The 57,671-nt window shown below is 62.3% G+C and carries 49 protein-coding genes, 2 tRNA genes, 2 rRNA genes and 1 pseudogene (2 of these 54 running past the window's edge); 33 read left to right on the plus strand and 21 right to left on the minus strand.

Annotated features, from left to right (window positions below):
* The 9 genes from HNQ40_RS12045 to secD form a co-directional block, all read left to right on the plus strand.
* Positions 1–981 carry the 3' portion of an aldo/keto reductase gene (locus HNQ40_RS12045; protein WP_184678078.1) on the plus strand. 87 nt of this gene lie to the left of the window's left edge, so only the last 981 of its 1,068 coding nucleotides appear in the window; its start codon lies beyond the left edge, outside the window; it ends in the stop codon at positions 979–981.
* A gap of 479 nt (positions 982–1,460) precedes the next feature.
* Entirely contained in the window at positions 1,461–2,879 is a 1,419-nt protein-coding gene (locus HNQ40_RS12050) for a vanadium-dependent haloperoxidase (RefSeq protein ID WP_246403214.1), read from the plus strand.
* 252 nt (positions 2,880–3,131) lie between these two features.
* Positions 3,132–4,199 carry a hypothetical protein gene (locus tag HNQ40_RS12055; protein WP_184678080.1) on the plus strand — a complete coding sequence of 356 codons (1,068 nt, stop codon included), beginning with the start codon at positions 3,132–3,134 and terminating at the stop codon, positions 4,197–4,199.
* A gap of 42 nt (positions 4,200–4,241) precedes the next feature.
* Complete coding sequence (locus HNQ40_RS18635) at positions 4,242–6,263, plus strand: tetratricopeptide repeat protein (RefSeq protein WP_184678081.1); 2,022 nt, start codon at positions 4,242–4,244, stop codon at positions 6,261–6,263.
* 45 nt (positions 6,264–6,308) lie between these two features.
* The gene (locus HNQ40_RS12065) at positions 6,309–6,890 is read left to right on the plus strand and encodes an NUDIX hydrolase (RefSeq protein ID WP_184678082.1); all 582 of its coding nucleotides are present in this window, start codon (positions 6,309–6,311) and stop codon (positions 6,888–6,890) included.
* A 13-nt stretch (positions 6,891–6,903) separates the two neighbouring features.
* A complete protein-coding gene (locus tag HNQ40_RS12070) occupies positions 6,904–7,821 on the plus strand; it encodes a rhomboid family protein (RefSeq protein ID WP_184678083.1) in 918 nt (305 codons plus the stop codon).
* Between the two features lie 185 nt (positions 7,822–8,006).
* Positions 8,007–9,233, plus strand: coding sequence for a tRNA guanosine(34) transglycosylase Tgt (locus HNQ40_RS12075; RefSeq protein ID WP_184678084.1), 1,227 nt, complete (start codon positions 8,007–8,009; stop codon positions 9,231–9,233).
* Positions 9,234–9,318: 85 nt separating this feature from the next.
* Positions 9,319–9,753, plus strand: a complete 435-nt coding sequence (gene yajC / locus HNQ40_RS12080) for a preprotein translocase subunit YajC (protein ID WP_184678085.1) — start codon at positions 9,319–9,321, stop codon at positions 9,751–9,753.
* A gap of 154 nt (positions 9,754–9,907) precedes the next feature.
* The gene (gene secD / locus HNQ40_RS12085) at positions 9,908–13,570 is read left to right on the plus strand and encodes a protein translocase subunit SecD (protein WP_184678086.1); all 3,663 of its coding nucleotides are present in this window, start codon (positions 9,908–9,910) and stop codon (positions 13,568–13,570) included.
* 86 nt (positions 13,571–13,656) lie between these two features.
* Here secD and HNQ40_RS12090 read toward each other — a convergent pair whose 3' ends face one another.
* The 3 genes from HNQ40_RS12090 to HNQ40_RS12100 all read right to left on the minus strand — a co-directional run bounded on the left by HNQ40_RS12090 (position 13,657) and on the right by HNQ40_RS12100 (position 15,916).
* Positions 13,657–14,055, minus strand: coding sequence for a 4-fold beta flower protein (locus HNQ40_RS12090; protein ID WP_184678087.1), 399 nt, complete (start codon positions 14,053–14,055; stop codon positions 13,657–13,659).
* Between the two features lie 147 nt (positions 14,056–14,202).
* A complete protein-coding gene (locus HNQ40_RS12095) occupies positions 14,203–15,012 on the minus strand; it encodes a class I SAM-dependent methyltransferase (RefSeq protein WP_184678088.1) in 810 nt (269 codons plus the stop codon).
* 40 nt (positions 15,013–15,052) lie between these two features.
* Entirely contained in the window at positions 15,053–15,916 is an 864-nt protein-coding gene (locus tag HNQ40_RS12100) for an MBL fold metallo-hydrolase (RefSeq protein ID WP_184678089.1), read from the minus strand.
* Positions 15,917–16,381: 465 nt separating this feature from the next.
* Between HNQ40_RS12100 and HNQ40_RS12105 the strand changes: the two genes are divergently transcribed.
* The 4 genes from HNQ40_RS12105 to HNQ40_RS12120 all read left to right on the plus strand — a co-directional run bounded on the left by HNQ40_RS12105 (position 16,382) and on the right by HNQ40_RS12120 (position 19,032).
* Positions 16,382–16,795, plus strand: coding sequence for a DUF5658 family protein (locus HNQ40_RS12105; protein WP_184678090.1), 414 nt, complete (start codon positions 16,382–16,384; stop codon positions 16,793–16,795).
* A 10-nt stretch (positions 16,796–16,805) separates the two neighbouring features.
* Complete coding sequence (locus HNQ40_RS12110) at positions 16,806–17,633, plus strand: BtpA/SgcQ family protein (protein ID WP_184678091.1); 828 nt, start codon at positions 16,806–16,808, stop codon at positions 17,631–17,633.
* A gap of 318 nt (positions 17,634–17,951) precedes the next feature.
* Positions 17,952–18,572, plus strand: a complete 621-nt coding sequence (locus HNQ40_RS12115; RefSeq protein WP_184678092.1) for a response regulator transcription factor — start codon at positions 17,952–17,954, stop codon at positions 18,570–18,572.
* 148 nt (positions 18,573–18,720) lie between these two features.
* A complete protein-coding gene (locus HNQ40_RS12120; RefSeq protein ID WP_184678093.1) occupies positions 18,721–19,032 on the plus strand; it encodes a hypothetical protein in 312 nt (103 codons plus the stop codon).
* Positions 19,033–19,129: 97 nt separating this feature from the next.
* Here HNQ40_RS12120 and HNQ40_RS12125 read toward each other — a convergent pair whose 3' ends face one another.
* The 3 genes from HNQ40_RS12125 to HNQ40_RS12135 all read right to left on the minus strand — a co-directional run bounded on the left by HNQ40_RS12125 (position 19,130) and on the right by HNQ40_RS12135 (position 22,607).
* Positions 19,130–20,158, minus strand: coding sequence for a glutamine synthetase beta-grasp domain-containing protein (locus tag HNQ40_RS12125; protein ID WP_184678094.1), 1,029 nt, complete (start codon positions 20,156–20,158; stop codon positions 19,130–19,132).
* 333 nt (positions 20,159–20,491) lie between these two features.
* Positions 20,492–20,574 (minus strand) — tRNA-Cys (locus HNQ40_RS12130).
* Positions 20,575–20,663: 89 nt separating this feature from the next.
* On the minus strand, positions 20,664–22,607 hold the full coding sequence (locus tag HNQ40_RS12135; protein ID WP_184678095.1) for an ABC transporter ATP-binding protein: 1,944 nt from the start codon (positions 22,605–22,607) through the stop codon (positions 20,664–20,666).
* Here HNQ40_RS12135 and HNQ40_RS12140 point away from each other — a divergent pair.
* The 6 genes from HNQ40_RS12140 (at position 22,606) to HNQ40_RS12165 (ending at position 29,901) form a co-directional block, all read left to right on the plus strand.
* Positions 22,606–22,977, plus strand: coding sequence for an arsenate reductase family protein (locus HNQ40_RS12140; protein WP_184678096.1), 372 nt, complete (start codon positions 22,606–22,608; stop codon positions 22,975–22,977). The genes HNQ40_RS12135 and HNQ40_RS12140 overlap by 2 nt on opposite strands.
* Positions 22,978–23,118: 141 nt before the next feature.
* Positions 23,119–23,973 (plus strand): ABC transporter permease, encoded by an 855-nt coding sequence (locus HNQ40_RS12145; RefSeq protein WP_184678097.1) that lies wholly within the window; start codon positions 23,119–23,121, stop codon positions 23,971–23,973.
* A gap of 53 nt (positions 23,974–24,026) precedes the next feature.
* A complete protein-coding gene (locus HNQ40_RS12150; protein ID WP_184678098.1) occupies positions 24,027–25,871 on the plus strand; it encodes a peptide-binding protein in 1,845 nt (614 codons plus the stop codon).
* Between the two features lie 105 nt (positions 25,872–25,976).
* Positions 25,977–27,398 carry an ABC transporter permease gene (locus HNQ40_RS12155; protein ID WP_221435511.1) on the plus strand — a complete coding sequence of 474 codons (1,422 nt, stop codon included), beginning with the start codon at positions 25,977–25,979 and terminating at the stop codon, positions 27,396–27,398.
* On the plus strand, positions 27,391–28,791 hold the full coding sequence (locus HNQ40_RS12160) for an ABC transporter permease (RefSeq protein WP_221435512.1): 1,401 nt from the start codon (positions 27,391–27,393) through the stop codon (positions 28,789–28,791). The genes HNQ40_RS12155 and HNQ40_RS12160 overlap by 8 nt, the downstream gene beginning before the upstream one ends.
* 18 nt (positions 28,792–28,809) lie before the next feature.
* Entirely contained in the window at positions 28,810–29,901 is a 1,092-nt protein-coding gene (locus tag HNQ40_RS12165) for an ABC transporter ATP-binding protein (protein WP_184678099.1), read from the plus strand.
* On the opposite strand, the gene HNQ40_RS12170 is transcribed toward HNQ40_RS12165, so the two are convergent.
* Both HNQ40_RS12170 and HNQ40_RS12175 read right to left on the minus strand, forming a co-directional pair.
* Entirely contained in the window at positions 29,862–30,365 is a 504-nt protein-coding gene (locus tag HNQ40_RS12170; RefSeq protein ID WP_184678100.1) for a gluconokinase, read from the minus strand. The genes HNQ40_RS12165 and HNQ40_RS12170 overlap by 40 nt on opposite strands.
* Before the next feature lie 82 nt (positions 30,366–30,447).
* Positions 30,448–30,534: transfer RNA gene (locus HNQ40_RS12175), tRNA-Ser, on the minus strand.
* Positions 30,535–31,219: 685 nt separating this feature from the next.
* Between HNQ40_RS12175 and HNQ40_RS12180 the strand changes: the two genes are divergently transcribed.
* From HNQ40_RS12180 to HNQ40_RS12205, 5 genes and pseudogenes are all read left to right on the plus strand, one after another.
* Positions 31,220–33,976 (plus strand): 23S ribosomal RNA (locus HNQ40_RS12180).
* Between the two features lie 468 nt (positions 33,977–34,444).
* A 5S ribosomal RNA gene (gene rrf / locus HNQ40_RS12185) occupies positions 34,445–34,552 on the plus strand.
* A 185-nt stretch (positions 34,553–34,737) separates the two neighbouring features.
* The gene (locus HNQ40_RS12190) at positions 34,738–35,310 is read left to right on the plus strand and encodes a type I restriction enzyme HsdR N-terminal domain-containing protein (RefSeq protein WP_184678101.1); all 573 of its coding nucleotides are present in this window, start codon (positions 34,738–34,740) and stop codon (positions 35,308–35,310) included.
* A gap of 294 nt (positions 35,311–35,604) precedes the next feature.
* Positions 35,605–36,654, plus strand: a pseudogene (locus HNQ40_RS12200) (HsdM family class I SAM-dependent methyltransferase).
* Positions 36,651–38,126: a hypothetical protein gene (locus tag HNQ40_RS12205; RefSeq protein ID WP_221435513.1), complete on the plus strand. Its 1,476-nt coding sequence runs from the start codon at positions 36,651–36,653 to the stop codon at positions 38,124–38,126. Before HNQ40_RS12200 ends, HNQ40_RS12205 begins: the two are co-directional and overlap by 4 nt.
* Before the next feature lie 66 nt (positions 38,127–38,192).
* On the opposite strand, the gene HNQ40_RS12210 is transcribed toward HNQ40_RS12205, so the two are convergent.
* From HNQ40_RS12210 to HNQ40_RS12225, 4 genes are all read right to left on the minus strand, one after another.
* Positions 38,193–39,326, minus strand: coding sequence for a hypothetical protein (locus HNQ40_RS12210; protein WP_184678104.1), 1,134 nt, complete (start codon positions 39,324–39,326; stop codon positions 38,193–38,195).
* Positions 39,327–39,489: 163 nt separating this feature from the next.
* Positions 39,490–40,644, minus strand: coding sequence for a cytochrome P450 (locus tag HNQ40_RS12215; RefSeq protein ID WP_184678105.1), 1,155 nt, complete (start codon positions 40,642–40,644; stop codon positions 39,490–39,492).
* A gap of 3 nt (positions 40,645–40,647) precedes the next feature.
* Complete coding sequence (locus HNQ40_RS12220; RefSeq protein WP_184678106.1) at positions 40,648–41,901, minus strand: NAD(P)/FAD-dependent oxidoreductase; 1,254 nt, start codon at positions 41,899–41,901, stop codon at positions 40,648–40,650.
* Positions 41,898–42,209, minus strand: coding sequence for a 2Fe-2S iron-sulfur cluster-binding protein (locus HNQ40_RS12225; protein WP_184678107.1), 312 nt, complete (start codon positions 42,207–42,209; stop codon positions 41,898–41,900). Before HNQ40_RS12225 ends, HNQ40_RS12220 begins: the two co-directional genes overlap by 4 nt.
* Before the next feature lie 187 nt (positions 42,210–42,396).
* Here HNQ40_RS12225 and HNQ40_RS12230 point away from each other — a divergent pair, with 187 nt between their 5' ends.
* On the plus strand, positions 42,397–43,257 hold the full coding sequence (locus HNQ40_RS12230; protein WP_184678108.1) for an AraC family transcriptional regulator: 861 nt from the start codon (positions 42,397–42,399) through the stop codon (positions 43,255–43,257).
* A 12-nt stretch (positions 43,258–43,269) separates the two neighbouring features.
* Here HNQ40_RS12230 and HNQ40_RS12235 read toward each other — a convergent pair whose 3' ends face one another.
* On the minus strand, positions 43,270–43,458 hold the full coding sequence (locus HNQ40_RS12235; RefSeq protein WP_184678109.1) for a hypothetical protein: 189 nt from the start codon (positions 43,456–43,458) through the stop codon (positions 43,270–43,272).
* Between the two features lie 51 nt (positions 43,459–43,509).
* Between HNQ40_RS12235 and HNQ40_RS12240 the strand changes: the two genes are divergently transcribed.
* From HNQ40_RS12240 to HNQ40_RS12265, 7 genes are all read left to right on the plus strand, one after another.
* Positions 43,510–43,728 (plus strand): hypothetical protein, encoded by a 219-nt coding sequence (locus tag HNQ40_RS12240; RefSeq protein ID WP_184678110.1) that lies wholly within the window; start codon positions 43,510–43,512, stop codon positions 43,726–43,728.
* 48 nt (positions 43,729–43,776) lie between these two features.
* The gene (locus tag HNQ40_RS12245) at positions 43,777–45,423 is read left to right on the plus strand and encodes an NAD(P)/FAD-dependent oxidoreductase (protein ID WP_184678111.1); all 1,647 of its coding nucleotides are present in this window, start codon (positions 43,777–43,779) and stop codon (positions 45,421–45,423) included.
* Positions 45,424–45,738: 315 nt separating this feature from the next.
* Positions 45,739–46,209: an RNA recognition motif domain-containing protein gene (locus HNQ40_RS12250; protein ID WP_184678112.1), complete on the plus strand. Its 471-nt coding sequence runs from the start codon at positions 45,739–45,741 to the stop codon at positions 46,207–46,209.
* A gap of 189 nt (positions 46,210–46,398) precedes the next feature.
* A complete protein-coding gene (locus tag HNQ40_RS12255; RefSeq protein ID WP_184678113.1) occupies positions 46,399–46,743 on the plus strand; it encodes an RNA recognition motif domain-containing protein in 345 nt (114 codons plus the stop codon).
* A 222-nt stretch (positions 46,744–46,965) separates the two neighbouring features.
* Positions 46,966–47,310 (plus strand): RNA recognition motif domain-containing protein, encoded by a 345-nt coding sequence (locus tag HNQ40_RS12260; RefSeq protein ID WP_184678114.1) that lies wholly within the window; start codon positions 46,966–46,968, stop codon positions 47,308–47,310.
* 261 nt (positions 47,311–47,571) lie between these two features.
* Positions 47,572–47,706 carry a hypothetical protein gene (locus tag HNQ40_RS18525; protein ID WP_261356883.1) on the plus strand — a complete coding sequence of 45 codons (135 nt, stop codon included), beginning with the start codon at positions 47,572–47,574 and terminating at the stop codon, positions 47,704–47,706.
* A 23-nt stretch (positions 47,707–47,729) separates the two neighbouring features.
* Entirely contained in the window at positions 47,730–49,034 is a 1,305-nt protein-coding gene (locus HNQ40_RS12265; RefSeq protein ID WP_184678115.1) for an APC family permease, read from the plus strand.
* Positions 49,035–49,087: 53 nt separating this feature from the next.
* On the opposite strand, the gene HNQ40_RS12270 is transcribed toward HNQ40_RS12265, so the two are convergent.
* The 3 genes from HNQ40_RS12270 to HNQ40_RS12280 form a co-directional block, all read right to left on the minus strand.
* Positions 49,088–49,510: a DUF4870 domain-containing protein gene (locus HNQ40_RS12270; RefSeq protein ID WP_221435514.1), complete on the minus strand. Its 423-nt coding sequence runs from the start codon at positions 49,508–49,510 to the stop codon at positions 49,088–49,090.
* A gap of 96 nt (positions 49,511–49,606) precedes the next feature.
* Entirely contained in the window at positions 49,607–50,668 is a 1,062-nt protein-coding gene (locus HNQ40_RS12275) for an NAD(P)-binding domain-containing protein (RefSeq protein ID WP_221435515.1), read from the minus strand.
* A 37-nt stretch (positions 50,669–50,705) separates the two neighbouring features.
* Positions 50,706–51,131: a four helix bundle protein gene (locus tag HNQ40_RS12280; protein WP_184678117.1), complete on the minus strand. Its 426-nt coding sequence runs from the start codon at positions 51,129–51,131 to the stop codon at positions 50,706–50,708.
* Positions 51,132–51,271: 140 nt separating this feature from the next.
* Here HNQ40_RS12280 and HNQ40_RS12285 point away from each other — a divergent pair, with 140 nt between their 5' ends.
* The gene (locus HNQ40_RS12285) at positions 51,272–51,742 is read left to right on the plus strand and encodes a GNAT family N-acetyltransferase (protein WP_221435516.1); all 471 of its coding nucleotides are present in this window, start codon (positions 51,272–51,274) and stop codon (positions 51,740–51,742) included.
* Positions 51,743–51,751: 9 nt separating this feature from the next.
* Here the strand turns inward: HNQ40_RS12285 and HNQ40_RS12290 are convergent, their stop codons facing one another.
* From HNQ40_RS12290 to HNQ40_RS12310, 5 genes are all read right to left on the minus strand, one after another.
* Positions 51,752–52,804 carry a retropepsin-like aspartic protease gene (locus HNQ40_RS12290; RefSeq protein WP_184678119.1) on the minus strand — a complete coding sequence of 351 codons (1,053 nt, stop codon included), beginning with the start codon at positions 52,802–52,804 and terminating at the stop codon, positions 51,752–51,754.
* Positions 52,805–52,996: 192 nt separating this feature from the next.
* Positions 52,997–53,974, minus strand: a complete 978-nt coding sequence (locus HNQ40_RS12295) for an HAD family hydrolase (protein ID WP_184678120.1) — start codon at positions 53,972–53,974, stop codon at positions 52,997–52,999.
* A gap of 64 nt (positions 53,975–54,038) precedes the next feature.
* On the minus strand, positions 54,039–55,643 hold the full coding sequence (locus tag HNQ40_RS12300) for an arylsulfatase (RefSeq protein WP_184678121.1): 1,605 nt from the start codon (positions 55,641–55,643) through the stop codon (positions 54,039–54,041).
* Positions 55,644–55,737: 94 nt separating this feature from the next.
* Positions 55,738–56,895, minus strand: coding sequence for a formylglycine-generating enzyme family protein (locus HNQ40_RS12305; RefSeq protein ID WP_184678122.1), 1,158 nt, complete (start codon positions 56,893–56,895; stop codon positions 55,738–55,740).
* Positions 56,896–56,942: 47 nt separating this feature from the next.
* A protein-coding gene (locus HNQ40_RS12310; RefSeq protein WP_184678123.1) for a sulfatase family protein crosses the window boundary here: on the minus strand, positions 56,943–57,671 show its end. The gene runs 852 nt beyond the window's last position; the window shows 729 of its 1,581 coding nt (coding positions 853–1,581); the start codon falls outside the window, past its right edge — the gene reads right to left on this strand; it ends in the stop codon at positions 56,943–56,945.

Genomic DNA, 57,671 nt, shown 5'->3' on the forward strand with positions numbered 1-57,671 from the left:
GACTTCACCGACGACGAAGCGGTCGCCATCCAGAACCACGCCTTCGACCAGGGCGTGACCTTCTACGACACCGCCCCGGCCTACGGCAACTGGCGAGCCGAGTCGCTGATGAAGCCGACGCTTGAATACGCCGGCCGGGACAACATCGTCCTCTCCACCAAGTTCGGCTACGACCTGGTGACCGACCCCGGCGAAGAAGGCTCGCACCGCGAACGCAAGCAGAACTTCACCCCCGACAACCTCCGTCGGGAACTTGAGAACTCGCTCAAGATCATGGGCGTGGACTGCATCGATCTGTATCAGGCCCACAACATCAAGCTCGAGCACTACAAGCCCGAGCTGTTCGAAGAGCTGAAGAAGTTCAAGGCCGAGGGCAAGATCAAGGAATGGGGCATCGCGCTAGGCCCGGCCATCGGTTGGCGTGAAGAAGGACACCTCGCATTCCTCGAACACAACGCCGCGGTGGTGCAGACCGTGGCGAACCTGTACGAGCAGGACCTCGGCCGTGAGTTCGGCGAGATCGCGGCGGCCAAGGGACGCGGCGGTGTGATCGCCCGTGTCCCGACCAACTCGGGCATGCTCGACGAGGAGTTCAAGGACGAGCACCACAAGTTCCCCGACCGCGACCACCGCAAATTCCGCGACCGCGCCTGGATGGTCTACGGCCTCAAGAAAAACGCCATCATCCGCGAAATCGCCGGCGACCTGGGCATGACCGTCACGCAGTTTGCCCTGCGTTGGCTCGCCCAGCAGCCCGCGATGGTCAGCATCGAGCCCAACATCCTCAGCACCGATGACGTGGACAAGTACGCCGTTTGCTGCGACGGCACCGAGCTGCCCGAGGATGTCTTGGCCAAGGTCGCCGAGCTCTACGCCGATGATTTCGGCCTGGGTGAGGAAGCCCACCCCTGCGACCACAAGAGCAGCACCGCCGAGGGCGGGGCGGTCCGCAGCCAATACGTCGCCCCGGCGCTGGCCTGAGGCCCGATCTCGGCTGACGAAGACGGGTAACGAAATTTTTTTGCATTGCCCCGCAATACCCATCCAATCCGTACGTTCGGCCTAAATGCCGAGCCACGGACGTGACCCCGCTTATTCACGTCGGCTTCGGTTGGGTTGAGTTTTGATGAGCCCTGAGGGGGCCCCGCTGACGCAACCGACATCCCGCCTCGCCGATTCGGGCCCAACATTATTCGATTTGTTCCGCCTGGCCCGTCTCCCCGAATCTCTCTGAGCTGTCGCATGGCTGAGTCGCCGCCTCACCGCTCGGAGCGCAGTCACTCTCCGTCTGACATCACGTGGCCATATCCGTTTGGTGTGGCATGTTTGGTGGTAGCCTTGAAAGGAGGCCTTGCATGAAGTGTGTTGATGTTGCGTGGTTTAGAGCTCGTCGGGCAGATGGACGGCTGGACGAAGCGAAAGATAGGCAACGGTTCCGGAACACATGGCTTGTGCCGGGGATGACGGCGGCGTTGTTGGCCGCTCCCGCCACGGTCACGGTCGGCCAGGATGTGGTTCTGGATTGGAACTCGCTGGCCAGCGGCGTGCTGGTCGATAACGAATCGCTGCAGAACCCCGGGATGGCCTCACGTTCGATGGCCATGATGAACCTGGCGATCTACGACAGCATGGCGATGACCGGCGGTTGGATGGACGCTACCGCGTTCTACAACTACAGCGGGATCGACGCCGGCTTGATTTCGGGTGCGTCCAGCGAAGCCGCCGCGGCCCAGGCCGCTTACACCGTGCTGAGCGGGATCTACGGCGATCAACAAACCACCCTCGACACGGGGCTGGCCACGACCCTCGCCGGCATCTCCGACGGCGCCGCCAAGACCTCGGGCGTCGCTCTCGGGACGCAGATCGGCCAGGCCATCCTCGCCAAGCGCTCCAACGACGGCTACGACACCAGCGTCCAATACACCCCGACCTACGAGATCGGCCACTGGCAGCCCGATCCGGTGAACCCCGACCAGGAAGCCTGGGGCCCGGCCTGGGGCGAGGTGGATACGTTCGCCCTGAACTCGGTCAACCCGTTCCTCCCCGACGCGATGCCCGCGCTGTCGAGCCAGGAATATGCCGACGCCTACAACGAAGTGAAAGCCCTCGGCTCGGTCGACAGCGCAACCCGCACCGACGAGCAAACCGAGATCGGTGTGTTCTGGGCCTACGACCGCGTGGGCATGGGCACGCCGATGACGCTATTCAACGATGTGCTGCAGACCATCGCGGTGCAGGAAGGCAACACCACCGCAGAAAACGCTCAGCTGTTTGCCAAGGCGACCGTGGCGATGGCCGACGCCGGCATCGTCGCGTGGAACTCAAAATTTGAGTACGACTTCTGGCGGCCGGTCACCGGCATCCGTGACGGCGACATCGACGGCAACGCGATGACCGAAGGCGTGTCCGACTGGACGCCGCTGGGCGCGCCCGACGGCGAAAGCCTGACCGGCTTCACCCCGCCGTTCCCCACCTACCTCTCCGGCCACGCCACCTTCGGCGGCGCACTCTTCGGGGCGCTCCAAGAGTTCTACGGCACCGACGACATCACCTTCAGTCTCACCTCGGCTGAGTTGGAGGCGTTGCTGGCGGACCAAGAGCTCGCGGAGCTGTACGGCCTCGGCGATTTGGACGACGCGGAACGCACGTTCACCTCGCTCAGCGAAGCCATGGCCGAGAACGGCCGCAGCCGGGTCTACCTGGGCATCCACTGGAACTTCGACGACATCGAGGGCCAACTCACCGGCCAACAGATCGCCCAGGCGATGTTCGCCAACCCCTTCACCGCAGGCGCGGTCCCGGAACCCACCGCGGCGCTGGCCCTTTCGGCGTTGGGTCTGGTGCTTCACCTGCCCGCCCGGCGTCGCCGAACCCACTAACCGCCAGTTCATTGCTACAAATCAGGGCGAACCCGCCATCGGTGGGTTCGTCCTTTTTCGTTGTCGCGTTTCCGGGAATCGGGCTGACGGTTTTCTTTCTAACTCATGGGGGGTTGTGTTATCTTCTGAAAATCAGTTGGGTCATCTCACTGGCTTACGGTGTCTAGGCCTTGGCGTAGCGTGGCTGTGTGATCGGGTTTTTCTTTTCCAGGCGTGTTGCATTCGTGACTGTTGCTTTCCGGAGTTTGAATCATGATGGATTGGCGTGGTGTCGCTCTTTGTGGCTTTGGGTTGAGCGGTTTGCTGCTGGGTGGCGTTCCGGCCGTTGATGCCCAGGAACTCATCGGTGCCGAGGCGGCGTTGAAGCAGTGGCTGGAGCCGCAGGAAGAAGAGGCCACGCCCGAGCAAGAGCCGGCGGAGGACCCGCTGCGGGCGGACCTAAAGAAGTTCACCGAGGCGTGGCCGGCGATGTCGCCGGAAGACGCGGCGACGGGATGGATTGCGTTGTACGACCGCTGGGCCGAGGCGCCGAAAAATGAAGCGGGCGGTTTCGGCGACCCCTACGGTTTCGGCGGGGGCTTCGGCGGTTACCGGGGGCAGTTCGGCGATGACGACGAGTCGGGGCCGTTGACGCTGCCCGATGTGGTGCGGGCGATCCCCGGCCCCGATGCCTGGCCGGCGTTGATGGATCAGGTCGATGCCCGCGAAGCCGAGGAAGGAAAACTCACCGAGAGCGCTCTCCGCCTGCTGGTGTCTTATCTCGACGACGACATGGACAAGTTCCTCGCCGAGGCGGAGCAGACCATCAAGACCGCCCAGAAAGCCGGTTCGCACTACAGCGAGTACCTGGTCGAAGCCATCGCGCCCCTGACCGATATCCGGGGCGAACAAAAAGAAGGCGTGGACGAGATCCGTGCGCGGATCCAGCGGGCAAAGGCCAACCCGGATGCGTTCTACGAATTCGAGGTGCCGGACTTGGTCACGCTGTACGGCGAAGATGAAGCCCGGGCGCTGCTCGAAGAAATCGTCGTGCTCTCGGTCGAAGGGATCGGGATCGAAGTGGGCGACGCGACCCGCCAGCTGGCGACCCGCATCGCCACCGAGAAGATCGATGATCTCGCGGTGCCGCGTTGGGGGCTGGTCTGGGCGGTCGACGAGGACAACATGGCGTTGTACGAGGCCCTCGATAAGAAGTACGGCCAGAAGAAAAAGCCCCAGGCCGAGGGCGGCGACGAGGGCTTGGTCGACATGATCAAGCAGCTCGGCGGATTTGGGCAGTCGCGGGGCTTCGACCCCTATTACGACAACTACGAGCCCTGAGAGCAACGCCAGGCACGCACGATTTATCTGCTGGGCCTGATCGTGCATGAACGCATCGACGACGCCACCGCGTTGGTGCAGGAGCACTACACGTCGGGCGAAAACGAGGTGAGCCTGCCCTGGGGCTTGATGGAGACCCTGCAGAAGGCCGGCGCGGTGCAGCCGTTGTTTGAATTCACCGAAAAGATGATCGACACCGAAGTCGGCGACGCGTTCTGGTCTGTGTACATCGAACTCGGCGCACAGCTCGAGCAGAGCGACCGGGTTTTGGCGAAGGTCGAGCAGGCCCTGGAGAACGCCGAGGGCCAGCAGCGCGTGGACCTACTGGATCAACTCATCGACGCCCGCTTCGCCGCCGGCGAAGTGGAACAAGGCGTCGAATCCCTGCGTGAGAAGATCAAGATCGCCCAGGAAAACCCATCGTCCGACAGCAACAACACGCTAAACGCCTACGTGCAGCTAGCGAAGATCGGCTGGCTCATGCAGCGAGAAGACTGGCTGGACGAAGGCCTGGAACAAGCCCTCGCCGAGCTGGCGAAGGCCCCCGATCCCGAAGGAAACGACCGCTGGTATCGCGCTTCGGCGCGGCAGCAGGCGGTGGGTGTCTTGATGAAAGCGGAACGTTTCGCGGAGGTCGAGAAGCTGCTGATCGACGGGGTTTCCGACGCCGTGCGGAACCACGAACAGGAGAGCCGCGGCGGCTACGGCGGCGACGTCGACTCGATCCGGGATGCCATGGTCGAGGTGGCGGTATTCTACGGCGAGGTCGAGCGCTGGGCGGATGTGCGGCTGATGCTTGAGAAGTCGCCCTACTGGGGGACGAGCGATCTCAAAGAGATTCTCACCCAGAAGGGGGCGAGCGGTTCCTCGCCGCTCGCGGTGTACGTGGCCAGCGCGTTGGCGGACAACGGCCAATCCCAGGACGCCTTGGCGATGGTGAACCACGCCCTGGATCAAGAGCCCGGCGAAGATTCGCTCTACGCCCTGTTGGCCGAACTCGATCCGAACGGCGCGCCCGCCCGGCTCGACGAATTGTTTGCCCGCGATCAGTTCGAGGAACGACCGCTGATTTGGAAAGCGAAGTTGGCCTTGGACGCCGGTGACGTCGATGCGGCGGATCAGATCATCCGCCAGGCCATCAGCATCGACCCGTCCGACGGGGAGCAGGGTGCTGGCGACCGGATGCGGGCTTATGCGATCCTCGCGGAGGTGCTCCGCGCTCAGGGTGACGACGACACCGCCGAGATCATGGAGGGTGCCGTCCGGGCGATCCGCATCTCTGAAGACGCGGACGAGTTCGACCGTGCGGGCCTGCTGTCGCACGGCGTAACGGGATACAAGGAAGCGCTGACGCACTTCGCCGACGCTTACTGCATCCAGTCCCGGCTGGCGATCCAGCTGGCCAACCTGGGACGTTACGACGAGGCGGCCGAGCACTACCAGCGGGCCTTCGAGTTGATGCCTTCCAGCTTCGGCCGGGTCGAGAGCCACTGCTTCGGGTGTGAAGACGCGTTTTCGGGTGAACGGGCGCAGACGATCGCCGCGCGTGTGTTCGACGAGTTGGTGATCGCTCAGCCGCTGACGCCCCAGGTGCACTACCTGCGGGGGTACCTCTACACCTCGATGAACAAGCACCAGGACGCACTGGCCAACTACCAACAGGCCACCACGCTCGACCCCGACTACCTCAACGCGTGGAAGCGTATCCAGGGTCTGGCCCGCCACATGCAGCTCGAGCAGGAGAAGCAGGACGAAGCGGCCCTGGCGATTTTCCGCCTCGACCCGTTGGGCCGACACGCATCCTCGGATCTGTCGACCGTGTCGGACCTCGCCGCCGCGTGGCGAGCGATGGAAGCCGCCCAGCCGCTGCGCATCGAGCCGCCCGAGTCCGTACTGGTGTTGCCCGCCAGCGCCGCCTGGATCGAAGAGAACACGACTTCCGACGATTTCCGCTGGCGTTACCGGTACAACTCCCGAGAGCAACTGGAAACCCCCGGCGGCTTCCTGGCTAGCCACGGCATCACGAATCTGGCGAGCACCGTCGCTACGCTCGGCATGCATTGAGGCGTTGCCGCCAGCCGGCCGCGTCGAACGGGCTAAGATGCGGGCATGCATGACCTGCACCCCGAGACCGAGATTGTGCACCAGGGCGTCCGCGTGACCGTTCGGGGCATCGATCTGCCCAAGCGGGGCGGGGGCACGCACCGGCGGGAGATCGTCGAGGCCGCCGATGCGGTGGTGGTGCTGCCGTGGATCGCGGATGGGCAGGCCGAGGGTTTTGAGTTTGTCGGGCCGGGCGTGGTGCTGATCCGTAACGAGCGTTTTGCGGTGCAGGACACGCTCTGGGAGCTGCCGGCCGGGACGGTGGAGCGGGGCGAGTCGCCCGACGACTGCGCGCCGCGGGAGCTGATCGAAGAAACCGGGTACCGGGCCGACCGGGTGGAGAAGCTGGCCGAGTTTTTCCCGACGCCGGGCTTCTGCACGGAGCTGCTGCACGCTTATCGGGCTGCGGGGCTGACGTATGTCGGGCAGGACCTGGACGAGACCGAAAAGATCACCGCTCAAGCGGTGGCGTGGGACGAGGCGATGAAGATGGTGCGGGACAACACGATCCGCGACGCGAAGTCGATCGCGACGCTGTTGTACCACCAGACGTTTGGCATCCCCCACGACCCCGAGAAGCAGAGCTGAGGAATCAACGAGCATGGGCGCAGGCGACCGTGACTATTTAAAAGAAGAAGCGCGACGCTGGGGCGGCGGCGGTGGTGGCATGGGCGGTGGTGGCTTCGGCATCGCGATGCCGGGGCGGCGATCGGTCGTGTTTTGGCTGCTTGTGATCAATATCGGGGTGTTTTTCGCAGATGGGATTTTGGGCCGGGTGCTCCTCGGTAATCATGGTGGGATGAATCCGCTCGAGGGATGGGGCTATTTCTCGGCCGAGAAAGGCCTCCTGGGATTTCAGGTTTGGCGACTGCTGACTTTTCAGTTTCTTCATGCTGGGTTGGGCCACATCCTCGGAAATATGCTGGGGCTGTTTTTCTTCGGCCCCATGATCGAGCAGCACTTCGGGTCTAAACGCTTTTTGGCGTTTTATCTGTTGTCGGGTGCGGTGGCGGCTTTGGTTTATGTTCTGCTGTGGCTGTCGGGTATTTTTGTGAGCAACGCGGCGGCGCCACTGGTTGGAGCATCTGGCGGGGTGTTTGCGATCCTTGCGGCTGCAACCCTTCTTGCTCCCAACATGCGGGTCTTGCTTTTCTTCCTCATCCCGATTCCGATCAAGGTTCTGGTTTGGGGTTTATTGTTGGTTGCCGCATATGTGGTCTTGGCTCAGGGGGCAACACCTGGCACGAATGCGGGGGGGCAGGCGGCACACCTGGGTGGCGCTTTGGCCGGTTTTATCCTGGTAAAGCGAGCAAATTGGCTTAACTGGGCCGACCGCGTCTCACCCTCGTCTATTCAGGACGGCATCAACGAAGGACGCTTCCAGAAAAAGCTCGAGCGGGAGCGCGCGACCGAGGCGGAGATCGACCGCATCCTCGCCAAGGTGAGCGAAAAAGGCCTTGCGAGCCTGACCAAGAAAGAAAAGAAAACCCTGAATCAGGCGAGCGAGTCGAAGCAGTAACCTGCAGTGTTTGATGTGGCTGTAACCCCTCCCCCCCGGGGGAGGTGGCCGGCGAAGCCGGTCGGAGGGGGAAGGTGAGTTCGGAGATAATTTCATCCGCGACATGATGCGTAGTGCCCTCACCCCAATCCTCTCCCGGAGGGAGAGGGAGTAAGGCAGAGTCTTCCCGCTAAACTGTGCGGCCTATGTCCGCGATCTCCTACGAGCTGCTCCAGCAAGACGAAACCTCGAACGCCCGCCTCGGCCGGGTGACGACGCCGCACGGCTCGTTCGACACCCCCGCGTTCATGCCCGTGGGCACGCAGGGCACGATCAAGGGCCTGCTGCCCCAGTCCGTGGCCGACACCGGAGCCCAGATCGTCCTGGGCAACACGTATCACCTGCTGCTGCGACCGGGCAGCGAGCTCATCGCAAAGATGGGCGGGCTGCAGGACTGGACGGGCTGGCGGGGCCCGATGCTGACCGACTCGGGTGGGTTTCAGGTGTTTAGTCTCGGCAACCTCAACAAGATCGACGACGACGGCGTCAAATTTAAAAGCCACCTCGATGGCGCGGAGTTCCACCTCACGCCCGAGCGGTCGATGCTCGTGCAGGAGCAGCTCGGGGCCGACATCATCATGGCGTTCGACGACTGCCCGCCCGCCGCGGTCGAGAAGCTGAATCCCCGGAACGTGGCCGACTCGCCGGTGCGGTCCGACTCGGCGCGAACCCAAACCGCCGAGCCCGCGGTGATGACTCCGGCCGAGTACGCCAAGCGGGTCGAGATCGCCAACGAACGCACGCTCCGCTGGCTGGATCGCTGCGTGAAAGCCCACCGGGCGAGCGGCCGGTGGGACGAGCAGGGCCTGTTCGGCATCGTGCAGGGCGGCACGGACCTGGATCAGCGGACGTTCTGTGCCGAGCAGGTCACCCAGCACGACCTGCCGGGCTTCGCCATCGGCGGGGTGGCGGTCGGCGAGGGCAGCGACGAGATCCGCAGCGTGGTCGAGCACACGGCTCCGCTGCTGCCGTCCGATAAGCCGCGGTACCTCATGGGCGTGGGCTACGAGCGGGACATCGTAGCCGCGGTCCGGGCGGGGGTGGACATGTTTGACTGCGTGCTGCCGACCCGCAACGGCCGAAACGCCAGCGCCTTCACCTCGACGGGCCTGATCCGCCTCAAAAACGCGAAATTCGCCGAGGACCCCCGGCCGATCGAGGAGGGCTGCGACTGCGTGACCTGCACGGGGTTCTCCCGCTCCTATATCCGCCACCTCTTCCAGGCCAACGAGATGCTGGGCGGGATCCTCGTGAGCCTGCACAACCTGCGGCACTTTCAACGCCTGCTATTGGACATCCGCGGGGCGATCCGTGACAATGCGTGGTCCTCGCTAGCCGAGCGCTGGCCGGTCGCATTCCCGGCTGGCGCATGACGCTGGCGGCTGTTCTATAGACCCGATCCCCGGGGCTTGGCTCGCCTGTAGGCCCGGCCCCAACACGACAAAGAAGACCCTCCCGATGAACCCGTTTATTGATTCGACCTGGCCCGTAACCCTGGCCCAAGCTGACGACTCCGTGGCCCCTGCGAGTGCTGAATTGAACAGCGCGGTGGAGGGTGCGCCCGGCGCCGCCGGCACCCAGGCTCCAGGGGGTACCCAGGACGGTGAAGCAACTCCCTCCGCCAGCCCGCTCTCGGCCCTGTTGTTCCCGATGATCTTGGTCATCGGCTTGTTGTTCATCTTCTCGATGAGCGGCAACCGCAAGGAAAAGAAACGCCGGGCCGAGCTGATGGCCAACCTCAGCAAGGGCGCTAAGGTTCAGACCGTCGGCGGTGTGATCGGCAAGGTCGTCGAAGTCCGCGACGACGAAGTCCTGGTCAAAGTCGACGAGAACACCAACACCAGCTTGCGTTTCGCCAAGTCTGCGATCAGCAGCGTCACGTCAGAAGACTGATGTGATTTTTTGATTTTTGATTGAAGATTGGCGAGTTACCGAACGCCATTGATGGTGTTCGGATTTGAAACAATCTCAACTCAATCAGGAATCGACCCGAACGCGATCCGCCTTTGATTCAATCATTAAATCTTCAATCATAAATCTGATATCCATGAAATACCCCATCTGGAAACCCCTGCTGATTCTGGCCGTCCTCGCGGGCTGTGCGGCGCTGCTGCTGCTCAAAGACGGCGACCCGAAGACCATCGACCTCAAGCCGGGCATCGACCTGGCCGGTGGTACCACGCTGGTCTACGACGTGCTCGTTCCCGATGGAAAAGACGCCAAGAGCGTCATCGATCAGACCATCATGGTGCAGCGCGACCGGGTCGACCCCACCGGGGTGAAGAACCTGATCTGGCGTCCGGAGATCGGCAACCGCGTCTCGATCACCATGGCCCAGCCCGACCCGCGGGTGAAGATCACCCAGGAAGCATACGAGGCCGAGCTCAAGAAGCTGCGTGAAAATACGCTGGACGTCACGGCGATCGACTCGGCGGTGCTCATCGAAGACCCCGAAGCCCGCCAGCAAGAATTCCAAACGCTGGCCAACAGCAGCGAGGCGATGGTCGAGCAGCTCAATGAGCTCGCCGAGCTCGCCGCCAAGCGGGACGCGCTGCGTGCGCCCTACGAAGCGGTCAACAAGTCCTGGCGTAATGCCCAGGACGAGTTTGGTGCGTCGCCCACCGACGCGCAGCAGACTCAGCTTGATGCGCTGTTTGCCGAACTGAACTCCACCGCGAGCGCCTTCAGTGCCGCCCGTGACGCCTACACCGATGCCCGGGCTGAGGTGTTGTCCAACGCCATCGACCCGGCCGAGGTCGACCGCATCTTCGCGCTGTCCAACGAGGTGCGTCGCGGTCAGGACGTCTCGCCCCGTCAGGAAGCCTTGGAGAGCTTCAAAGCGACCCGGCCCGGTTTGGTGGATCAGATCGATGCGACCGCCGCCGCTTGGGAAGCCTTCGAAGCGGTGAAGGGGCCGCTAGACGACCCCGAAGACCTCAAGCGTCTGCTCCGCGGGGCAGGTGTTCTGGAATTCCGTATCTCCGCATCTCCCGGTGGCGGCGGGGTGCCCGCTCAGCCGTTGGACCTGTCGACTTACATGCAGCGCCTCGACGAGAAGGGCCCGCGTGCGGGTCTGACCGAGGACTGGCGCTGGTTCAAGGTGCAGTCGCTCGAGAAGTTCTTTGAGAACCGCGAAGCCCGCGAGGCGCTCATCGAGAACCCGGCCTCGGCGGGCGGGGCCTTCCTCTCGCGCGGCCTCGTGGCCCGTGCCTACGGCGGCGACTTCTACGTCCTGCTCTCCAACACCCCGGGCACCGCGATGACCGGCGAAGACGACTGGGCGCTCAACGGTACCACGCGGGTCAGCGACGAACTCGGCCGACCCGCGGTGGGCTTCTCGCTCGACGCCAAGGGCGCCAAGCTCATGGGACAACTCACCGGCGGCAACGTCGGCCGGCAGATGGCCATCGTGCTCGACGGCGAACTGATGTCCGCCCCGACCCTGCAGGCCCAGCTCACCTCCGGCGGCACCATCACCGGCGAGTTCTCCACCGCCGAGTACCAATACCTGCTCAACACCCTCGACGCGGGTTCGCTGGAGGGCCAACTCTCCTACGACCCGATCAAAGAGGTCACCGTTGGGTCTTCTTTGGGTGCTGACAACCTTCGCAAAGGCCTGAACGCCTGCATCATCGCGATGATCGTGGTGGCTATCTTCATGGCGTTCTACTACCTGTTCTCCGGCCTTGTCGCCGACTTCGCGCTGATCGCCAACATGGTGATCATCCTCGGCATCCTGTCGCTGATCGAGGCGACCTTCACCCTGCCCGGTATCGCGGGACTGGTGCTGACCATTGGTATGGCGGTCGACGCCAACGTGCTGATCTTCGAACGGATCCGCGAAGAGCTCGACGCGAAGGCCGATCTGCCCACCGCGGTGCGTCTGGGTTTCGATAAGGCGTTGTCCACCATTCTGGACGCCAACATCACCACGCTGATCACCTGTGTTGTGCTGGGCTACACCGCCACGGCCGAAGTCAAGGGCTTCGCGGTCGTGCTGGGCGTGGGTATCCTCGCCACGCTGTTCACCGCGTTGTTCTCGACGCGGGTGATCATCGAACTCTACCTGCTGCTGACCAAGGCCAAGAGCCTGCCGATGCTGCCCACGATCGTGCCGGCGTTGGCCAAGCTGTTGTCGCCCAAAGTGAACTGGATCGGGTTGCGGAAGCTGTTCCTGCCCGTGAGCGTGATCCTGATCGTGGCCGGCCTCTCCATGGCGTTTACCCGCGGCGAAGACATGCTCGACATCGAGTTCCGCTCCGGCACCGAGGTGACGTTCACGCTGTCCGACGGGGCGCAGCTGCCGATTGAAGAAGTGCGCACCCGTCTGGCGGAGTTCGGCGATCGCCCCGAGGCCGCCGAGATCGACGCCAAACTCCAGGAACAGATCGAACAGGTCGAGGCCCAGAACGCCGACCGTCGGGAAGACAAGCAATTGGACCTTCCCACCAAGGCCGACTGGTCGCTGCTGGAAAATGCTCAGGTCGTCACGCTCGAGAGCGATGGCAGCCAGGGCTTCAGCGTCGCCACCCTGATCGAAAACTCCTCGGCCCTGAGTGACGCGATCAAGATCATCTTCCGCGATGTCTTGGATGTCACCGAAACCGTTCAGTTCGACGGCCTGGGGCTGTCGGTTGATGAAGCCAAGGGTGTCGTCGAGCCGATCGTGTCCGCCTCGCTGTACGGCAGCCTCGGCCGAGAGTTCACCGAGCAGTCGCCGGACGTCCAGAGCTTTGTGGGCGGTGTGTCGATCGTCCTGGAAGACCTCAGCCCCGCGGTGAGCGTCGAAGACGTCACCGAGCGGATCTCGCGGATGCGTCGTCAGCCGGGCTACGACCTGCTGGGTTCGCGCCCGTTCAAGGTCTACGGCCTCGAGCGTGCGGGCAACGACAAGAACGGCAACCCGAGCTACTCGACGATGGCCGTGGTCGTGAAAGACAACGAGACCAACTACGCCGAGGACCGCAGCCAATTCACCGAACGGCTGGGTCTGGCCGCGACCGAGTGGTCGCTGGTCCAGGACGCGCTGCAGCGCGACACCAGCCTCGCCAGCGTGAGTAACTTCTCGAGCCAGGTCTCGGGCACGATGAAGCAGCAGGCGATCGTCGCCATGGTGCTGTCGCTGCTCGCGGTCGTCGGCTACATCTGGCTCCGCTTCGGCAGCCTCCGGTACGGCCTGGCCGCCATCGCCGCGCTGGTCCACGACGTGTCGATCACCATGGGTATCCTCGCGATCTGCGGTTACCTCTCGGCCGTGCCCGGCTTCCAGGCGTTGCTGCTGGACGACTTCAAGATCAACCTGACGCTGATCGCGGCGCTGCTGACGATCGTCGGTTATTCGTTGAACGACACCATCGTCGTCTTCGACCGCATCCGCGAGAACCGCGGCCGGCTGAGCCGGGCGACCCCGCAGATCATCAACGACTCGATCAACCAGACGGTCAGCCGTACGGTTCTGACCTCGGGCACCACGTTGATCGCGGTGCTGACGCTGTATGTCCTGGGTGGCCCGGGCGTGCACGGCTTCGCTTTCGCCATGCTCGTGGGTGTGCTCGTGGGTACCTACTCGTCGATCGCCATCGCCGCCCCGATCCTGCTCATCGGCGACAAGTCCGGCGGTGCGGGCTCGGGCGTCGCGGTCACCGATAACCGCCCCGACCCGGACGGCAGCACCGCGGCGATCCCCTCAGCGGCCGCGACCACGAGCTGAGTTTCTCGCGGATTAACCACCATTGATAAAGCCCAGGGATGGCCATCCCTGGGCTTTTCTTTTGTTCGTTTGTCGGTGTGGAAGCTTCAGTACATCGAGCAGGCGTTACCCGTGCCCGCGATGAATTCGTTCCAGGTCGAGATGCTCCAGTCCACGCCGGGCATCGGCGAGACGGGGAAGTGGTGCGGTGTCGCGGGGATGGGCGGGAAGTCCAAAGCCGGGGGAAGCGGCACGGGGTCGCAGATCGGCCGAACGGGGCCCTCGTCGTTGGCGTGTTCGGTGAAGCCCAGCGCGTCGCCACGCTGGTCGCGGAACCAGCCGTCCTCGAAGAAACCCAGCAATCGGCCACGGAAGCTGTACACGCCTTCATCGTCGAAGAACGCCACCCAGCGGCCGCAGAGGTCGTAGAGGATGTCTTCCTGGATCCACGCGATCACGGTGCCGCAGCGGCCGAAGACAGGTTGCATATCGGTGGGTGAGTTCACGGTGCGTCCCTAATCGAAATACCTAGTACGCGGAAGGATCAGAAAAACTGATCCGACGCCTGGAGGCAGGAAGCTTGCCCTGCCAGCCCCGTAAAACATGCCCCGCTTTCGTCCATCGGCTGAATGGCGGGTACGTTTGAGCGAAAATCACGAGGTCGGGATCACCTCAAACCGCAAGCCTTTCCCAGAGTGAACCGCCACGGGCTCGACCCCCGCTAGGTGCGGGGCGTGCTTCGGGCGTTTGACCACGACCCGCCGAGACGCAGCTTTCATCGCGCTTTCCAGCAGCCCGTCGGCGTCCGCATCCTCGCCCACCAGCCAACGCAGCACCCGCATCGGCTTGCGTTCGGTGGTCTTCCGCCTCGGCGAACCCGGGAACATCGGATCGATCAGCACCACATCAAACCGCGAAGTTTCCGCCGCCTCACGAAGCGCGTCTGTGGCGTCGGTGCGGTCTGCGAGGGTGATGCGGTCTGTGATGTCTGGCTCGGTAAGCCGGGCCCGCTGCAAGGCGTCGGCGAGCAGGGCGTGGACGATGGGGTGACGCTCGACCGCGGTCACCGTGCAGCCCGCCGCGGCCAGCAGCCAGGTGTCTTCACCCAGTCCGGCGGTGGCGTCGAGAACACGCGGCCGAGTCGCGCCGCTGCGTTTGTTGATCCCTACGGCTTTGAGCAGCGGGGTTTTCAGGGAACGGCCCGCGGGGCTGGTCGTGTCGAGTTGAGGCAGGTCGGCGAACACGCCGTGCCCGCCCGCCAAGGGGTGGCCCGCTTCAACCACCCGCAGCTCCAACCGTTCGGCTTGGCCGACCGGAACCTCCGCGACGGCCAGGTGCATCGGGTGGGGGTCGTTGAATTTCCGGGCGATCGGCAAGCCGAGCTGTGCCGCTACCGCTTCGGCCCAAGCCTGCTGATGGGGCTGGTCGTACGACACCGCGATGCTCGGCGGGGTGTGGGGCATGGGGAATTGTCGATCTGGCGACGATCTTGGACCGACGCCGTTAACCCTTGGCGGAGGCCTCGGCGACCTGGCGTTCGTAGCGCTCGCGGTTGGCCCGGTTGTCCATCAACACCAGCACGCGGTCGCGGTGCTCGGCGGGGATGTTCTGGTCCAGCGCCTTGCGGACCATGCCGATGTGCGTCCGGCGGGACAGGTGCGTCAGAATCACCTTCTCGGCGGTGCTGCGTTCGAGCAGGTCGATGATGTGATCGAGGTGCAGGTGCTTGCCGATGCCCGCGCGTTTGCGGTGGCCCTTCTCCATGAAGGTGCATTCGGTGATCAGGATCTTGGCCCCGAGGACATCGTCGCGGTCGAAGTGCTTGCCCCAGGCGGTGTCGCCGGTGTAGCACACCAGCGGGATCATCAGCGTCTGGGTGATCTCTTCGCCCTTCTTCTTGAGCTCAACCAGCCGTTCCTGCGGGAGCCCGGCAAATTCTTCCTTGAGTTTGGTGCGCTTCTCGATCAGCGTGTAGCCCAGCGAAGGCACGGTGTGGACGGTTTCGAACGCACGCAGGTAGTGGTTGTTCTTCACCTCCTGCTCTTGGTCGGATTCCATCGCGATGACGTTGTAGGGCGTACGCTGCTGTTCGATATCCACCCAGGCTTCCATGAGCCGGTGGATCGGCATGGCCAGTTCCTTGGGGCAGAGCACAGTGCCGGTGCCCATGCCCTGGAAGCTGCGCTGCGAGAAGTAGTAGGACAGAGCCGCGGCGTGGTCCATGTGGCCGTGGGTCAGGGCGACGTAATTGGAGGGCAACGCGGCACGTGGGCACAGGCCGATGTCGAACGCGATGTCGAACTCGGGCAGGTGGATGCAGGACTCTTCACCCGCGATGGACAGGCCTTCGATGCGGAACGGAGGCACGTACAAAAACCCCAACTGGGGACGGCGGGGGGGCTCTTTGGGCAGCATGACAGGAGGACTCTCTGGGCGATCAGGTACGGAACCGGGGCCCGGCACTGATCGCCTCGTCTCCCTCAGGAAAACGCGTCTCAGGCACCCGGTGGGGGGAAACGGTCTGGTCCGGGCGATAACCCGGCCGACCAACACCAGCCTCGCTTTCGAGGCCATGGCAAGCATTATCGGGGGCATGAGCCGATCTGTAAACCTGGGGAGATCGTGAATTCTTCAATAAACCTCGCTGCTGACAATCGCATCAGGCGACTGTTTTTTCGGCGTCCGCCCAAGGAAATCCATTTTTCTTGCCGATGAAATAGTCAGGAAAGCAGCTTTTCATGTCTTTGTTTCGGCTTTCCTGGGGTTGGCACCCCGTTTGCAAATTTGAAGTACGGACCTGCGGACACGCTCGTGTTTGATGAAAGGGACGGCATGACCACGGCGTTTGGATTCGGGACACTTCCGGGTGTCAGGACGACTCGGCTGGCTTCGTGGTGGAGGAACACCCTCAACCCCGCGTTGCACAAGACGCTGCAACTCCCGCGGGCATACCTGAGTTATGTGGGGCTCTCGGCGATGGACGGGCTGTGCACCGGCGCGATCCTGGCTTTGGGTGGATGGGAGGTCAACCCGATCGCCAACGCGGTGCTGGCGCGATTCGGCTTCCCGGGGATGATCGTGTTCAAGTTCTTCATCGTGGCGATGGTGATCCTGATGTGCGAGAAGATTGTGCGTGAGAAGCCGCGCGCGGGGCGGGCGGTGATGGCGATCGCGATCGCCGCGACGATGGTGCCGGTGCTGGTCGCCGCGTTGGAGTTTGCTTGTTACGTGTTCTGGCCGGGTTAAACTGCCGGGCATGACCGCAAAGCAAAAAGATCGTACGGCGATGAAGATCGTGGGGATGCTGCACGCTCCGGCGTTGCCCGGCGCTCCGGGGTATGCAGGGGATTGGTCGGCGCTGCGCGACTTTGTGTTGCGTGACGCGGCGGCGTTGGTGGAGGGCGGGGTCCACGGCCTGATGCTGGAGAACTTCGGGGATGTGCCGTTCTTTTCGGGGCGGGTACCCGCGGAGGTGGTGGCGTGTCTGACACGTTTGGCCTGCGATGTGAAGCGTGAGGTAGGCGAGGAGGTGCCGCTTGGGATCAACGTGCTGCGCAACGACGGCGAGAGTGCGCTGGCGGTGGCGTCGGCGTGCGGGGCGGCGTATGTGCGCGTGAACGTGCTCAGCGGGGCGGTGGTGACCGATCAGGGGGTGATCCAGGGTGACGCCGCGCGGATGCTACGTCGGCGCCGGGAGATGGGGGCAGAGGGTGTCGCGGTGTGGGCGGATGTGCGGGTGAAGCACGCGGCTCCGATGGGGCAGGGCTGGCGGCCTCTGGAAGAAGAGGTGGAAGAGCTGGTGCTGCGTGCCGGGGCCTCAGGCGTGATCGTCTCGGGCAGCGGGACCGGCAAGGCGACGGATGCGGATGAGCTCCGCGGGGTGCGTGAGGTGATGGATGGATTGGGCGATCAGGCGGTGCCGATCTGGGTCGGCAGCGGCGCCACGGCCGATACCGCGGCGGGCCTGCTCGAACACGCGGATGGCCTAATCGTCGGCACCTGGGTGAAGGCAGGGGGGCAGCTCGGCCGGCCCGTGGAAACTGAGCGAGTTAAACGGCTGATGGCCGAGGTCCCCGGCTCGTGATGGCCTCGTGGCGGCTGTGCATCTGAGCCGAGAACGGCCTTGCATCTGATTGACCGTTTTGATCCCACGACCTGCTTTTTTGGAGCCGCCATCAGCAAATCTGCGCGGGCTTTCGTGTAATGATTTAGTACTGCATAAGTACGAAAAGCTCGAAAAATATTACGGTTATGAGTGTAATCCCTGATTAGGTTTGGTCCATTTGGGGTATTCCTTAAACTACACTTACAGTTAGCTGTATTTTGAGTGCAGCCGTTTTGAGCGGTTTTCTTTTTCATGTAAGAGCTAGAGCGGCGCGTCGCTCGATGGGGTCCATTTCCAATGTCTACACAAGCGACCGTTTTCATCGTCGACGATGACCCGGGGGTCCGGGATTCGTTGAAGTACATGATTGAGTCTGGGGGGTATCGGGTGGAAGCGTTTGAGAACGCTCGCCAGATGATCGACCGGGCTCGGGCCATGGTTTCGGGCTGCCTGGTGGCCGACCTCCGGCTGCCGGGCATGTCGGGGCTGGACATGTTCGACAAGCTCCGGGAGATCGGCGTCAACCTGCCCACCATCGTCATCACCGGGCACGGCGACGTGACCGCCGCAGTCCGCGCCATGAAGGCCGGGGCCTTGGACTTCATCGAGAAGCCCTTCTCCGACCAGGCGCTGCTCGATCGGATCGGCACCGCGATGCAGATCAACTCCGCGAATCAGGTCGCCGCGCAAGAGATCGCGCAGGTCGACCACTGCTACCAGCGTCTCACCCCGAGGGAACGCCAGGTCATGGCCGCGGTGGTCGAGGGGCGTCTGAACAAGCAGATCGCTTCAGACCTGAGGCTGTCGCACAAGACCATCGAGGTGCACCGCGCCCACGTGATGGAAAAGATGAGCGCCAAGTCTCTCGCGGAGTTGGTGCGTATGGCGGTTCTTCTCGAACAGCACTGCCACGTCTGAATCGGCCTTCGGTTTATCCCGCCCAGCCCGCACAACCCGAACACCGCAGCGGAAATTGACGCGGCCCCCGCGTTTTGGGGTGCGTTGTCGCGATCCAAATCTTTTGATCTGGATCGAACGACATCCTCTTTCCAGGAGTAGACCCGCTGTGAGTGATCCGAATACCCCAACCCTCGGCAAGAAAATCGACGAGCTCCTCGCTCCTTTTCTGCAAGACGAGTCCGAGCTCCAGAACCGCTTGGCTGAATTGAAGTCTGAGCTCGAGCAGCTGCAGACCGAAATGGAGCAAGTCAGCGAAGACTTGGCGGTGGTGCAGTCCGCGAAGATCGACGCGTTCCGCCAGGCCGCGCAGGACGACCCGGTGCTGAGTGCGGTGTTTATGGCCGACCAGGCCGGGCCGAAGCTGGTGGACGACGATTCGGAAAACGACGGCCATCCGCTGCTTTCCCACGCTTCCTGAGCCTGCGGGCAACATTGAACCGGGCTGTATAAACCAATTAAAAAACCCACGGAGTTCAATCCGTGGGTTTTTCTTTGGATGTGGTTTTGAGGCCGGCTTAGAGGGCAGCGCAGGCGCCCTTGACGGTCTTGACGATCTCGGCGGCGACCTTGTAGGGGTCGGCCGAGGAGTTGGGGCGACGGTCTTCCAGCCAGCCCTTGTAGCCCGACTCGACGGTGGCGACCGGGATACGGATCGAAGCGCCGCGGTCCGAGATGCCGTAGGAGAACTTGTCGATCGACTGCGTTTCGTGCAGGCCGGTCAGACGCAGGTGGTTGTCGGCGCCGTAGGCGTCGATGTGGCGCTTGATGGCTTCGGGGGTACCGAAGGCTTCGCAGATCTTGTCGTAGACAGCCTTGTCGCCCGCGGTGCGGAGCGTGGTGTTCGAGAAGTTGGCGTGCATGCCGCTGCCGTTCCAGTCGCCGGCGACGGGCTTGCAGTGGTATTCGATCGACCAGCCGTACTTCTCGCCGATGCGCTCGAGCAGGTAGCGGGCGACCCACATCTCGTCACCGGCTTGGGTGGCGGACTCGGCGAAGCCTTGGAATTCCCACTGGCCGCACATCACTTCGGCGTTGATGCCTTCGACCTTGAGGCCGGCCTCGAGGCAGGCGTCGAGGTGCTCTTCGATGAACTCACGGCCGATGGCGTTCTGGGCGCCGACCGAGCAGTAGTACTGGCCCTGGGGAGCGGGGTAGCCGCCCTTGGGGAAGCCGATGGGGCGGTTGGTGTCGGGGTCGATGATGGCGTATTCCTGCTCGAAGCCGAACCAGAAATCGTTGTCGTCGTCGTCGATGGTCGCGCGGCCGTTCGACTCGTGCGGGGTGCCGTCGGCGTTGAGGACTTCGGTCATAACCAGGTAGGCGTTCTTACGGCCGGGGTCTTTGCAGATGAAGACAGGCTTGAGCAGGCAGTCGGAGCTGCCGCCTTCGGCCTGTTCGGTGGACGAGCCGTCAAACGACCACATGGGGCACTCTTCGAGGGTTCCGCCGAAGTCCTTGAAAAGGACCTTGGTCTTGCTGCGGAGGCTTTGGGTGGGCTTGTAGCCGTCGAGCCAGATGTATTCGAGTTTGGTGGGGGTGCTCATATGCGTTGATCCTCAAACAGTAAAAGAAGCGAAGTTTCTTATTTCTGACGCGACGGTGAATAGCGTTCTACGTCTACGGTCGGAGGTTTATAGAGCATTTTTTGGAGTTTATCAAGGCCCTCCCGGAGAAAAAGTAGAAATTCTAGGCGAGATACCGGATCAAAAATTTGAAATTGAAGCACGATTTAGGATGTGTGCTTAAAATTTAGGCAATTGACTCTGTGCGCAAGCAATCTCCTCAGTGCGGTCATAACCGCTGAGGATCTGGTGTTGTGAGTGATTGGGCTATGAAGAGCGTGCCAGGTGGCTAACGCTCGGCATGATGGAGGTGAAAGGCCGGAATGGGATTCGAACCCATGACTGCTTACGCAAGCGGATTTGCAATCCGCCCCCTTGGTCCACTCGGGCACCCGGCCGTTAGGTGTAGCTCAACATTCTAGGCTCACGCTGCCGTGACGCAAACGGCTTCCATCAGGCAGCCTTCATGTGCGGATTTCTGCAGCGATCAGCCGGTGAGTTGGTTGTGCACCAGCGTCTGGTAGATCGGGCAGCGCTCCAGCAGTTGGTCGTGTTTGCCTTGGTCGACGATCTGGCCGTCGTCCATCACCACGATGTTGTCGCAGTCCACCACGGTCGACAGGCGGTGGGCGATGATCAGCGTCGTTCGGCCCGCGCGGGCTTCGTTGATCGCCGCGGTGATCCGGGCTTCGCTCTCGGCATCGATCTGGCTGGTGGCTTCGTCCAGGATAAGGATCGCGGGGTCGCGCAGGATGGCCCGGGCGATGCACAGCCGCTGGCGTTGCCCGCCCGAAAGCCCGGAACCGCCCTCGCCCAGCACGGTGTCGTACCCGTCGGGCAGCTCGTTCACGAACTCGTCGGCAAACGAGGCCTGCGCCGCGGCGATGATGTCTTCGCGTGGGGTGTCGCGTCGCCCGTAGGCGATGTTGTCGGCGATGGTCCCGGCGAACATCACGCTGTGCTGGGTCACCGCCGAGATCTGATGACGTAGAGACCGGAGCGAGACGGTCGCGATGTCGGTGCCGTCGATCAGGACACGGCCCTGGGTGGGGTTGGTCAGCCGGGGCACGAGGTTGAGCAGCGTGGACTTGCCCGAGCCGTTGGTCCCGACGATCGCGACAGACTGGCCGTGCACCACGCGGAGGTCCAGGTGGCTGACGGCAAACTCTTCGCTGCCGGGGTAGCGGTACGACACGGACTCAAACACGATGTCCTGGTGGTGGCGGGGCAGGACGGGGTTGGTCTCGGCCTTGTGGTACTCACGGGTATTGGGCTCGGGCTCGGCGTCCAGCACCTCTTTGATCCGCACCGCGGCGGCTCCCGCTTCCTGCAGGTCGTTGTTCAGATTGGCCAGCGGCCGGACCGAATTACCCGCCATTCCCAGCAAAACCAGCACTTTGACCATGTCGGTGGGGTTGCCTTGGCCGTTGAAGACGTACCAGGCCGCCGCCAGCGATACGCCCATCACGCCCACCAGCGAGATCAGCTCGATCACCGGCGAACTGAGCGCCTTGGCGGTCCGTGCTCGGAAAATCTGTTTTTCCAGCGAGCGGTTGATGGTGTTGAATCGCCGGCGTTCGTAGCCTTCGGCGTTGTGCAGGCGGACCACGGACGGGTGCTGGATCGACTCCTGCACCGCACCGATCATGTTGGCGTATTCACGCAGGGTGTACTTCGTGGCCCGCCGGATGCGCTTGCCGAACTTCTTGATCGCGACGCCGATGATCGGCAGCCCGATCAGGAAGATGCCGGTGAGCTTCCAATCGACGTACAGGGCGAACAGCAGGAACGCGAAGCCCATCAGCACGTCGCGGACCGCTTTGCCCATCAGGGTGTTGAAGCCTTTACCGAGTTGGCCCGTGTCGCCGACGAGTCGACTGAGACTGTCGGCCGAACGCAGGTCTTCCGAGGTCTCGATGGGCAGGTGCAGGATGTTGAAAAACGCCTGCTGGCGGATGCGGGTGACGACGCGGACACCGACGGTGATCGCCAGGGCCTGGTGGGTGTATCGCATGGTCGAGCCGAAGAGCGCTAGCGGCAGGATGAACAGGATCGCGTAGAGGAAGCTCTTGAACCCGTCCGAGGGGAGGCGGTCGGCCCAGTGGCTGTAGTCGCCGCCCAGCCGCCTGATGGTGTCGGGGGCTTGTAAGAATTCCCGGGCCGCTTCCTGGAGGCCTTGCTGGTTGCCGATCAGCAGATCGATGATCTGCATCAGCATTGCAAAGCCCGCGGTGGCGCTGGCCGTATCCAGCAGCGCGGCGATCATGGCGATCACCAGCAGCTTGCGGTACCTCAGCATTTGGCGGGCAAATAGCCAGAAGGTTTTCACAGCGTCGGCTCGGGGGCGGGCACCGGCGTCGGCCGGGCAATAGGACCCGATAGTGTAAAGCACCTCACGCAGCGAGGCGCAGCCGCGATACACTCCGGTCATGTCCAAGAACTCCACCCGTCTCACTGTCTACGGCTACATGAAGTGCGATTCCTGCCGAAAAGCCCTGAAATGGCTCGACGCCGCCGGGCTCGAACACACCTTCGTCAACATCACCGAAAACCCGCCCGCCGCGAAAACGCTGAAGGCGGTGTTAGCTGACAGGCGGTACGAGCTGAAGCATCTGTTCAACACCTCCGGCCAGCTCTACCGCTCGATGAACATTAAAGCGAAGCTGCCGGAGATGACGCAGGCCGAGGCGTTGGCGCTTCTCGCCGGGCATGGCAAACTGATCAAGCGCCCGATCATTACCGACGGAACGCGATTCACGGTTGGCTTCAAGCCGCCGGTTCTCGAAGAAGTCTGGGCCTGACGCGGCGACCCCGCATCGCGCTACGGGTATACTCCGAGGCTGATGAGCACGGCTGTTTTACCGTCAAATCCGAGCAGGGCGAACCCACGATGGCGACTCTCGCCGGGGTGGGTCGGGGCGGTGCTTCTGGCGGTGATCGCCTTGCCGTGTTTCTTGACGCTGCCCTGGTCTCTGTCGCGCTACGACGATCAGCGCAGCGATCAGGTCGAGATGATTCACGCGGCCCCGAGCTGGTCCGAGCCGATGGGCACGGATGGTTTGGGGCGGAGCCTGCTTTGGCGCAGCTTGCTGGGCGGGGCGATCAGTCTCACGATCGGGATCAGTGCTGCGCTCATTGCCGTGCTGATCGGCGTGACGTGGGGCGCGGCGTCCGGCTACGCCGGCGGCAAAACCGACGCCACGATGATGCGGGCGGTGGATGTGCTCTACGGCCTGCCATACATCCTACTGGTGGTCATGGTCTCCATCGCATTGCAGCCCGCGATCGAACATCTCACGGGCCCCATCCTCGGCTTCTCCGAGACCGTGGCGGGCAATGTCTCGGGCATCCTGACACTCCTGCTCGCCATCGGCGGGGTGAGCTGGCTGACCATGTCGCGGGTGATCCGCGGGCAGGTACTGAGCCTGCGCAGCCAACCGTTCATCGAGGCGACCAAAGCCGTGGGCATGGGCCCGGTCCGCGTGTTTCGGCTGCACCTCTTGCCGAACCTGATCGGCGTGATCGTGGTCTACGCGACCCTGGCGGTGCCTCTGGCGATCCTGCAGGAGTCGTTCCTGAGCTTCCTGGGCATCGGCGTGCGTCTGCCGCTGCCGAGCTGGGGGAACCTGGCGTCCACGGGCGTGAAAGAATTGCCTGCACTCACCAGCCCGGACCTGCCGATGCGTTGGTGGCTCTTGGTATTCCCCTGCACGCTGCTGGGTTTGACCCTGATGGCGCTAAACTTTTTGGGTGACGCGTTGCGGGACCGTTTCAACCCCAAGCGCAGCCCGCGTTGATGCTTGTTGCGAGTTACGGGCTTGATGTCCGCCTCTGTTTTTGAAAGTTGGCTATGGAAAACCGCTTCGGCTTCAAAGACCTCGTCCTGACCGTGCTCCTCGTGGCGATCCTGGCCAGCATCTGGCTGGCGATGAAGCAGTACGACCGCCAGTGGGAAGTGATGCAACGCATCGATGACCGCTTGGCCGAGCAGGCCGAGGTGCTGCGTCAGCTCAACACGACGCTGAGTCAGGGTGTCCGCGTGAGCGGCGATGGCGACGGTGGGCCGACCACGGTGTCGTCCGCGCCGCCGCTGCCGCACTACCGCTGGGAAGCCGCACGCGAACAAGAGGGCTATGCCCAGGGCGACTGGTTTGTCGATGCGTTCGCCCAGCAGGTCGGCAAGCTCACGCCGCTGATCTCGACGGATGCGTACCAGAGCACGATCGAGAGCTATGTGCTCGAGTCGCTCATCACCCGGGACCCCGAAACGCTGGACTGGATCCCGTGGATCGCTCATTCATGGGAGGTTTCCGAAGACGGCCTGACGATCGCTTTCAATCTCCGCGATGACGTGGTGTTTTCTGATGGGGTGCCGCTGACTTCGGAAGATGTACTGTTCACACTGGATCTGATCCGCAACCCTGAAATCAACGCGCCGCGTCTGGTGCCGTACTACGAGTCGATCGAATCGCTCGTGGCCGAGGGCCCGCATCGCGTGGTGTTCACACTCAGCGAACCGTACTTCCAGTCGCTGACCATCACCGGCGGGATGGACATCCTTGCCAAACACTATTACGAGCAGTTCAGCCCCGAAGAGTTCAACACTTCGACCGGGTTGCTGTTCGGTTCGGGGCCGTACAAGCTGCCGATCAACCCCGAGGACTGGCAGCCCGGGAGTGGGCAGGTTGAGCTGGTGCGTAACGATGAGTACTGGGGGCCCCGGCCGACATTCGATCGCCTACGTTGGCAAGAGATCACCGATGAGCAGGCTCAGCTCGTCTCGCTCCGCAACGGTGATATCGACCGCTACAGCGTCCGTCCCGAGCAGTATGTGAAGCTCAAAGACGACAAAGCCCTCAATGAGACCGCAGACCTTTATGAATACAGCGCGGTGTCGGCGGGCTACCGCTACATCGGCTGGAACCAAGTGAAGGACGGCAAGCCCACGCCGTTCGCCGATGTCCGCGTCCGCCGGGCGATGACCATGCTGCTGAATCGTCAGGAGATGTGCGAGCAGCTGATGGCGGGGTTGGCGACGGTGGCCACCGGACCGTTCAACCCGCTGAGCCCGCAATACGACCCGACGGTCGATCCGATCGCCTACGACCCCGATGCGGCCAAGGCCCTGCTACGCGAAGCGGGCTTCGCCGACACCGACGGCGACGGCGTGCTCGAAGGGCCGGACGGCAAGCCGTTTCGGTTCAAGCTCATCTACCCCAGCGGCAGCACGAATTACCAGCAGATGGCGGCCTATTGCAAAGACGCTTACGCCCGTGCGGGCATCACGATGGAGCTCGATCCCACCGAGTTCAACACCATGATCGACCGCATCCAGGACCGGAATTTCGAAGCGATCACGCTTGGGTGGGGCGGCGTGATTGAATCTGACCCCAAGCAGATTTTCCACTCGGAGATGATCGAGGGCGGTGGCGACAACTATGTGGGCTATCGCAACGCCGAGTTGGACGCGTTGATCGACGAGGCTCGCATGACCGTGGACGCCGATGAACGCACCGCGTTGTGGCACCGGGTCCACCGCATCCTGCAAGAAGATCAGCCCTACACCTTTATGTTTAACCGCAAGTCGGTGATCTTCCTGGATGACCGATTTGGGAACGTGAAAGTCACCAAGGTCGGGATCAGCGACCCGGTGGAGATGTTCGTACCCCGCAGCGATCAGCGCTGGACGCAGTAGTCGGCTTGCAGGCCGTAGGCGACAGGGCCAGCCCATACCCCCGGCACACCGCCATCGCTTGCGTCCGACCCATTCCCTACTGCCTACTCCCTATTCCCTGCCCTCATGCTCAGCTATATCATCCGACGAATCCTGCTGCTGTTCCCCACGCTTCTGGGCGTGTTGGCGGTGGTGTTTTTCGTGATGGCTTTTTCGCCCGGTGGGTTTGGGGGCACGGGATTGAATGCCGACGGTGCGCAAACCGAAGGTGAAGACGCCAAGCGTGCCCGTAAGGCGTTGGAGCGTCGTTATGGATTGGACTTGCCCAAGGTGGCTCAGTTTGGTCGGTGGTTGAACCAGGTCTCGCCGGTGGGCTTTCGGATGTCCGGCGATGTGAAGTTCACCGAGGAAGAGCGGGATACGGTTCAGCAGATGTTGGCCGAAGAGCCGTTCAACACCCGGCCGACGCGTCTTGACCGGGCGGTGAACATGACGCAAACCCTCGCGGCCTATACGGGCCTCGAGCCCGAGGAGGCGGCGCAACGCGTCAAAGACGGGCTGAAAAAGCCCAGCGAAAACCTGGCGATTCTTGAGTTGATCGATGCGTCGATGGAGCCCGTGGAGCTTGAGCGTTTGGAGGCCAAGCTTGTTGAACTGGAGTCCGCCGATTCGCGGGCGCTAGAGCGGGCGCAGAACGAGTACCTGCAGGTGTTGGCGTTCGAGGCCTCGGGCCGATCACGTATCCGCTTCGATCGGCCCGCGTTCAAGGCACCGGACCTGGGCCAGACGCTTCGTGGCCGAAACGTGGGCGAGCTGCTGCTCGAGCGTGTTCCCGTGACGCTGCTCCTGAACCTGCTGGCGATCCCGCTCATCTATGTCATCGCGATCACCAGCGGTATCTACGCCGCTCGGCACAAAGGCGGAGCGTTCGACCTCGGCAGCGGGGCGGCGTTTCTGGGCTTGTGGTCGGTCCCGCAGATCTGGGCGGGCGTACTGCTGATCACCTACTTCGCCAACCAGCAATACTTCCGCTGGTTCCCCGCGGCGGGCCTGCACGACCTGCAGGCGGCGAGCATGGCGTTCTTCCCGTCGTGGGGCGAAGCAGGCTTCCAGCGCGGCTGGCTGCTCGACTCGCTCTGGCACCTAGTGTTGCCGGTGGCGTGCATGGCCTACGGCGGGTTCGCGGTGATGAGCAAGGTCATGCGCGGCGCGATGCTCGAAAACCTCTCGGCCGACTTTGTACGGACCGCCCGCGCTAAGGGCGTGGCCGAGGGTGTGATCCTGTGGCGGCACGCGTTCCGCAACAGCGTGCTGCCGCTCATCACCATGGTGTCGGGCGTGCTGCCCGCGTTGTTCGTCGGCGCATTTGTGGTCGAGACGATCTTCTCGATCAACGGCCTGGGTAAGCTCGGCGTCGAGGCCGCCTTCCAGAAAGACCGCGAACTCGTCATGGCCACCACGCTCATTGGTGGCCTGCTCGGATTGACCAGCGAACTGGTCCGTGACATCTGCTATGCCATCGCCGACCCGAGGGTGAGCTATGACTAAGGCTGTCACCCCGACTGCGACCGAAGAGGAGGCCGTCGAGAAGGCGCCGCTGCCACGCAGCTTGTCGGGGCAGGTTGGCTTGCGCCTGATCGGGCAGTGGGGGGCTCGCATCGGGTTGGCCTGGATCGCCACCCTGATCCTGTTGGCGGTTTTCGCCCCGGTGCTCGCCAGCAGCCACCCGTTTGTATGGAAGGTTGATGGCAAAGTGAGTAGCCCGTGGCTGGAGCACCTCTCGGCGGTGGACGTGGTGCTGCTGCTGAGCTTGTTCTTGGCGGTGGTCTTGTTGGCGCTGCGTAAATTTGCAGTGGGCACTCGGCTGGCCGTTTGGGCGTGGATCACCACGCTCCTGGCGGGCGTCGCGGCGGGGCGTTCGGCGATGACCCTCTGGTCACGGCAACAAGACGACGGCCCGGGCTTGGTCTTCGTGCTCGTGATCATCATGCTCGTCGGCCTCATGGGGCTCTTGGTCGCCATCCCTTGGCTTTCCTCGGCGACCAAACGGCTGAAACTCGCCGTCGGGGTGATTGGCGTCGTCGTCGCGGGGGGATTCTGGTTTGCCGACGTCAGCCCGCCCGCCAACATCGTCTACTCCCAGTACCGCGAAGCGACCGTCGCGGGGCAAGTCGAGTGGCAAGTGCTTCCACCTTTGGCGTTTTCGCCCAACGACTACCAGCGCGACACCATGTCGGCCACGGGGGTCGATCCCCGTTTGGCCAAGCCCACCCTCGCCCACCCGCTGGGCACCGACGAGAGCGGCGCGGACGTCCTGTCTCGCATGATCCACGCCACGCGCATCGCGCTGGCCATCGGCCTGATCGCCACCGGCATCGCCGTCGCCCTGGGCATCCTCGTCGGCGGCCTCATGGGCTATTTCGCGGGCTGGGTAGATCTCCTGGGCATGCGGCTGGTCGAAATCTTTTCCGCGATCCCCGTGATCTTCCTGCTCATCATGATCGTGGCGTTCTACGGGCGCAACCTCTACCTCATGATGGTCATTATCGGCGTCACCGGTTGGGTGGGCTACGCGATCTTCATCCGAGCCGAGTTCCTCAAGCTCCGCAAGATGGACTACGTCCAGGCCGCCCACGCTTGCGGCACCCCACTCTGGTCGATCCTGTTCCGGCACATGCTGCCCAACGGCGTGACGCCCGTTCTGGTCCTCGCCAGCTTCGGCATCGCCTCGGCGATCCTCACCGAATCCACCCTCAGCTTCCTCGGGCTGGGGCTCGTCGAAGAGCCGAGCTGGGGCCAACTGCTCAATCAGGCCCGCCGGGCCGACGGGCAGTGGGGGCTGACTTGGTTCCCGGGTTTGGCCATCTTCCTGACCGTGTTTGCCTACAACCTCGTCGGCGAGGCGATGCGCGATGCGCTCGACCCGCGCTCGGCCGACTAACGTTTGATCGAGAGACCCATGGACCAGCCCAACACGCCCGATCCTCTGCTGCAGATCCAAGACCTGTCGGTGAGTTTCCCGGCTCAGGGCGGCCAGCGTCTGCAGGCGGCGAACGGGGTGAACCTTTCGATCTTTCCCAAGCAAACCCTCGCGGTGGTGGGCGAGTCGGGCTCGGGCAAATCGGTCTCGGCGATGTCGATCCTGCAGTTGATCCCCACGCCGCCGGGCAAGTACGACACCGGCAAAATCCTCTGGCGGGGCGGCGGCGAGGCGGAGCGGGACCTGCTGGCGTTCAACGACAAACAGATGCGACAGGTCCGCGGCAACCAGATCGCGATGATCTTTCAGGAGCCGATGACCAGCCTCAACCCGGTGTACACCATCGGCCAGCAGATCATGGAGGCGGTCCTCCTGCACCAAACGGTCGATCGCGGCCAGGCGGTGGCGATCGCTGAGCAGGCGCTGCGTGACGTCGGGATCGCCGACCCGTCCTCCCGGCTGAAGGAATACCCCCACCAGCTCTCCGGCGGGATGCGGCAGCGGGTCATGATCGCCATGGCCTTGGCGTGTCAGCCCGAGTTGCTGTTGGCCGACGAACCCACGACCGCGCTGGACGTGACGATCCAGGCCCAGATCCTCGAGCTGCTGCGGAAGCTTCAGCGCGAGAAGGGGATGTCGATCCTGCTGATCACGCACGACCTGGGCGTGGTCGCGGAAAACGCGGATGTGGTCGCCGTGATGTTTGCCGGGCGGATCGTGGAGTACGGAAGCGTGCAGGCGATCTTCAACAATCCCATGCACCCCTACACCCGCGGGCTCCTGCGATCCATGCCCGTGCTCGGCCGAAAGGTCGATCGCCTGGACACCGTGATGGACGGCGCCACGATCCCTGAAGACTTCCCCGAAGGTTTTGTGGTGCAGCCCCACGACCCGGAGTTCAAGCCCGTTGCGGGAGGCGAGAAATACGGCGGCAACGACGCCCAGCTCCACGAAATCCAGCCCGAACACTGGGTGCTCTGTGCAGCGGTGTCGGACGCAGCCAAAGCCAAAGCGACTCGGCCCGAACTCGCCTACCGCCGGGCGTCGGACACGATCGCTGCGACGAGTTGATCCACGGGCAGCGTGCCGTCGAGGATCAGGGCGTCGTCTTCGCTGGGGGGTTCCATCGCATCAAATTGGGTCTGGAGAAGCGACACGGGCATGAAGTGCTCGCGTGATTCCATGCGTTGCCGAAGCGTCTGGATGTCGGTGTGCAGGTACACGAAACGGATCGCGGCGCCGTGCTGTGCCAGCCGCGTGCGGTGCGATTGCTTGTGGGCGGAACACGCCAATACGCAAGGCGATTCCTCGACCAGCCAACGGCTGAGCGTGTCCAGCCAGGGCCATCGGTCGACATCTTCCAACGGCACCCCGCTACGCATCTTGGCCACGTTTTCAGGGGGATGGAAGTCGTCCGCGTCGGCGTACGCCACCTGCATGGCGTTGGCCAAGGCCTCTGCGACCGTGGATTTGCCGCTGCCGCTGACCCCCATCACGATCCAAGCGGAGTACGGGGCGGGGGGAGAATCAGGCATGGCGGTGAAAGCCGGTCGAGTTGGTAAGGGATTGGAACAAGCCCGAGAAGGGGGTTGTTGCTGGGAAAACAGCGGGAGAAAGCGGTGGGGGTGGGATTCGAACCCACGGTGACCCGAAGGCCACGCCGGTTTTCAAAACCGGTCCATTCGACCACTCTGGCACCCCACCGGGGGCGTCCCGCCGGGCGGGGCGGGGTGAATCGAGGGGATAGCATAAGTCCTTTACGGGACGTGGGGTAGGCCCGGTAATGTGAGCGGGTGGATATTTTGTGGAATGTGCCCCGATGAGGTTGACAAGCGTTAACGCTTCCTGCATAATGCTCGGCCCGCCAGTGATTGGCGGCATTGAAAGGCCTAAGTGACTCAAAGCAAAGTCATCCAAAGCTAGACCCCGCAGGCCGATATCCGACCTGCCCCCAAGGGTCGGATCAGGGGCTACTTGACAAGCCAAAACTGATCGCTACATTGTCCCGCCCGCTACGAGCGGCTAAGCCGGTACCACCGACTTTCCCGCCCGCAGCCGTGGGGATTCAAGACGCTCCCGAGCGAAACTGAATCGAGTTCTTTGAAAAGTGGATAGGTTAGGTGTTGCATAAGGTTGCGTCTCTCTTCCCAGCGAGGCGCAAGCAACAATTGTGTGACACCGAGTAACAATCGAAAGTGCTGATTGAGGTGCTTGCCCGCGTAGTCCCTTCGCAAGGGGGCTGGACGAATCGACCCTGCCTAGTTGGGTCGCCGAGTTCAGCGGGTTGCTGTGGCTAATCGTCCACGGCAGGTGATTCTGATCAATGGTCGGATCAAAGTTCGTTGTGCCAGTTTGGGCAGCGGAGTGAGATTCGGTTCCAGGTCGGAGTGATTAAGCTACTAAGAGTACATGGCGGATGTCTTGGCGTTAAGAGGCGATGAAAGACGTTGTAGCCTGCGATATGCCTCGGGGAGCTGGCAAACAAGCTTCGATCCGAGGATCTCTGAATGGGGAAACCCGGCGGCAAGTGCCGTCACCCATACCCGAATGCATACGGTATGGGAGCGAACCTGGCGAACTGAAACATCTAAGTAACCAGAGGAAAAGAAATCAACCGAGATTCCGTAAGTAGCGGCGAGCGAAAGCGGATATACCCATAGTGTCACGAACGGCCTGGAAAGGCCGACCATAGAAGGTGATAGTCCTGTAACGGCATAGTGGGGTAGCCCTAGAGTAGCGTAGAGCTCGTGAAACTCTGCGTGAACATGGGGGGACCACCCTCCAAGGCTAAATACTACTTAACGACCGATAGTCAACCAGTAGGGCGACTGAAAGATGAAAAGTTCCCCGATAAGGGAAGTGAAATAGTATCTGAAACCATGTACTTACAAGCGGTCGGAGCGGTTCTTCGGAATCGTGACGGCGTGCCTTTTGCATAATGAGCCGGCGAGTTGTTCTCTGTAGCAAGCTTAAGTCGTACCCCGACGTAGGCGTAGTGAAAGCGAGGGTTAACTGCCCGTCAAGTTGCAGGGAGCAGACGCGAAACCAGGTGATCTACCCATGGCCAGGTTGAAGGGACGGTAACACGTCCTGGAGGACCGAACCCGTATTCGTTGAAAAGAATTGGGATGAGCTGTGGGGAGGAGTCAAAGTCTAATCATACCTGGATATATCTCGTTCTCCTCGAAATAGTTTTTGGGCTAGCCTCACGTTACAGCGTTAAGGGGTAGAGCTACTGATTGGGGCTGGGGGGCTACCCGCCTACCCACCCCAACCAAACTCCGAATACTTAACGTCTTTGTCGTGGGAGTCAGACCGCGGGGGATAATCTTCGTGGTCGAGAGGGAAACAACCCAGACCGCCAGCTAAGGTCCCTAATTGTATCTCAGTTCTTAAGGAAGTTAGGATCCCGTGACAGCCAGGATGTTGGCTTAGAAGCAGCCACCATTTAAAGAGTGCGTAATAGCTCACTGGTCGAGGATTTTAGCGCCGATAATGATCGGGAATAAGATACAAACCGAAGCTGCGGAATTCGAAAGAATTGGTAGAGGAGCGTTCCTGTCAGCGTCGAAGCAGAACGGACAACGTTCTGTGGAGCGGCAGGAAGTGATTATGTCGGCTTGAGTAACGATAAAACAGGTGAAAATCCTGTTCGCCGAAAGAGTAAGGTTTCCTGGGCAAGGTAAATCCGCCCAGGGTTAGTCGGAACCTAAGGCGAGGCCGAAAGGCGTAGTCGATGGACATCAGGTTAATATTCCTGAACCGTGATGAAGTGACGGATTTTGAAGGTCTGGCGGTTGACTAGTCGTGACCGTTGGTAACTAAGGGCGTTTGATCCCGATGCAGGCTGGATAAGTCCCGCGAAATAGCTCATCTATATACGACCGTACTAAAACTGACACAGGTACTCGTGGTGAATAACCTCAGGCGCTCGAGAGAATGGTAGTTAAGGAATTAGGCAAATTGACCCTGTACGTTCGCAATAAAGGGGCCCTCCCTCTTCGGAGAAGGGCGCAGAGAAAAGGTGCTGGCAACTGTTTATCAAAAACACAGGACTGTGCTAACTCGTAAGAGGATGTATACAGTCTGACGCCTGCTCGATGCCGGAATGTCACGGAAGTAGGTTAGCTTCGGCGAAGCTTACGACCCAAGCACCGGTCAATGGCGGCCGTAACTATGACGGTCCTAAGGTAGCGAAATTCCTTGTCGGGTAAGTTCCGACGCGCATGAATGGCGTAATGACTGGCACACTGTCTCAACTACCAACTCGGTGAAATAGAAGACGCGGTGAAGATACCGTGTACCCGCAGCAAGACGGAAAGACCCCGTGGACCTTTACTGTAGGCTGATATTGGCCACCATTTCAAACTGCGTAGGATAGGTGGGAGGCTTTGAACCCAGGCTTTCGGGCCTGGTGGAGCCGTCCTTGAAATACCACCCTGTTTGTCGTGTTGACCTAACTTCGACCCATGAATCTGGGCGAAGGACCATGTTAGCTGGGCAGTTTGACTGGGGCGGTCTCCTCCTAAAGAGTAACGGAGGAGCGCAAAGGTTGGCTCAGCGTGGTTGGAAACCACGTTTCGAGTGTAAGAGCACAAGCCAGCTTTACTGCGAGACATACACGTCAAGCAGTCACGAAAGTGGGCTCTAGTGATCCGGTAGTCCCGTGTGGAAGGGCTATCGCTCAACGGATAAAAGGTACCCCGGGGATAACAGGCTGATCGCTCCCGAGCGTCCATAGCGGCGGAGCGGTTTGGCACCTCGATGTCGGCTCGTCACATCCTGGGGCTGAAGGCGGTCCCAAGGGTTGGGCTGTTCGCCCATTAAAGTGGCACGCGAGCTGGGTTCAGACCGGCGTGAGCCAGGTCGGTCCCTATCTGCTGTGGGCGTACCATGTTTGAGAGGATTCTTCTTTAGTACGAGAGGATTAGGAAGGACGTACCCCTGGTGCGCCGGTTGGTCTGCTAAGGCCACCGCCGGGTAGCTAAGTACGGCAGGGATAACCACTGAAAGCATCTAAGTGGGAAGCCCCCCTCGAGATTAGACATGGATGAGACCCCTCGGAGACTACGAGGTTGATAGGACGCAGGTGTAAGGGCCGAAATGCCTTCAGCTGAGCGTTACTAACGGTCGATCGCTTAATCATTCCGACCCGTAACCGAATCAACCACAAACACACCCGTGTTTGCGGCAACCGATTCGACCGGGTCACACCAAGCACTTCAATCAACAAACAACTTTTGATTCTGCTTCGGTGTCACACCACACCTAACCGTCCACCGCCGAAGGCGGCTGGCCGATGAAACTCGCTCTCCTCACTGAAGCTGGAATTATCGGCTTAGGCCAGGATAAAACCTCGCCACGCCGCCCGAGGTTGCAAGTGGCCGCCGATCGCTAACCCGATCGACGCTGGCCCTTTGGACTGTGCTTCGCTACCGCGATTCACAGCCCTTTGCTTGAGTGATCGGCACCCCCGCCACCGCCGGTCATTCGCAGGCGACCACCCGGGCAACCGGGTGATAGCTTTTCCTTGGAAGTCTTGACGCAACACGCGTCGAGGTTAAACTTCCTACAAGTTTCGGTTTCGCTTCCCTTGATCGGGAATCAAACCTTTCTCGGTGACCATAGTGCTGGGGTCACACCCGTTCCCATCCCGAACACGGCCGTTAAGCCCAGCATGCCGATGATACTGCCACCGCGGGAAAGTAGGTCATCGCCGAGTTATGAGCCCCACAAGCCTAAAGCTTGTGGGGCTCTTTTTTTTGCGCGTCGGTTCTGAGTGCGATGAAACCCCATCATCTAAGCGGGCCGAACTTTATGGATCATTGGGGATGGCAGGGCGGTGGGGCGGTTTGCGAGGATAGGACATAACGTGGATACTGCTGCGGTACTGTCACGGATGAAGGTATGGCCAAGAAGCGAACGAAGAAGAAAACTACCTCAAAGCGTAAAAACGTGGAATTGTTCGTGCAGACGGTGCAGGAACGCGAAATTCCTGAGGGCACCCCGAACGCGGCACTGATCGAAGCAGCTCCGTTAATCGGGGAGGATCCGTCAAAAGAGGGGTACATCACCGATTTCATCTCGGGCAAGTCAGTCCGCGACACGCCCGAGGAACGGGAAGCCGTCCAGGTATTTTCGATGGCTCTGGTGCAAGACTACGGATATCCGAAGTCACATATCCAAACTCGACCTCAACACCGGGTCCGCAAAAAGCCATCGGACAAGAGCGGCAAGTATCCCGTCGATATCGCGGTGTTTGGCACCGAGGACCGCAAGGATGATGAGGCCTATATCATCGTCGAATGCAAAAAGAAGAACCGCAAGGACGGGCAGAACCAGCTCGAAGACTACTTGCGTTTTTCGGCAGCCCGCCTGGGGGTCTGGTTTAACGGCGAAGAGCGGCTCTTTCTCGAAAAAATCGAGGGTCAAGGCAAGGTCACTTTCCGTGAACTGCCGAACATCCCCCGGTACGGGTAAAGAGTTGAGGATATCGGCCAGTTCCGCCGCCGCGACCTCCGACCGGTCGAGAACCTCAAGCCCATTTTCCGGGCCGTTCGTAATTACTTAGCGGCGAACGCTGTAGGGATCACTCGTGATGAAGTTTTCGCCCAACAACTTATCAACCTGATCTTCTGCAAAATCTACGACGAGAGATATACCCGGCCGGACCTGGTGGTGAAATTCAGGGCCGGGGTGGAAGAGTCGGGCAAAGAGGTGAAGAAGCGTCTGGTCGAACTGTTCGACGAGGTGAAGGCCCACTACAAGGACGTGATGGAGGTGGCCGACAAGATCGAACTCGATCCGAAGTCGCTTCGATACATCGTCGGCGAGCTCCAAAACATCTGCTTGACCGAGTGCAGCCGAGACGCGGTAGGAGACGCCTTCGAGATTTTCATCGGCCCGTCGTTGAAAGGGGGGCAGGGTCAATTCTTCACGCCGCGAAACGTCGTGAAGATGGTCGTCGATATGGTGGACCCCAAGCGTGGTGAGCGGGTCATCGATCCCGCATGCGGCAGCGGCGGATTCCTAGTCGAAGCCCTCCGTCATGTCTGGAAATAAGTTGAAGAGTACGGCGATACGTCCGGCTGGCCCACCGAAACCATCGTGACCGAAAAGCAGAAGGTAGCCATCGACAACTTCCGTGGTATCGACAAGGATGATTTCCTTTCCAAGGTCGCCAAGGCGTACATGGCGATCTTGGGCGACGGACGCGGCGGGGTCTACTGCGGCAACTCCCTGGACTTGCACAAGAACTGGGAATCGAAAATGCGGAACTCGATCGGCCTGGGGTCGTTCGATGTGGTAATTACCAACCCGCCTTTCGGTAAGAAGCTCAAGATCGATTCGGAAGAGCTGCTCGAAGATTACGACCTCGGCCATGCCTGGAAGGAAGGGGATAACGGGGAATTTGAAAAGGGCAAGGTTCTCGACAGCCAACCGCCGCAGATTCTGTTCATCGAGCGTTGCTTGGACTTGCTCGTGGACGGGGGACGCTTGGGGATCGTTCTGCTCGAAAGCACGTTCGGCATGCCGAAATACCGATACGTCGTCGATTACCTGACCCGGAATGCCAAGCTGCTGGCAATCGTCACACTACCGGAAGACACGTTTCAGCCGCACACACATGCGAAAACCTGCGTCATCATTGCGGAAAAAACCAAGCCCTCCAAGCGGCATCCGATTTTCATGTGTGACGTGAAGTGGTGCGGGCACGATTCACGTGGCAACCCGACGATCCGGGTAAACGAAAACGGTGAGCGTGAGCTGCTCGACGATGTGCCTAATGTCACGGCCATCTACAAAAAGGGGCCGCGTAAGTGATCCGCTTCTGGATGAACTCCGACCGGGTACAGGACCGGGTATTTATCCCGAAGTTCTACGACCCGGAGATCGACACTCATCTCGATCGCTTGCGGCTGACGATGGATTGCCGTTCACTTTCGAACCTAATCGAAGATGGTTTGGTTTCGGTAGGCACGGGTGATGAAGTCGGAAAGATGGCATACGGCACCGGCGACATCCCGTTTGTGCGGACCTCGGACATCTCGAATTGGGAGCTGAAAACTGCACCGAAGCAAGGGGTCTCCGAGGACATCTACGACGAGTATGCTGCCAAACAAGACGTACGCACCGGCGACATCTTGATCGTTCGGGACGGGACGTACCTGATCGGCACCAACTGTCTGGTTAGCCGAATCGATACCCCGCTCCTGTATCAATCTCACATCGTGAAAATTCGTGTCGAGCGCCCCGACGAACTCGATCCAGAGGTGTTGTTTCTGGCGATCAACTCGTCGATCGTACAGCGGCAGTTCCGTTCATTCCAGTTCACGGCAGACATCATCGATACGATGGGCCGCCGGGTGTACGACACGATCATTCCACTCCCAAAAAATCAATCAAAGGCCAATCGTCTAGGCCGATCGGTTCGTGCGGCGTTGCGGAAGCGGGTTAACGGTAAGGCGTTCGTGAAGCACTGTGCCCATCTAATCGAGGAAGCCTTGGAGTCGGGCACCACGGAAGCTCTCGAACATTTTGAGGCAATGGATGATGAAGAGGTGGAAGAGGTTCTCACCCATGAAACCGTGACTTCAGAGTTTGGTGAGTTCGAGGCCTACTGGCGGTATTCGGACAATATCACAAACCACATCTACATCCCTAGGTATTACGAGCCTTCCATCCAACGCGAACTCGACATACTTGCGGCGACCTGTGATCTAGCCTCAATCGCCGAGTTGGAAGACGCCGGGGCTTTAACGATGCAAACTGGCGATGAGATAGGAAAAATGGCCTACGGTACCGGTGATATCCCCTTTATCCGTACGAGCGACTTCGCCAACTGGGAAATCAAGCACAATCGCAAACAAGGGATATCACCGGCGATTTATCGAGAATACGCTGATAAGCAAGACGTGGCGGCTGGTGACATTTTTTTAGTAAGAGACGGAACGTACTTGATCGGAGCGTCCTGCATTATCACCAACGAGGACTCGACGTGCTTGTACAGCGGCGGACTTATCAAACTACGGGCTCTCGATCGGAACCGGCTTGATCCGTATCTGCTCTTGGGCTTGCTCAACAGCTACATCGTAAAGCGGCAAATACGAACAAAGCAGTTCACCCGTGATGTGATCGACACTCTAGGACCGCGTTTGGGGGAAGTGATTCTGCCTATCCCCAAATCGGCCGACCTACGTCACGCAATTACCAAGGCAGTCCGTAAGGTTGTCTCTGAGCGAATTAATGGACGTATTGAGCTCGTCAAACTCGCAGGTTCTTATGATGACGTTTAGGTGGTAACTAACCAGATAGGGACGCGAACTTGGTTGAATTTGTTTGGTGGAAGGTGGCTTGTCGTGTTAAAGATGATTGGTGCGTAGGACTTCGTCGCCGTGGAGCATACCCATGCTCAGGCGTTGGATGAAGCGGTGCCAGGTGTTTTTGGGGTGGGTGCCGGTGGCGTGGCCGTGGTGGGCGGTGAATTCGGTGGACTCGTAGGTGAGGCCTTGGCCGCCGAATTGTTGTTTGAGGCATTGGCGGCAGGTGAAGCCCTTCGTGAAAGGCAGGTGTTGATGTTCGATCTGCGAGGTGAGATGTGCGATGTGCTGCGGCGGGAGTTCGGGGGCGAGTTGGTGGAAGTCGAATCTGAGGTAGGCGGGGAGGGTCATCGGGCGGAAGGGCCAGTAGAGGCGTTGGGCGTGTTGACCGCAGTCGGGGCATTGCCATTCGAAGCGTTCGTATTTTTTGCGGGAGTTGGGGGGTAGGGATTCGGGGTTGGGGTGGAGCTGGCGGACGGTGCGGTGGAGGGTTTGGGACCAAGCCCCGCCCCCGGAAGTATCTTCGGAAGCGTCTTCTGAATTAGCCCCGGAGGTTTTGGGTGTGGGGCATGCGGACTGAGGTCCGCACGCCTGGAGGTGTTGGGGGCGTTGGTGCAGGGATTGGGTGAGGGTGCCCCAGTCGGCGGACTGGACTTCGGGGATGGGGTGGATGAGGTGTGTGGGCGGCGGGGCGTAGAAGTAGGCGTGGGACCGCGGTGGGTCGCCGGGGTATTTGCCCGAGCGGGTGGAGGGGCGGGAGAAGGGGTGGTGTTTGATGAGGTGGCCTTGCTTGATGCGGGCGGAGAGGGCTTGGGGGGAGACGCCCAGGCGTCGGGCGATGGAGGCGCGGGGGAGGCCGGGCGGTTCGAGGGGGATCGGGGCGCAGAGGCGTTGGATTTCGTCGGGGTCGAGGGGAACGGCGCCGGCGGTGTTGTTGTCGTGGAGGCGGCGGTCGTTGGCGCGGAGGACGAGGGTGAAGGAGCGGAGGGGGCGGGAGGTGGAAGGCGTGGTTTGGTTGTTGACGTGTGTGGGGGACGCGGGGCCCTTCGGGCCGCCCGCTAAACGGTTGTGTTTGGTGAAGCGGCGGGTGAGTTCGGCGCGGCCTGCGGGCGTGGTGAGGCACGGGGTGATGTGGGTGTCCCAGGCTTGGAGCAGGGCGGCGTCGAGGGTGTTCACGTGGGGGCCCGGAAGAGGATGGTGGGGTGCGCGAGCGCGTGGGTTCGCGCGGACGTGCGCTTTGGGTAATGGGAGTATAGGTGCGCGGCGCGGGGCCGCTGCGGCCCCCGGTCATTGACCGGGGGTTAATGTTGAGGCAGGCCACGCGGAAGGAACTTTGTGGCTACTTGGCGACGAATTTGAGCCGGACGGATTTGTAGCCGACTTGGCGGGTGTAGCTGGATTCTTCTTCGACTTCGGGGACGGCTTCGACCAGGTCGAGGCGGTCGACCTTGTCGCAGAGTTCCTGCAGTAGGGCGCGGATGATGAGGCGGGCCTGGTGTTGGCCGAGGCAGTTGTGGATGCCGAAGCCGAAGCCGACGTGGGGGTTGGGGGCGCGGTCGAGGACGACGTCGTCGGGGTTTTGGAAGACGGATTCGTCGCGGTTGGCTGAGGGCCAGCAGATCCCGACGCGGTCGCCGGCTTTCACTTCGACACCCTTCACGTCGGTGGTGACCGGACAGGTGCGGGAGATCGCGGTGAGGGGGCTGACCCAGCGGACGAATTCTTCGGTGGCGGTGGTGATGTTGTCGGGGTGCTCGCGGAGGAAGCCTAAAGCGTCCTGGTGCTCGGCGAGGTAGGCCATGATGCTGGAGACGGTTTGGATGACGGTGTCGCGTCCGCCGGCGAAGGCCATGTTGGCGAAGCCGTGCTTTTCTTCGAGGGTGAGCTTGCGGCCGCGGAAATCGATGCGGTTGAGCGCACTGAAGAAGTCGTCGGCGTCGGAGCCTTCCATCGCGGCGAACTTGTCGAGGATGTAGGTGTCGAGCTCGTTGCTCTTGGAGCCCTGTTCGCTGTCGCGGAAGACGTGGACGCCCCAGCCGATCCACTGGTCAGCCTCGGAGTCGGCGACGCCGAGCAAGCGGGTCAGGCCACGCGACTGGATCGGCAACGCAAAGCCGCGCACCACTTCAACTTCCTCGGCGGCGAGGGCTTTGTCGACTTCCTCGGCGATCATCACGCGCATGTCGGCCTGGTATTCCGGATCGTCTTTCGGGCGGCGGAACGTGGGCTCGACCAGCTTGCGGTAGTCGGTGTGGTCCGGGGGATCGGTTTCGATGGGCAGCTGACGGACGTCGCGGACGTGGGCTTCGGAGTGGAGCACGATCATCAGCGGGTTGTCGTTGCTGAAGGTCTTCCAGTCTTTGGCGGTGCGGCGGGCGTCCTGCATGCGGAGGATCAGCGGGACGTCCTGGCCCTCGGCCTTGACGGTTTTGACGCCGGTGTCCTGGCGGTCTTGACGGAACGGGTCGCGCATGGGGCATTTGGATTCGGACATGGTTCAAGACTCCTTGGCGGACTGGAGGATGGCTTTGAGTTCGGAAGACGCGTCGGCGACGAGGGCCTGGTTGGGTTTGCCCTGCATCGGGATGATCTTGCCGGCGACGGCGTAGGCCCGCGGGTCGTTGATCGCGTCGACGGCGATGAGTTGTTTGTCTTTGAAGTACCAGGCGGAAAAGGGCTGCCCGGGTTCGGGGGTGCCGCGGACGATGCACTGGTCGTAGCCGGTGGAGATGCCGACGATCTGGAACTTGACGTCGTATTGGTCGGACCAGAACCACGGCAGGGCGGTGTGGGCTTTGGGTTGGCCGGCGATGGCGGCGGCGGCGGTCTTCGCTTGGTCGTTGGCGTTCTGCACCGACTCGAGACGCATACGGGTGTCGTAGAGCGGGTGGTGCTGGTTGGCACAGTCGCCCACGGCGTAGATCGAGGCGTCGGCGGTCTGGTTGAACTCGTTGACGTGGATGCCGTTGTCGGTGGGGAGGTCGGCGGCGGCGGCGAGTTGGTCGTTTGGCGCGGCGCCCACGCCCATCAGCACGAAGTCGGCCGGGAAGGTGTCGCCGGCTTTGGTGTGGACGGTGAGCTTGCCGTCTTGTTCCTCGATCGCGGTGGCTTGGGCGCTGGTGCGTAGGTCGATGCCGTTGTTTTTGTGCAGCGATTCGAAGAACGCTGAGACGGGTGGCGAGGTCACGCGCGACAACACGCGGTCAGCGAACTCGAGCACGGTGACGTTGAGCCCGAGTTTACTGAGCGAGGACGCGGCTTCGAGACCGATGAAGCCGGCGCCGATGATGACGACGGACTTAGCGTTGGGCACCTGGTTACGGACGGCCTCGGCTTGAGCGGCGGTTTGCAGAGTGGACACACGTGGGTGGTCGACGCCGGGGATCGGCAGCTTGCGGTGCGTCGAGCCCGTGGCGAGGACGAGGGTGTCGTAGCTGAGCGACTGTGTGTCGGGGCCGTCGAGGGTGAGCGTCTTGGCATTACGATCGATCTCGGTGACACGATGCCCGGTGAGCAGCTCGATGTTGTTGTCGGTGTAGAACGCAGCGGGGCGGATCCACTGCAATTCGGGGTTATCTGCCGGGTTGAGCTGCGTCTTGGACAGCGGCGGGCGGTGATACGGCGCATGGGGCTCATCGCCCACGACAGTGAGCTTGCCGTCCCAGTCGCTCTGGATCAGGGACGCACACAGCTGCGCCGCGGCGTGGCCCGCCCCGACGATCACACAATGTTGCTGGGATTCGCTGCTCATCGGCCGACGACCCGCACGACCAAGCCGTCGAGTTCGCTTGTCAGCTTGACTTGGCAGCCCAGGCGGCTGTTGTCTTCGACGCCGTCTTCAAACTCGAGCATGCCTTGCTCCGCTTCGGTGGCGGGGCCGACCTTGTCGGTCCAGGCGGGGTCGACGTGGACGTGGCAGGTCGCGCAAGAGCACACGCCGCCGCAGTCGCCGTCGATGCCGGTGACCTGGTTCTCGACCGCAGCGGTCATGAGGTTGCCTTCGGCGTTTTCGACAACAACTTCGTCGCCAGCGGGGGTGATGTAGGTGACTTTGGGCATGGGTGGGGTCCTGAGATGAGGGGTGATGAACGGTGGGCGGGTGCTCGCCGACTTCATTCGTCGGCAATCACCCAGGCCAAGAATTAGAACCGACTCGGTGTCATATGTCTTCGCATTTATGACCTTTTAATAATACAATATTGACTAATATTTTGGATTCCTAGAGTTTTTACGCAAAAATAAGTCCATGAAGGCCGTTCTCGAGGACATCCCGACGTCGGAGCACGCCGCGTTCGCCACGCGTCGCTTTTTCCAAGCGGGTTGGCCTTTCAACTGGCACCTGCATCCCGAGCACGAACTGACGCTGGTCCGCCAGGGGACGGGGCGTCGCTACGTCGGCGACCACATCGAAGACTTCGGGCCCGGCGATCTGGTGCTGCTCGCCTCGAACGTCCCGCACACCTGGCAGGCGGATGTGAAAGCGGAGCCGTGGTGCGAGTCGATCGTGGCGCAGTTCCGGGACGATGCGCTGGGGCCGGGCTTCTTCGACCTGCCCGAGTTGGCCAAGGTGCGCGATCTGCTCAAAGCGGCGCAGCGTGGGCTGCGCTTCCCCGAGGCGCAGGCGGTCGCCTCGACGCTGGAGACGCTGCCCGATCAGTCGCCGCCGCGGAGGTTGCTGGTGCTGCTGGATTGTTTGTACGAGTTGGCGGATCGGCCGTGGGTGAGTCTGGCCAGCGAGCCGGCGTCGCCCCGCTTGCGTCCGCGTGACCGGTCGCGCATCGATACGGTTTCGGCCTACGTTCAGAGTCACTATGCCGAGCCGATCAGCCTGGACGAGGTGGCAGGTTTGGTGCACATGAGCCGGACCGCGTTTTGCCGTTTCTTTCAGCGGGTGATGGGGCGCACGTTTATTCAGTACCTCCACGAGCTGCGTGTGAGCCAGGCGTGTCGGCTGTTGGTCGAGACCGACCTGCCCATCGCAGACGTGGGGTTCCGTGTCGGCTTCGGGAACCTGGCGAACTTCAATCGTGTGTTCAAACGCCTGCGCGGGGTGACGCCCTCGGTGGTCCGCCGCGGGGGCGTAGGCGCAGCGGCAGGCCGAGCGTGACGGGGCGTACGCTCACTTGCCCATGCGCTGACGGCGTTCACGCTGCAAGTCGCGCGGCGGTTCGGCCTTCTCATCGGCGGCCACGTTGGGCGTTTGAACACCTTCCGTCTCAACGGACTGACAGCCGGATAGCGCGGCGAACGCCACGAGCGTGATTCCGCCGATCAGGAGCCATCGCAGCAATTGGAACAAGCGGGACATCATTGCATGCTAGGGCTGGGCGAACGGCTTGGGGCGGCGTAAAATGCCGTAATGAGCCATGCAACCGATCGGAAAAACAGGCGACTCAAGCGAAAACGTTGGCAGCACCGCGGCGGCGGCGGCATGCAGCAGAAGGGCGGCGTCCGCGGCGGCGGCCGCAGCGCCATCAGCAAGGCCTCGCCGTTCTGGCAGGCGGTGATCGGCATCGCCACGATCGCGATCGTGGTCATCGCGGTGGTGATCATCGTCCTGGGCATCTTCGGCGGGTAAGCCACGGGACCGAAAAAAACCCTCTCGGCGGAAGCAGTCACACAGTTGATGGAAGACACGCAAAGACCTGAGTACGACGTTGTGGTGATCGGCGGATCGATTGCGGGAGCCGCGACCGCGCTCCAGCTGCTGCGCGGAAGCCGCGGCTGTGGCTGCGGGATGGGCGACGGCTGTGGTTGTGCCGAGCTGGACAAGCCGCTCCGCGTGCTGGTCATCGAACGCCAGGTCGAGTTCGGCCGACGCGTAGGCGAGTCGACCGTCGAGCTGAGCACCTACATGCTCACCCGCATCCTCGGGCTCACGCGACACCTCAACGAAAACCACATCGTCAAGCAGGGCTTCCGCTACTGGTTCACCAACCCGGACGCCCGGGACATGGGCAAGAGCACCGAGATGGGCGGACGCTACCTCACGCGTGTCGGCTCGTTTCAGGTCGACCGCGCTGAACTCGACAAGGAAGTTCTCCGCCGGGTCGAAGCGCTGGGCGGCGAGATCTGGAAGCCCGCGAACGTGCGGTCGTTGACCCTGGAAGAGGGCGGCACGCAGACGCTGACGGTGAAGGTCGGCGACGAAGAGCGCACCGTGACGTCACGCTGGGTCGTCGATGCGTCGGGTCGACAGGCGATGATTGCTCGTCAGCGCGGCGAGGTCGAGCCGATCAAAGGCCACCCCAGCGCCGCGGTGTGGGCGCGGTGGAAGAACACGCTGGACTTCGACAGCCCCGACACGATCGCACGCTTCCCGGAGCTGGGCAAAGGCATGTTCGGCACACGCCACACCGCGACGAATCACATCATGGGCGACGGCTGGTGGGCGTGGGTCATCCCGCTCAAGAACGGCCACACCTCGGTCGGCGTGACGTGGGACCAGCGCATCTTCAAGTGGCCCCGCACGCAGGGCAGCACGCTCGCCGAGCAACTCCGCAGTGTTTTGGAGACCCACCCCGTGGGCCGAGCGCTTTTGGAAGACGCCGAGCTCATCGAGAGCGATGTCCACGTTCGGCGGAACTTGCCATACCAATGCAAGACCGCCGCGGGCGACGGCTTCCTTCTCGTGGGTGACGCGGCGGGGTTTGTCGATCCGTTCTACAGCATGGGCCTGGATTTCCTCTCGATGACCTCCACCTCGGGGGTGGACATGATCCTGACCGAGCGTCGCGGAGATTGCATCAAAGCGAAGTTGGCCCGGCACAACGACATGGTCGGCAAGAGCATCCCCCGCTGGTTCGAAGCGATCTTCCGGGACAAGTACTTCTACATGGGCGATTTCGAGTTGATGCGGATCGCGTTCCTGGTGGACATCGGATTGTATTACCTGGGCATCGTCCGCCCGCCGTACAAGAACGGCAAGATGGCTATCAAGGACGGCATGTTCTACGCCAAGGCGGCGAAGCCGTTCTACCTGTACATGCGTTTTGTTAACCATCGGCTCGCGGCACTCGGTGCGGAGCGACGCAAACGCGGGACGTTCGGCCGGCGTAACGCGGGGCAACGCATGCTCGTGCCGGGCTTTGCGTTCGATTCATCGATCGTCAAAGCAACCGCGCGGGCGATGATCTACTTGCTCAAACTCGAGCTATCCGAGGGCTGGCGATGCTGGCGTCCGAAGCGTGGAGCGGACGGCTCGATCGTGCTTCGGGACAAGGACAAGCCCGACGAGATGAAGACGCCGACGTCATTGCAAACGGCCGGTTGAGACGATTGCTCGGGGCGAATGGCCCGGGATTCTCGAAAAACTTACGCATCCAAGCAATTTCTAGCGCAGCGAAGTCCTATCATCTGGTAGACTCAGGTGTCGGCTACGTGTTTGATTTGTTTGGATTATTCCGTCGGACTTACTGATTTGCTCCCTCCCCGAGACCTTGCGGCCCGCACCTCAGCTTCGTGTTGATCGACTGACGGCCCGCCCCCACCCTCCATCCATCCGCGATACGCAACTCGCCCCGGCTCAGCGCCCGGGGTCTTTGAGTACCCCGATCATGGGCAGCGCTGTTCCCGAGCTTTCCCCTCAATGAAATTTTACGTCGGCAACCTCAACTTCCGCGTCACCGAAGACGAACTCCGGGCACTGTTTGAGCCTTACGGCCCAATCAACGATCTGATCATCCTGACCGATCGCGAGACCGGACGCTCACGCGGCTTCGGCTTCATCACGCTCGCCGACGACGAGAAGGCCAAGCAGGCCTACGACGATTTGAACCAGAAAGACTTCGAGGGCCGTACGCTCGTGATGAACGAAGCGCGCGACCGCAACGACCGTCCCACGGGCGGCGGCTACGCGGGCGGCGGCCAACAGCCGGCCCGCGGCGCGGCCGGCGACGCGGGCTACACCACCCGCAGCGAAGGCGGCTACTCGAACCGCACTTACACCAACAACCACACCGACCCGGCGTCGGAAGTTGTCGACTCCAGCGGAGACGACGACGAAGTGCCGGAAAGCGGTGGCTATTCAGGGGGATACTCCCGAGGCGGCGACGCCTGACCCCTGTGTAACGTACTCGCGTCGAGCGTCTGTGTAGGCGTTTGAAACTCACGCGTTTTTTGAACCGGCCGGGCAATGTCGCCCCGTCACCCACAACTTGTGATGCCCGATCGACCTGCCTTGCTGACCACGACCGTGTTCCGAGCAGTCCCCAGACCGTGAGCCTCACTCTGCTTTTGGAGCTTTGCTATGAAGATTTACGTCGGCAACATGAACTTCCGCACGACCGAAGAGTCGCTGCACGCCCTGTTCTCGAACTACGGTGAAGTCACCGAAGTCGCGATCATCAACGACCGTGAGACCGGCCGCCCCCGCGGCTTTGCGTTTGTCACCATGGCCGATGACGAAGCGGGCAAGAAGGCGATCGAAGACCTCAACGGCAACGAGTTCGAAGGCCGTAACCTCAACGTCAACGAAGCTCGACCCAAGAGCCCCGGCGGCGGTGGCGGCTACGGCGGTGGCGGTGGCAACCGCGGCGGCGGTGGTGGTGGCTACGGCGGTGGTGGCGGCGGTGGCCGTCGCGACAGCTGGTAAGCCAGCCTTCGGCTACTCGTCCCCGACGAGTGAGCGGAACAAACCCGGGCGGCTGCTTTAAACAGCATCCGTTCGATTTCCGGCCGAGCCATGTGGCCCGGCCATTACATCCTGTGAGTTCCCGTTCCCGCTATCTGCCTTTGCGGCGCGCCCTTCAAACCGGTGCCTCTCCACTGCAGCCCATTGACCGCGATTCTCACTCTGCTTTGGAAGGTTTCGAATATGAAAATTTACGTCGGCAACATGAGCTTTAAATCGACCGAAGAGTCGCTGCACGCCCTATTCTCGAACTACGGTGAAGTCTCCGAAGTCGCGATCATCAACGACCGTGAGACCGGCCGCCCCCGCGGCTTCGCGTTTGTCACCATGGCCGACGATGAAGCGGGCAAGAAGGCGATCGAAGACCTCAACGGCAACGAGTTCGAAGGCCGTAACCTCAACGTCAACGAAGCCCGTCCCAAGACCCCCGGCGGCGGTGGCGGCTACGGCGGCGGCGGTGGCAACCGCGGCGGCGGCGGTGGTGGCTACGGCGGTGGTGGCGGCGGTGGCCGTCGCGACAGCTGGTAAGCCCTAGGCTTGCCCAACGCAATACCAATCCTCAGCACCCCGCCGAAAGGCGGGGTGTTGTCTTTTTCGGAGTCCGCATGCGGTGGGGGCTTGCGATCCGCGCATGAAATCGGTGAGCGCGGAGCCGTTCTCCGATCCAGAGGCTAAGGTCGGGATAGAAAAAGGCCCCTGGCCGCTTGGGGGGGTCCTGAGAAGGGGCGACCAGGGACCATACTTGTGACACGCACGTGGCGGAGCACTGCGTGGGAGTGCGATGCATCGATGCCCGGAAAAAAAGCTGATTGGCCGGAAGTCAGTAACGTATTGAAAACCGCCCATCACGGGCAAACCTTCGATTTGTTGATTTTAGGCGATGTCGAGGTGTCCGGCCAGACTTTCTACGACAAATCGATATAAATGACGTCATTTTGAAAGAAAGCATGTCAAACAAGTCACTGAAGCGCGAACTGGGCCTGGGGTCAGCCGTGATGCTGGGCCTGGGGTCGATGGTCGGGGCGGGGGTGTTTGTCAGCCTGGGCCTTGGCGCGGGGCTGGTGGGCCCGGCTGTGCTCGCGGCGATCGTGCTGGCGGGCGGGCTGGCGATGTGCAACGGCATGTCATCCGCGCAGCTCGCGGCGTATCACCCCGTCGCGGGCGGGACGTATGAGTACGGCCACCGCGTGGGCTGGCCGGCGCTCGGTACAGTGGCGGGCTTCATGTTTTTGGTGGCCAAGTCGGCATCGTGTGCGACCGCGGCGCTGGGCCTGGCGGGCTACGTGCTCCACCGCTTCGACGCCCCGCAGCTCATGATCCCCGGGGCGCTCGCGGTGATCGTCATGCTCACGGTCATGGTGCTCGAAGGCATCCGACGGACCAACACGATCAACACAATTGTCGTCACCATCACGCTGATCGGGCTGGCGGTGTTTGTGTTGGGCGGCATCGGGAAAGTGGATGGCGAGAACTTTTCGCCCTGGATTTATGTGGAGGGCGGAGACCTCATCAATGTCAATCACGCGAGCTGGCCCAACTTTGCCTACGCCACCGCGTTGATGTTCGTGGCTTACACCGGCTACGGCCGAATCGCGACGATGGGTGAAGAAATCAAAGAGCCGCGTAAGTCGATCCCTAGAGCGATCGTCGCCACGGTCATGGTCTGCATTGTTGTGTACACCTCGGTGGCTGCGGTCGGGATTGGACTGGTGAGCGCGGAAGGTTTTACCCTTCTCTCGGAAAGCGGCGCGCCGCTCGAAGCGATCGTGGAAAACGTCGGCCTGCCCGTATGGATCGGCTGGGCCGTGACGATCGCCGCGGTCACGGCGATGCTGGGCGTCATCCTCAACCTCATCCTCGGCTTGTCACGTGTCGCCCTGGCCATGGGGCGGCGGGGCCATCTGCCCAAGCTCTTTGTGAAGATCGACGACGCGGGAACCACGCCCGGCCCGGCGGTGATCCTGGTCGCATTGATCGTCGCGGGCTTGGCGTGCCTGGGCTCGATCAAGGCGGCGTGGTCACTCTCGGCGGTCACGGTGCTGGTCTACTACGCCATCACCAACGCCTCGGCCCTCCGCCTGCCCCCGGAAGCGCGGCTGTACCCACGCATGTTTTCCTGGATGGGCTTGCTGGGGTGCCTGGGACTGTCGGTGTTTGTCGAGCCGATTTACTGGGCGTTTGCCGGCGGAGTGATTTTGGCTGCTCTCGTCTGGCACGTGATCTCCACCAAAAACAACCCCCCGGCCGAGTGACGGCGGGGCGTTGGGGATTTGTCATCCGATACAAGCTCGGCTTTGGGGCAACCTCACTTAATCAGGCGGAGGGTAAACGGGTAGCGGTAGTGCTCGCCGGCGTTGGCTTTCACGGCGCCCAGGATGGTGAAAACCAGCGTGGCGATACTGACCACCGGGAGCAGAAGCAGGCCGACCAGCACGAACATCAGTGGGATGCAGCAGAGGATCGCGATCGTGGCGGTGATCTGGAAGTTGAGGGCTTCCTTGGCCTGATCATCAACGAAAGGCATCGTGTCTCGCTTCATCAGCCAGACCACCAGCGGGCCCGCGATGTTGGCAAACGGAATGCCGGTCAGGCCCGCAAAGGCGACGAGGTGGGCGATCATGCCGAACTTGCGTTCCTCGGCGTCTTGTTCGATCGGGCGTTCGGCCGGAACGTTTTGGGTCAGGGGGTTGGCGATCTGAGCGAGCGGGTTGGCTTGGGATTGGGACATGGGTTTCACCTTGTGAGTTGTGGGTTAACGGTCTCACCATGCGATACCCCGCGACCGGGGGCGGTCTGCGCGGCGGTGAAATTTTTTTTGCAGCGATCAGCTTTCGGGCAGGCCGTAGGTCTTCGCGGCGGTGTTGACCAGGTGCGAGGGCGGGGGGGAGCCGGTGATGGCCTCGATGATCTTGGTGACGTGGGGGTGCGAGTTTTCGATGTAGAGCTTGAACGCGTTCTGCGTGCCCGCGGCGGCGGTGCCCGCGACGAAGAGGTTCGGCACGTTGGTCATCATCGTGGCGGGGTCGTGCTGCGGGGCGCGGTTGTCGCCCTCGAGTATGACCCCGGCGGATTCAAACAGCGTCTTGTCCTGGGTGTACCCCGTGAGGAGCAAGACGAAGTCTGCCTCGACCGAGTGCGTCTGTGCGGGGTTGTCCACCGAGGCCAGCGTCACGGAGTCGGGCGTGATTGCCGTCGGCACGGTGCGCGGGCGGAACGCGACCTGGCCATGCTTGATGAGCGCTTGAATCTCGGGCATCAGCCAGTACTTGATGGAGTCGGCGTCGAACGCCTCGCCGCGGTAGCTCATCGTGACCTTCGCCCCGGCCCGATCGCAGCGCAGCGCCGTCTCGACCGCGGAGTTCTTCCCGCCGACGATCAGGAGCCGTTGCCGGAAGTACATCTGCGGTTCATCGAGGAAGTGCGAGACGTGCGGGAGGTCTTCGCCGAGGATATCGAGCAGCCGTGGGTGGTGCATGTCGCCGATGGCCAGCACGGCACGGGCGGCGTCGTAGCTAGCCTTGGATGTCACGACCGTGAAACGCTCGGCCTCGTCGTCGCGTGTCACACTTTGGACACGCTCGAAGGTCTGGATCGGCAGGTCGAATTGCTCGACTACGCCATGCAGGTAGGCGAGGTACTGCTCACGGCTGGCTTTGGTCTGGTCGGGGATCGACAGCGGCACCCCGGCGATGGCGATACGGTCGGGGCTGGAGAAGTACTGCGTCTGTTTCGGGTAGTCCGCGACGGTCTGGCCGACCTGCCCCGCGTCCAGGTGCACGTAATCCACCCCGGCGTGTTGCAGGTTCACCGCCAACTCGAGGCCGATCGGTCCGGCGCCAATCAGCACGACATCGGTTTTGCGGGTTGGAGGTGGGGCACTGGTCACAAGGCGATTCTAGCGAACCGCTTGCTCGCGTTCCGACTCAGGCCGCACGTCGGATCGGGATCGGCGGCGGGGCGGGGGCCTCGGCGGCCTGCTTCTCGTCTTGTTCATCCAAGCAGGCTTGTAGATCGTCGTCGATGAGCGACTCCACCCTGGCGATGCGTCGGCGGAGGCCGGACAGGTGCACGTGTCGGATGTACTTCAGACGCCGACAGATCAGCGCTGAGGTCAACAGCTCCCGCAGCGACGCCAACGCCGCCTCGTAGTTTTTGATTGCATCCCCCACCTCGGCCCGCCCGTCGGCGTCCGCACACTTCTGGGCCACGGCGGTGGCAGCGCGACGCATCGCGGCGCTGAGCCCGGACTTCTCCTCGGCGGGCAGCCGGGCGCTCAGCCGATAGACCCACACCGTCAGCGACATCGCCTTACGCCAGCACTTCGAAGACTCATGCGGTGCACGTGTCATCACCTCTCAATATCGACGCAATGCTTGATGCCGCGCGGCGGCTCGCTTGGTTATCGGCTTCTCGAGCCCGCTCACAGCCGCGTCAGCCACGTCCAACGCGTTACACCCCGGCTCTTCCGGGGATCGAGTACAACATGCCCATGCCGCAGCTCCGGCCCGCCGACCTGGATGACCCGCGTGTTTTATCGATGCTCCGCGACCATGTGTCGCGTGCGATCACCGAGACGGCGCGGGGATGCGCACACGCGCTGGACGCGGAGGCGCTACGCACCCCCGACATCGCGCTGTGGTCGATCTGGGAGGGCGAGACCTTGCTGGGCCTGGGCGCACTCAAGCGGTTGTCGGCGGACCACGGCGAACTCAAATCCATGTACACCGCGCCCACGACGCGTCGTTCGGGCGTCGGCAGTACTCTGCTGCAACACCTGATCGCCGAAGCCAAGGCCGCGGGCATGACGCGGCTGAGCCTGGAGACCGGGTCCTGGCCGTACTTCGACGCGGCCCGTGCGTTTTACCGCCGGCACGGATTTGAGGAGTGCTCGGCCTTCGGTGGCTACGAGCCGGGCGACCACAGCGTGTTCATGACGATGCGGCTCTCACCGCCAGAGTAGACAAGCGTCTTACTCGGCCTCGGCATCGCCCGAGGGGTTCCACTCGGAATACACCCAGCCGTGCGCGGGATGGAACGTCAGCCGGAAATGTTGGAGCAGGCTGTTGCCGATCCGGCCGATCAGTTTCTCTCCACGCATCGTGGGCGGGGGCGTCTCGAAGTTGACCGGGATGTGCTGGAGGTTCAGCCCGAAGACGCGGAAGTTTTCGACCCAGGTCTGCGTGCTCGATACCGACCCGCCCACGCCGCGGGTGGTGCCCGAGCCCGAAGCGTTCACCGACACCACGCCGGGGTAGCGGTCGAGCACCGCGCGCGGCAGGGTCAACGCGTTGTCGGCCCCGAAGTCGATGATCAGCCACACCTCGACCCGCTGGTTGCCGTCGTCCAACTCGGCCCGGACCATCGGCAGGCGGCGGAAGCTGTGCAGGCGGTGGCGGCTGGCGTCGGCGGGGGGGCGGAACGCGCGGGGCTCGTAGACGGTGAGCTGTTTGTTCGATGCGTCCAGGGCGAACGGCACGTCGCCGAAGTCGGTGAAGGCGACGATCCCGCCGAGGCTGACGCCCAGCGCCTCGCCGAACCCGAGCATCCGCAGGCTCGCCATCTTTTCCCGCTCCAGCTGGAGCACGCCACGCGTGGTGTTCCGCTTGCCGTTGAGGGCGGAGGCGGGCTGGCCGATCGAGAAGTGATCCGCCCGGCGGTAATCGAAGTCCTCAAACCCACCGATGCCCAGCGTTCGCCCCGTCCCGTCTTTGGGCAGGTTCAAACTCCCCGCGACGCCCTGGGCGACCACGCTCAACGAAGCGCCGGTGTCGATCATCATCAGCCCCGCCGATTCGCCGTTGATGAAAGCGGGCACCAGCAGGTAGCCGCCACTGCGGGCGAGCGGGATATCCAGTCGCGTGGGCAACGCGCCCGGCTCGGCGAGGGTGTAGGGCCCGGCCTGTTCGGCAGCGCCCGACGAATGATCGGCCACCAGCACCGTTTCGTCGACCGACGTCCCCGCGCATCCGATCAGAGACAGCGCGAATGCCGTAACGGCCAGGGCAAAGAGCGGAGGTTTCATGCGGGTAGTGTATGCCCAACCGACATTCGGGAGACGCTTGGGCTGAGTCGGCGTATCGCCATTTCGTTTAGCGGGCGGCACGGAGTGCCCCGCGTGGGATACACCGGCGTAAGACAGACAAGACGCGGGACGCTTCGCGTCGCCCGCTAAACACGGGGTTGTCTGATCGGGACCGCATACCGCGGATGCATATCACTCGGGAACGTAGACCGTCTTCCAGTCCTCGGCCATGTCCACCACGGTCCAGCCTTTCTTGCCCGCCTCATCCAGGGCCTTGTCGAGCTTGCCGATGTGCGAGTCGCGGTCGTAGGCCCATTCGCGTTCGGCGTCGGTGTGGCGGACGAGCAGGCCGAAGCGTCGGCCCTCGCCGGCGGTGGTCCACTGCAGCATCTGCAGGTCGCCGTCGGAGTTGCCGAAGGCGGCGATGGGGCGGCGGCCGATGTGCTGGTGGATGCCCACGGGCTTGCCTTCCTTGTCGTCGATGAAGTTCATCTCGGGCTGTTTGACGATCACCGGCACGCCGTCACGCATCTCGAAGGACGCCTTGATGCTGCTGCCGATGACCTGCTCCGGGGGGATGCCGTAGGCCTCTTCTGCGAAGACACGCAGGAAGTCGATGCCGCCGCCCGAGACGATGAAGGTCTTGAAGCCGTTGTCGCGGAGGTATTCGAGCAGCTCGACCATGGGCAGGAACGTCAGCTCGTGATACGGGCGGTCGAAGCGTGGGTGCTTGGCGGTGTCGAGCCATTCACGGGCGACCTGATCGAACTCTTCGGTGGTCAGCCCGGCGTGAGAGGCCATCACCAGCGTCAGCACGCCTTCCACGCCCGACGCGGCGAGGGCTTCGTGGTCGTCTTCCAGCACCGCCTGAAACGGCTGGGTGGTATTCCATTCCGGGTGCTGCGGCGCGAGTTCTTTCACACGATCCATTGCGAAGATCAGCTGGAAATACAGCGGCTGTTCCGACCACAGGCAGCCGTCGTTGTCGAACGTGGCGATACGCTCGGCCACGGGCACAAAGTCGGGTGAGCCTTCGGTCGTCACCGCTTCGACAAACTCGATGATCGACTGCTTAGCCGGGCCATCGTTCCAAGAGGCCAAGGGCTCCGCGGCAACGCTATGGACCACACAGAAGGCAAAAGCGACAAGCAAGACCGATCGTGTTTTCATGGTGAACCCTTTGGAAAAGAAAAAGCCCGCCTCTCGGTTAGGAGAAGCGGGCTGCATCAGGTGATTACTTGCCGGTCGCGGCGTTTTCGATCTGTTCCTGCACCTTCTCGAGGTTGAACGAGCCGGGCGTTTGGCTCGGGGGGAACTCCTGCAGCGTGGCGAAGAACTTGCCGGCGATCTGCTGCATCGGCACGATCACGTACGGCCGATCGAGGAACCAGTCGTGATAGGTGTTCGCATCGATCTGAGCCTTCTCGAACGGGTCGCGTCGCAGGTTGAACAGCAGCGGGATACGCAGCTCGGTGAAGGGCTCACGCCAGATCTGGAACGCGTCCGCCCGGTTTTCGAGGAAGACCCCCTTCCAGTCGCCCAGCCGCATCGCGACCATCTGGGCGTCGTCGTTCACGTAGTAGAACTCTTTGCGGGGAGAGGCGGAGATGTTTTCGTCGAAGGTCTCAAACGAGTCGGCTTTCGAGAAATACTCGTTCATGTCGTAGCCGTCGAGGTGCTGTTTGTAGGTCCGGCCGATGGCTTCGTAGCCGTCGAGCAGGTCTTCCTTGAGGTCGTTCTTTCCGGCGGCGGTGGCGAAGGTGACCATCCAGTCTTCGTGGGCGACCAGGCCGTTGAGCGTCGCGCCGGCGGGCCACTTGCCGGGCCAGCGGGCGAAAGCGGGGACGCGATACGCGCCTTCCCAGTTGGAGTTCTTTTCCTTGCGGAAGGGGGTGTAACCCGCATCGGGCCAGGTGTTGAAGTGGGGACCGTTGTCGGTGGAGTACATCACGATGGTGTTGTCGGTGATGCCGAGCTCGTCGAGCAGGTTGAGCAGTTGGCCGACGTGTCCGTCGTGTTCGATCATGCCGTCGTGGTATTCGTCGCCGCGGGGTGCGGAGAGGCCGACGCTTTCTTCCTTGAGGTGGGTGCGGAAGTGCATGCGGGTGCCGTTCCACCAGCAGAAGAACGGCTCGCCGGACTCGACGGTCGTCTTGATGAAAGCGATGGCTTCGGCGACGGTTTCGTCGTCCACGGTTTCCATCCGTTTCTTGGTGAGTTGGCCGGTGTCTTCGACCGAGTGCGTGCCGTCTTTCATGGACGAGCGGATGACGCCACGCGGGCCGTACTGCTCCATGAAGGTCTTGCCGTTGGGCAGGACCATGTCGCCGGGGTAGTCGCGGTTCTCGGGTTCTTCCGACGCGTTGAGGTGGTAGAGCGGGCCGAAGAACTCGTCGAAGCCGTGGTTGGTCGGCAGGTGCTCGTCGCGGTCGCCGAAGTGGTTCTTACCGAACTGGCCGGTGGCGTAGCCCAGTTCTTTGAGCACGCCGGCGATGGTGATGTCGACTTCCTGCCAACCCTCAGCCGCGCCGGGCAGGCCGACCTTGGTCATGCCGGTACGCAGCGGCACGGTGCCGCCGATGAACGCGGCGCGTCCGGCGGTGCAGGATTGCTGGGCGTAGTAGTCGGTGAAAGACAGACCTTCCCGCGCGATGCGATCGATGTTGGGGGTCTTGTAGCCCATCATGCCGCGATTGTTGTGGCTGATGTTCCACGTGCCGATGTCGTCGCCCCAGATCACGAGGATGTTGGGTTTCTCGGCGTGATTGTCGGCGTATGCGGGAAGTCCCGATAGCAACAGGCACGCGACAGCTGCGGCAAGCAAGGCGAAGGTTTTCATGCGTTATAATCCCTGAATAAGAAAACGTGTGACAAGAGATGAACGACTATAGGCTAGTGTTTCACCTCTGTTTCACACAAGAATTATTCAAATTTTATTCAGGGACGATGATGCAGCGGATGCCGGTGTGTTGCAGGCCGGTGTCTTCGGGGGTGCCGCGGCGGGCGGGGGGGCGGTAGCTCTCGCAGTAGTCGACGTGGCAGAGGAACGAGCCGCCCTTGATCACGCGCGACTTGGCGTGGGGGTTCATCGCGTCGGCGGGGACGTCGGGGCCTTGGGGATTGACGGCGAGTTCCTGCTTGGCCAGCGCGACGTGGCGGTCGTCGCGGTAGTAGTCGGCGGTCCACTCCCAGACGTTGCCGGCCGTGTCGTAGAGGCCGTAGCCGTTGGGCGGGAACGACTTCACCGGTGCCGCGAGGCGGTAGCCGTCTTCCTGGGTGTTCTTGTGCGGGAAGGTGCCGTCCCAGGTGTTGGCCATGGACTTGCCGCCGGGTTTGAAGGTGTCGCCCCAGGCGAAACGGGTGTTGTCGCCGCCGCCCCGTGCGGCGTACTCCCACTGCGCTTCGGTGGGCAGTTGCTTGCCTGCCCACTCGGCGTAGGCCACGGCGTCTTCCCAGGCGATCTGCACGACAGGGTAGTTCTCACGGCCCTCGATCGAGCTATTGGGGCCCTTGGGGTGCTTCCAACTCGCGCCCGTCGTCCAGCTCCACCACGCGCCGACGTTGCGCAGGTCCACCGCGTGGTTCGGCGGGGTGAACACCAGCGAGCCGGGCTCGAGCATCGCGTCCGGCGGCTTGGGCGAGCCGGGCGGGAGCTGCTTCTTCATCTCGTCCCAGTCGATGGGGCGCTCGGCGACGGTGACGTAGCCGGTGGCCTCAACGAACTCGGCGAACTGGGCGTTGGTGACTTCGGTTTCATCCATCCAGAACCCGTCGACCTTCACACGGTGGGCGGGGTGTTCGTTGTTCCAGGTGTTGGGCGCATCGGTGCCCATGATGAACTCGCCGCCGGGGATCCAGACCATGCCTTCAGGGGCGTCGGCGGGCACGGCGTTGGCCCCGGCGGCCTGGGCGTCGGCGGTCTCTTCGGATGCCGCGGCCGCCAGCCAGGCATTGATCTGAGCGGTGCGCCCGGGGGGCGTGCCGCAGCAGCTGCCGTCGCCCTTGGCGGGCGTGGTTTCTTCGGCGTGAAGGGCGACAGAACCGGAGAGCAGAATCGTGGCGGCCAGAGTGAAACGATGGAAATACGACATACCTGATTGTACGTCGGATCGGTTTCAGGGGATCGCCGAAATGGGGCTCAGGCCCCGGCGACCCGCGGCTGGGGCGCGGGCTCACGTTCGAGGTCCGCCTGGATGAGTTTCATCATCATCGCGCTTCGGGCCTCGGCGTAGGCGGGGTCGTCGTAGCGGTTGTGCAGCTCGTGGGGGTCTTCCTGCATGTCGAACAGCTCGCCCCAGTCCCGGCCGCGATACACGGTGAGTTTGTAACGGTCTGTAACGAGCGTGCGCAGGTGCACCGCGTCGCTGGCGTTGTGGTGGTTCTCGACGATCGCGTGGTCGCGGGTCGGCTCGGCGGTGCCACGCCAGGAGTCGAGCTGCGAGACGCCCTGCATCTCTCGTGCCGGGCCCAGGCCCGCTGCTTCGAGGAAGGTCGGGGCGAGGTCAACGAGCGTCTGGATGTCGGCCGAGGTGTTACCGGTTTTTTGTTGGCCGGGCACTGCGGCGAGGAAGGGCACGCGGATGACGTCGTCGTAGTGGAACGGCCCTTTGGCGACGAGGCCGTGCTCGCCGACGAAGTGGCCGTGGTCGGAGGTGAAGACGATCAGGGTCTGGTCGGTGAGGCCCATCTCGTCGAGGGCGTCGAGGGTTTGGCCGATCCAGTGGTCCATGAACGAGATCATGCCGTAGTAGATCGCCTGGGCTTCCTTGAGCTCTTGCTCGGAGACGCCGACGTGGGGGTGGTAGCCGTGGTTGCCTTTGCCGTCCTGGTTGTAGGGGCCGAAGTCGCCGTTGGCGTCGCGGGTGAG

Source organism: Algisphaera agarilytica (assembly GCF_014207595.1).
GTDB classification, from domain to species: Bacteria; Planctomycetota; Phycisphaerae; order Phycisphaerales; family Phycisphaeraceae; genus Algisphaera; species Algisphaera agarilytica.

Bases quoted from the DNA above. Each gene is read 5' to 3' on its own strand.
- HNQ40_RS12050 (WP_246403214.1), top strand. From the start codon at position 1,461: ATGACGGCGGCGTTGTTGGCCGCTCCCGCCACGGTCACGGTCGGCCAG.
- HNQ40_RS12055 (WP_184678080.1), top strand. From the start codon at position 3,132: ATGATGGATTGGCGTGGTGTCGCTCTTTGTGGCTTTGGGTTGAGCGGT.
- HNQ40_RS12065 (WP_184678082.1), top strand. From the start codon at position 6,309: ATGCATGACCTGCACCCCGAGACCGAGATTGTGCACCAGGGCGTCCGC.
- HNQ40_RS12070 (WP_184678083.1), top strand. From the start codon at position 6,904: ATGGGCGCAGGCGACCGTGACTATTTAAAAGAAGAAGCGCGACGCTGG.
- HNQ40_RS12075 (WP_184678084.1), top strand. From the start codon at position 8,007: ATGTCCGCGATCTCCTACGAGCTGCTCCAGCAAGACGAAACCTCGAAC.
- yajC (WP_184678085.1), top strand. From the start codon at position 9,319: ATGAACCCGTTTATTGATTCGACCTGGCCCGTAACCCTGGCCCAAGCT.
- secD (WP_184678086.1), top strand. From the start codon at position 9,908: ATGAAATACCCCATCTGGAAACCCCTGCTGATTCTGGCCGTCCTCGCG.
- HNQ40_RS12095 (WP_184678088.1), bottom strand. From the start codon at position 15,012: ATGCCCCACACCCCGCCGAGCATCGCGGTGTCGTACGACCAGCCCCAT.
- HNQ40_RS12105 (WP_184678090.1), top strand. From the start codon at position 16,382: ATGACCACGGCGTTTGGATTCGGGACACTTCCGGGTGTCAGGACGACT.
- HNQ40_RS12110 (WP_184678091.1), top strand. From the start codon at position 16,806: ATGACCGCAAAGCAAAAAGATCGTACGGCGATGAAGATCGTGGGGATG.
- HNQ40_RS12115 (WP_184678092.1), top strand. From the start codon at position 17,952: ATGTCTACACAAGCGACCGTTTTCATCGTCGACGATGACCCGGGGGTC.
- HNQ40_RS12125 (WP_184678094.1), bottom strand. From the start codon at position 20,158: ATGAGCACCCCCACCAAACTCGAATACATCTGGCTCGACGGCTACAAG.
- HNQ40_RS12140 (WP_184678096.1), top strand. From the start codon at position 22,606: ATGTCCAAGAACTCCACCCGTCTCACTGTCTACGGCTACATGAAGTGC.
- HNQ40_RS12135 (WP_184678095.1), bottom strand. From the start codon at position 22,607: ATGACCGGAGTGTATCGCGGCTGCGCCTCGCTGCGTGAGGTGCTTTAC.
- HNQ40_RS12150 (WP_184678098.1), top strand. From the start codon at position 24,027: ATGGAAAACCGCTTCGGCTTCAAAGACCTCGTCCTGACCGTGCTCCTC.
- HNQ40_RS12155 (WP_221435511.1), top strand. From the start codon at position 25,977: ATGCTCAGCTATATCATCCGACGAATCCTGCTGCTGTTCCCCACGCTT.
- HNQ40_RS12160 (WP_221435512.1), top strand. From the start codon at position 27,391: ATGACTAAGGCTGTCACCCCGACTGCGACCGAAGAGGAGGCCGTCGAG.
- HNQ40_RS12165 (WP_184678099.1), top strand. From the start codon at position 28,810: ATGGACCAGCCCAACACGCCCGATCCTCTGCTGCAGATCCAAGACCTG.
- HNQ40_RS12170 (WP_184678100.1), bottom strand. From the start codon at position 30,365: ATGCCTGATTCTCCCCCCGCCCCGTACTCCGCTTGGATCGTGATGGGG.
- HNQ40_RS12190 (WP_184678101.1), top strand. From the start codon at position 34,738: ATGGCCAAGAAGCGAACGAAGAAGAAAACTACCTCAAAGCGTAAAAAC.
- HNQ40_RS12215 (WP_184678105.1), bottom strand. From the start codon at position 40,644: ATGTCCGAATCCAAATGCCCCATGCGCGACCCGTTCCGTCAAGACCGC.
- HNQ40_RS12220 (WP_184678106.1), bottom strand. From the start codon at position 41,901: ATGAGCAGCGAATCCCAGCAACATTGTGTGATCGTCGGGGCGGGCCAC.
- HNQ40_RS12225 (WP_184678107.1), bottom strand. From the start codon at position 42,209: ATGCCCAAAGTCACCTACATCACCCCCGCTGGCGACGAAGTTGTTGTC.
- HNQ40_RS12230 (WP_184678108.1), top strand. From the start codon at position 42,397: ATGAAGGCCGTTCTCGAGGACATCCCGACGTCGGAGCACGCCGCGTTC.
- HNQ40_RS12235 (WP_184678109.1), bottom strand. From the start codon at position 43,458: ATGTCCCGCTTGTTCCAATTGCTGCGATGGCTCCTGATCGGCGGAATC.
- HNQ40_RS12240 (WP_184678110.1), top strand. From the start codon at position 43,510: ATGAGCCATGCAACCGATCGGAAAAACAGGCGACTCAAGCGAAAACGT.
- HNQ40_RS12245 (WP_184678111.1), top strand. From the start codon at position 43,777: ATGGAAGACACGCAAAGACCTGAGTACGACGTTGTGGTGATCGGCGGA.
- HNQ40_RS12250 (WP_184678112.1), top strand. From the start codon at position 45,739: ATGAAATTTTACGTCGGCAACCTCAACTTCCGCGTCACCGAAGACGAA.
- HNQ40_RS12255 (WP_184678113.1), top strand. From the start codon at position 46,399: ATGAAGATTTACGTCGGCAACATGAACTTCCGCACGACCGAAGAGTCG.
- HNQ40_RS12260 (WP_184678114.1), top strand. From the start codon at position 46,966: ATGAAAATTTACGTCGGCAACATGAGCTTTAAATCGACCGAAGAGTCG.
- HNQ40_RS18525 (WP_261356883.1), top strand. From the start codon at position 47,572: ATGCCCGGAAAAAAAGCTGATTGGCCGGAAGTCAGTAACGTATTGAAA.
- HNQ40_RS12265 (WP_184678115.1), top strand. From the start codon at position 47,730: ATGTCAAACAAGTCACTGAAGCGCGAACTGGGCCTGGGGTCAGCCGTG.
- HNQ40_RS12270 (WP_221435514.1), bottom strand. From the start codon at position 49,510: ATGTCCCAATCCCAAGCCAACCCGCTCGCTCAGATCGCCAACCCCCTG.
- HNQ40_RS12280 (WP_184678117.1), bottom strand. From the start codon at position 51,131: ATGACACGTGCACCGCATGAGTCTTCGAAGTGCTGGCGTAAGGCGATG.
- HNQ40_RS12285 (WP_221435516.1), top strand. From the start codon at position 51,272: ATGCCGCAGCTCCGGCCCGCCGACCTGGATGACCCGCGTGTTTTATCG.
- HNQ40_RS12290 (WP_184678119.1), bottom strand. From the start codon at position 52,804: ATGAAACCTCCGCTCTTTGCCCTGGCCGTTACGGCATTCGCGCTGTCT.
- HNQ40_RS12295 (WP_184678120.1), bottom strand. From the start codon at position 53,974: ATGAAAACACGATCGGTCTTGCTTGTCGCTTTTGCCTTCTGTGTGGTC.
- HNQ40_RS12300 (WP_184678121.1), bottom strand. From the start codon at position 55,643: ATGAAAACCTTCGCCTTGCTTGCCGCAGCTGTCGCGTGCCTGTTGCTA.
- HNQ40_RS12305 (WP_184678122.1), bottom strand. From the start codon at position 56,895: ATGTCGTATTTCCATCGTTTCACTCTGGCCGCCACGATTCTGCTCTCC.